Annotated in this window: 45 protein-coding genes; 32 read left to right on the top strand and 13 right to left on the bottom strand. The window is 60.8% G+C overall.

All coding sequences use genetic code 11. The features are described 5' to 3' along the window. Positions 1-182: 182 nt before the first annotated feature. Positions 183-533 (bottom strand): DUF423 domain-containing protein, encoded by a 351-nt coding sequence (locus IOD40_RS19380; protein WP_198478353.1) that lies wholly within the window; start codon positions 531-533, stop codon positions 183-185. 256 nt (positions 534-789) lie between these two features. Between IOD40_RS19380 and dnaK the strand changes: the two genes are divergently transcribed. The 9 genes from dnaK to IOD40_RS19335 all read left to right on the top strand — a co-directional run bounded on the left by dnaK (position 790) and on the right by IOD40_RS19335 (position 10009). Beyond that, complete coding sequence (dnaK, locus tag IOD40_RS19375; protein ID WP_198478352.1) at positions 790-2706, top strand: molecular chaperone DnaK; 1917 nt, start codon at positions 790-792, stop codon at positions 2704-2706. 180 nt (positions 2707-2886) lie between these two features. Next, positions 2887-3987, top strand: coding sequence for an acyltransferase family protein (locus tag IOD40_RS19370; protein ID WP_198478351.1), 1101 nt, complete (start codon positions 2887-2889; stop codon positions 3985-3987). 158 nt (positions 3988-4145) lie between these two features. Next, positions 4146-5267 (top strand): molecular chaperone DnaJ, encoded by a 1122-nt coding sequence (gene dnaJ, locus IOD40_RS19365; protein WP_198478350.1) that lies wholly within the window; start codon positions 4146-4148, stop codon positions 5265-5267. A 104-nt stretch (positions 5268-5371) separates the two neighbouring features. After that, the gene (gene pmtA / locus IOD40_RS19360; RefSeq protein WP_198478349.1) at positions 5372-5974 is read left to right on the top strand and encodes a phospholipid N-methyltransferase PmtA; all 603 of its coding nucleotides are present in this window, start codon (positions 5372-5374) and stop codon (positions 5972-5974) included. A 78-nt stretch (positions 5975-6052) separates the two neighbouring features. Continuing rightward, positions 6053-6646 (top strand): NADPH-dependent FMN reductase, encoded by a 594-nt coding sequence (locus IOD40_RS19355; RefSeq protein ID WP_198478348.1) that lies wholly within the window; start codon positions 6053-6055, stop codon positions 6644-6646. A gap of 2 nt (positions 6647-6648) precedes the next feature. Then, on the top strand, positions 6649-7332 hold the full coding sequence (pyrF, locus tag IOD40_RS19350; RefSeq protein ID WP_407649228.1) for an orotidine-5'-phosphate decarboxylase: 684 nt from the start codon (positions 6649-6651) through the stop codon (positions 7330-7332). A gap of 24 nt (positions 7333-7356) precedes the next feature. After that, complete coding sequence (locus tag IOD40_RS19345; protein WP_198478346.1) at positions 7357-7650, top strand: DUF1330 domain-containing protein; 294 nt, start codon at positions 7357-7359, stop codon at positions 7648-7650. 287 nt (positions 7651-7937) lie between these two features. Then, on the top strand, positions 7938-9233 hold the full coding sequence (locus tag IOD40_RS19340) for a polyhydroxyalkanoate depolymerase (protein ID WP_198478345.1): 1296 nt from the start codon (positions 7938-7940) through the stop codon (positions 9231-9233). Between the two features lie 152 nt (positions 9234-9385). Further along, positions 9386-10009: a transglutaminase-like cysteine peptidase gene (locus IOD40_RS19335; protein ID WP_198478344.1), complete on the top strand. Its 624-nt coding sequence runs from the start codon at positions 9386-9388 to the stop codon at positions 10007-10009. Positions 10010-10046: 37 nt separating this feature from the next. On the opposite strand, the gene IOD40_RS19330 is transcribed toward IOD40_RS19335, so the two are convergent. Next, positions 10047-11579, bottom strand: a complete 1533-nt coding sequence (locus IOD40_RS19330; RefSeq protein WP_198478343.1) for a YifB family Mg chelatase-like AAA ATPase — start codon at positions 11577-11579, stop codon at positions 10047-10049. A gap of 216 nt (positions 11580-11795) precedes the next feature. Further along, positions 11796-12737: a glutathione synthase gene (gene gshB, locus IOD40_RS19325; protein WP_198478342.1), complete on the bottom strand. Its 942-nt coding sequence runs from the start codon at positions 12735-12737 to the stop codon at positions 11796-11798. A 242-nt stretch (positions 12738-12979) separates the two neighbouring features. Between gshB and IOD40_RS19320 the strand changes: the two genes are divergently transcribed. After that, on the top strand, positions 12980-14338 hold the full coding sequence (locus IOD40_RS19320) for a putative bifunctional diguanylate cyclase/phosphodiesterase (RefSeq protein WP_198478341.1): 1359 nt from the start codon (positions 12980-12982) through the stop codon (positions 14336-14338). Here IOD40_RS19320 and IOD40_RS19315 read toward each other — a convergent pair. Then, positions 14335-14679 carry a septal ring lytic transglycosylase RlpA family protein gene (locus tag IOD40_RS19315; RefSeq protein WP_198478340.1) on the bottom strand — a complete coding sequence of 115 codons (345 nt, stop codon included), beginning with the start codon at positions 14677-14679 and terminating at the stop codon, positions 14335-14337. The genes IOD40_RS19320 and IOD40_RS19315 overlap by 4 nt on opposite strands. Positions 14680-14931: 252 nt before the next feature. On the opposite strand from IOD40_RS19315, the gene IOD40_RS19310 reads away from it, so the two are divergent. Both IOD40_RS19310 and IOD40_RS19305 read left to right on the top strand, forming a co-directional pair. Next, the gene (locus tag IOD40_RS19310) at positions 14932-16152 is read left to right on the top strand and encodes an MFS transporter (protein WP_198478339.1); all 1221 of its coding nucleotides are present in this window, start codon (positions 14932-14934) and stop codon (positions 16150-16152) included. Between the two features lie 33 nt (positions 16153-16185). Next, positions 16186-17004, top strand: a complete 819-nt coding sequence (locus IOD40_RS19305) for a BKACE family enzyme (protein ID WP_198478338.1) — start codon at positions 16186-16188, stop codon at positions 17002-17004. 8 nt (positions 17005-17012) lie between these two features. Here IOD40_RS19305 and IOD40_RS19300 read toward each other — a convergent pair whose 3' ends face one another. Further along, complete coding sequence (locus IOD40_RS19300; protein ID WP_198478337.1) at positions 17013-17249, bottom strand: Lrp/AsnC ligand binding domain-containing protein; 237 nt, start codon at positions 17247-17249, stop codon at positions 17013-17015. Between the two features lie 55 nt (positions 17250-17304). Next, a complete protein-coding gene (locus IOD40_RS19295; RefSeq protein WP_198478336.1) occupies positions 17305-18135 on the bottom strand; it encodes an alpha/beta hydrolase in 831 nt (276 codons plus the stop codon). A gap of 153 nt (positions 18136-18288) precedes the next feature. Here IOD40_RS19295 and IOD40_RS19290 point away from each other — a divergent pair, with 153 nt between their 5' ends. The 14 genes from IOD40_RS19290 to IOD40_RS19225 all read left to right on the top strand — a co-directional run bounded on the left by IOD40_RS19290 (position 18289) and on the right by IOD40_RS19225 (position 33689). Beyond that, positions 18289-20577, top strand: coding sequence for a bifunctional salicylyl-CoA 5-hydroxylase/oxidoreductase (locus tag IOD40_RS19290; protein WP_198478335.1), 2289 nt, complete (start codon positions 18289-18291; stop codon positions 20575-20577). A 172-nt stretch (positions 20578-20749) separates the two neighbouring features. Continuing rightward, entirely contained in the window at positions 20750-21505 is a 756-nt protein-coding gene (locus IOD40_RS19285) for an SDR family NAD(P)-dependent oxidoreductase (protein WP_198478334.1), read from the top strand. Beyond that, complete coding sequence (locus tag IOD40_RS19280) at positions 21505-21966, top strand: MarR family winged helix-turn-helix transcriptional regulator (protein ID WP_198478333.1); 462 nt, start codon at positions 21505-21507, stop codon at positions 21964-21966. The genes IOD40_RS19285 and IOD40_RS19280 overlap by 1 nt, the downstream gene beginning before the upstream one ends. Then, positions 21963-22775 carry an enoyl-CoA hydratase family protein gene (locus tag IOD40_RS19275; protein ID WP_198478332.1) on the top strand — a complete coding sequence of 271 codons (813 nt, stop codon included), beginning with the start codon at positions 21963-21965 and terminating at the stop codon, positions 22773-22775. Before IOD40_RS19280 ends, IOD40_RS19275 begins: the two co-directional genes overlap by 4 nt. 776 nt (positions 22776-23551) lie before the next feature. Beyond that, positions 23552-24697, top strand: coding sequence for an acyl-CoA dehydrogenase family protein (locus tag IOD40_RS19270; RefSeq protein WP_198478331.1), 1146 nt, complete (start codon positions 23552-23554; stop codon positions 24695-24697). 405 nt (positions 24698-25102) lie between these two features. Next, the gene (locus tag IOD40_RS19265) at positions 25103-26728 is read left to right on the top strand and encodes an AMP-binding protein (protein WP_198478330.1); all 1626 of its coding nucleotides are present in this window, start codon (positions 25103-25105) and stop codon (positions 26726-26728) included. 123 nt (positions 26729-26851) lie between these two features. Further along, on the top strand, positions 26852-27997 hold the full coding sequence (locus IOD40_RS19260) for an ABC transporter substrate-binding protein (RefSeq protein WP_198478329.1): 1146 nt from the start codon (positions 26852-26854) through the stop codon (positions 27995-27997). Between the two features lie 202 nt (positions 27998-28199). Further along, positions 28200-29123 carry a branched-chain amino acid ABC transporter permease gene (locus tag IOD40_RS19255; RefSeq protein WP_198478328.1) on the top strand — a complete coding sequence of 308 codons (924 nt, stop codon included), beginning with the start codon at positions 28200-28202 and terminating at the stop codon, positions 29121-29123. A gap of 1 nt (position 29124) precedes the next feature. Next, on the top strand, positions 29125-30114 hold the full coding sequence (locus IOD40_RS19250) for a branched-chain amino acid ABC transporter permease (protein ID WP_198478327.1): 990 nt from the start codon (positions 29125-29127) through the stop codon (positions 30112-30114). Further along, positions 30107-30856: an ABC transporter ATP-binding protein gene (locus IOD40_RS19245; RefSeq protein ID WP_198478326.1), complete on the top strand. Its 750-nt coding sequence runs from the start codon at positions 30107-30109 to the stop codon at positions 30854-30856. The genes IOD40_RS19250 and IOD40_RS19245 overlap by 8 nt, the downstream gene beginning before the upstream one ends. Positions 30857-31060: 204 nt before the next feature. After that, positions 31061-31744: an ABC transporter ATP-binding protein gene (locus tag IOD40_RS19240; protein ID WP_198478325.1), complete on the top strand. Its 684-nt coding sequence runs from the start codon at positions 31061-31063 to the stop codon at positions 31742-31744. 46 nt (positions 31745-31790) lie between these two features. Then, entirely contained in the window at positions 31791-32198 is a 408-nt protein-coding gene (locus IOD40_RS19235; RefSeq protein WP_198478324.1) for a RidA family protein, read from the top strand. A 94-nt stretch (positions 32199-32292) separates the two neighbouring features. Beyond that, positions 32293-32847 (top strand): urease accessory protein UreE, encoded by a 555-nt coding sequence (locus tag IOD40_RS19230; RefSeq protein WP_198478323.1) that lies wholly within the window; start codon positions 32293-32295, stop codon positions 32845-32847. 71 nt (positions 32848-32918) lie between these two features. After that, entirely contained in the window at positions 32919-33689 is a 771-nt protein-coding gene (locus IOD40_RS19225) for a class II aldolase and adducin N-terminal domain-containing protein (protein WP_198478322.1), read from the top strand. Positions 33690-33693: 4 nt separating this feature from the next. Here IOD40_RS19225 and IOD40_RS19220 read toward each other — a convergent pair whose 3' ends face one another. Beyond that, positions 33694-34566: a D-alanyl-D-alanine carboxypeptidase family protein gene (locus IOD40_RS19220; protein ID WP_198478321.1), complete on the bottom strand. Its 873-nt coding sequence runs from the start codon at positions 34564-34566 to the stop codon at positions 33694-33696. A gap of 172 nt (positions 34567-34738) precedes the next feature. Between IOD40_RS19220 and IOD40_RS19215 the strand changes: the two genes are divergently transcribed. Continuing rightward, positions 34739-35803, top strand: coding sequence for a YeeE/YedE thiosulfate transporter family protein (locus IOD40_RS19215; protein ID WP_198478320.1), 1065 nt, complete (start codon positions 34739-34741; stop codon positions 35801-35803). On the opposite strand, the gene IOD40_RS19210 is transcribed toward IOD40_RS19215, so the two are convergent. The 4 genes from IOD40_RS19210 to IOD40_RS19195 all read right to left on the bottom strand — a co-directional run bounded on the left by IOD40_RS19210 (position 35800) and on the right by IOD40_RS19195 (position 41145). After that, complete coding sequence (locus tag IOD40_RS19210; protein ID WP_198478319.1) at positions 35800-36459, bottom strand: peroxiredoxin; 660 nt, start codon at positions 36457-36459, stop codon at positions 35800-35802. The genes IOD40_RS19215 and IOD40_RS19210 overlap by 4 nt on opposite strands. A gap of 190 nt (positions 36460-36649) precedes the next feature. Further along, positions 36650-38527 (bottom strand): DEAD/DEAH box helicase, encoded by a 1878-nt coding sequence (locus IOD40_RS19205; protein WP_198478318.1) that lies wholly within the window; start codon positions 38525-38527, stop codon positions 36650-36652. Between the two features lie 146 nt (positions 38528-38673). Then, positions 38674-40257 carry a peptide chain release factor 3 gene (locus tag IOD40_RS19200; protein ID WP_198478317.1) on the bottom strand — a complete coding sequence of 528 codons (1584 nt, stop codon included), beginning with the start codon at positions 40255-40257 and terminating at the stop codon, positions 38674-38676. An 84-nt stretch (positions 40258-40341) separates the two neighbouring features. Then, positions 40342-41145, bottom strand: a complete 804-nt coding sequence (locus tag IOD40_RS19195) for a class II glutamine amidotransferase (protein WP_198478316.1) — start codon at positions 41143-41145, stop codon at positions 40342-40344. A gap of 216 nt (positions 41146-41361) precedes the next feature. On the opposite strand from IOD40_RS19195, the gene dut reads away from it, so the two are divergent. The 5 genes from dut to IOD40_RS19170 all read left to right on the top strand — a co-directional run bounded on the left by dut (position 41362) and on the right by IOD40_RS19170 (position 46391). Beyond that, positions 41362-41841: a dUTP diphosphatase gene (gene dut, locus IOD40_RS19190; protein WP_198478315.1), complete on the top strand. Its 480-nt coding sequence runs from the start codon at positions 41362-41364 to the stop codon at positions 41839-41841. Positions 41842-41843: 2 nt separating this feature from the next. Then, positions 41844-42497, top strand: a complete 654-nt coding sequence (locus IOD40_RS19185) for an HAD family hydrolase (protein WP_198478354.1) — start codon at positions 41844-41846, stop codon at positions 42495-42497. A gap of 351 nt (positions 42498-42848) precedes the next feature. Continuing rightward, entirely contained in the window at positions 42849-43808 is a 960-nt protein-coding gene (locus IOD40_RS19180; protein WP_198478314.1) for a TAXI family TRAP transporter solute-binding subunit, read from the top strand. 94 nt (positions 43809-43902) lie between these two features. Beyond that, a complete protein-coding gene (locus IOD40_RS19175; RefSeq protein ID WP_198478313.1) occupies positions 43903-46023 on the top strand; it encodes a TRAP transporter permease in 2121 nt (706 codons plus the stop codon). Next, complete coding sequence (locus IOD40_RS19170; RefSeq protein ID WP_198478312.1) at positions 46023-46391, top strand: DUF1850 domain-containing protein; 369 nt, start codon at positions 46023-46025, stop codon at positions 46389-46391. The genes IOD40_RS19175 and IOD40_RS19170 overlap by 1 nt, the downstream gene beginning before the upstream one ends. On the opposite strand, the gene IOD40_RS19165 is transcribed toward IOD40_RS19170, so the two are convergent. Beyond that, positions 46388-46525: a hypothetical protein gene (locus tag IOD40_RS19165; protein WP_198478311.1), complete on the bottom strand. Its 138-nt coding sequence runs from the start codon at positions 46523-46525 to the stop codon at positions 46388-46390. The two genes, IOD40_RS19170 and IOD40_RS19165, sit on opposite strands and share 4 nt — an antisense overlap. Positions 46526-46723: 198 nt before the next feature. Continuing rightward, positions 46724-47755, bottom strand: coding sequence for a histone deacetylase family protein (locus tag IOD40_RS19160; protein ID WP_198478310.1), 1032 nt, complete (start codon positions 47753-47755; stop codon positions 46724-46726). Positions 47756-47966 lie beyond the last annotated feature (211 nt).

Genomic DNA, 47966 nt, shown 5'->3' with positions numbered 1-47966 from the left:
CTCCCCCACGGGCTTGGTGTCCCCAGGTGGCTGCGGCCTCGCATCCGCCACCGCACCAACAATGATAGCAGATGCGGCGGGATTTAACTTACAAGGTGGGCCAACGGGCCGGAGGGGCGATGCGGCGCGGGCGTGGGTGATTTGGCCGGGGCTGTATGGGTGGAGGGTGGCTTGTGTGGGCCTCAGCCGGACTTCTTTGTCCAGAATGCCGAGGCGGCGAGGGTGAGCCAGCCGGCGATCATGGCGGTGCCGCCCAGGGGGGCGGACATGGGGAAGAGGCGGGTGCCGTGGAATTGGCGCATCAGAAGATCGGCACTGAACAGGAGAAGGCCGACCAGAAGCACGACGCTTCCGGTATTCATCACCCTGTTGCGGCCAAGAAGGCCAACTGAGAGAAACACCGGTGCGTGGGCGAGTGCAAAGCTGGCGACCGTGCCGACATTTCCGCCACCAAGATGCGCTGATGCGGCAGAAAGTGCGACGCCGGCCGCTCCGATGAGGCCACCCACAAGAATAAAAGCGCTGTTTGCCATAGCCCGATCTGCTCCTTTTGTCGGCTTTGTGACGCCGCCGAAAGGGTCCGCGTGTCAACTGCGCCAACTACCGCAGGCCAATCCTTGATCCAGACTGCCTCAAGCGGCTTGCGCCGCAATATCCCGGTTCTTATATACGCGGCATCATCACGGGGAGGTCATCGACCACGAGCTCGCCGTGACATTCTTGTGAAAGGGGCCGTCCCCCGGAACGCCTCATAGGGTCCTCGACGGCCTGCTAATGGAGAGATTAGATATGGCGAAAGTAATCGGCATCGACCTCGGAACTACCAACTCTTGCGTGTCCGTCATGGACGGCAAGGACGCCAAGGTGATTGAGAACGCCGAAGGCGCGCGCACGACACCATCCATGGTGGCCTTCACCGACGACGGCGAACGTCTTGTCGGCCAGCCGGCCAAGCGCCAGGCGGTCACCAACCCTGAAAATACGCTTTTCGCAATCAAGCGCCTGATTGGCCGCCGCTATGACGATCCGGTCACTGCGAAGGACAAGGAGCTTGTGCCCTACCACATCGTCAATGGCGACAATGGCGATGCCTGGGTTGAAGCTGGCGGCAAGAAGCAGTCCCCGAGCCAGATCTCGGCGATGATCCTGCAGAAGATGAAGGAAACGGCCGAAGCCTATCTTGGCGAAAAGGTCGAGAAGGCCGTCATCACCGTTCCGGCCTACTTCAACGACGCGCAGCGCCAGGCAACCAAGGACGCGGGCCGCATTGCTGGCCTCGAAGTCCTGCGCATCATCAACGAGCCGACGGCTGCCGCGCTTGCCTATGGTCTCGACAAGAAGGACGGCAAGACCATTGCGGTCTACGACCTTGGCGGCGGCACCTTCGACATTTCGGTCCTGGAGATCGGCGACGGCGTCTTCGAAGTGAAGTCGACCAACGGCGACACCTTCCTCGGCGGTGAAGATTTCGACCTTCGTCTGGTCGAATATCTCGCGACCGAGTTCAAGAAGGAACAGGGCATCGACCTCAAGGGCGACAAGCTTGCGCTGCAGCGCCTGAAGGAAGCTGCGGAAAAGGCGAAGATCGAATTGTCGTCGGCCTCGCAGACCGAGATCAACCTGCCGTTCATCACGGCAGACCAGACCGGTCCGAAGCACCTGACCATGAAGCTGACGCGCGCCAAGTTCGAAACGCTGGTGGACGATTTCGTCCAGCGCACGATCGAGCCGTGCAAGGCGGCGCTCAAGGATGCCGGCCTCAATCCGGGTGAAATCGATGAAGTGGTTCTGGTCGGCGGCATGACCCGCATGCCGAAGATCCAGGAAGTCGTGAAGCAGTTCTTCGGCAAGGAGCCGCACAAGGGCGTCAACCCGGATGAAGTCGTTGCCATGGGCGCGGCAATTCAGGCAGGCGTCCTGCAGGGCGACGTCAAGGACGTTCTATTGCTCGACGTGACCCCGCTGTCGCTGGGCATCGAGACGCTGGGTGGCGTGTTCACCCGCCTGATCGAGCGCAACACGACGATCCCGACCAAGAAGAGCCAGGTCTTCTCGACGGCCGAGGACAATCAGTCCGCCGTGACGATCCGCGTCTTCCAGGGCGAGCGCGAAATGGCCGCCGACAACAAGATGCTCGGCCAGTTCGACCTGATGGGCATTCCGCCCGCACCGCGCGGCGTGCCGCAGATCGAGGTCACGTTCGACATCGACGCCAACGGCATCGTCAACGTCTCGGCCAAGGACAAGGGCACCGGCAAGGAGCACCAGATCCGCATCCAGGCATCGGGCGGTCTGTCTGACGCCGACATCGAGAAGATGGTCAAGGACGCCGAGGCAAATGCCGAAGCCGACAAGAAGCGTCGCGATCTGATCGAGGCCCGCAACCAGGCCGAAGCGCTGATCCACTCGTCCGAGAAGTCGGTCAAGGATTACGGCGACAAGGTCTCGGCTGACGATCGTCAGGCCATCGAGGATGCGATCGCCGCACTGAAGACCGCAACCGAGGGCGATGACGCCGAAGACATCAAGGCCAAGGCCAACACCCTTGCCGAAGTGTCGATGAAGCTTGGCCAGGCAATGTACGAAGCAAGCCAGGCAGAGAGCGCCGAGGCAGATGCCCGCGCCGACGCCGAAAAGGCTGGCGAAGACGTGGTCGACGCAGACTTCGAGGAAATCAAGGACGACGACGGCAAGAAGTCGGCCTGATCCGCTCCTGATCAAAAGCAGAAAACCCGGCCCTTGCGCCGGGTTTTTTCATGTCCGGGGAAAATCGGGCCCTGCGTTAAGCTTAATGGAAAGCAAAGGCACGACAGGGGAACGTTCCTGCTATGGTCTTTCCCGATAAATTGTTCCGTGAAGGAGCGCCTGGGGGAGCGAGGCGGAAGCATGCAGCATTTCCGGATCCTGGAGTTCTGGCGTCTGTTCGCAGCGGTGGGGGTGATGACTTTCCACTTCCTGCGCTATGCGCCTGCGGACTATCGCTGGGCCGAAGAATCGCTGCATCGGCTGCTGCCGGTCATGGACATGTTCTTCATGATATCGGGCTTCCTCATCATGCTGCATCATGGGGAAAGCGTTCTTTCGGGCGCCGGATCGTTCCGCCGGTTTATCGTGCGCCGCTTCGCGCGGATCTATCCGCTCTACCTTGCAACCCTGCTCTTTTTCGTCGCGCTCGGCATCGCGGTCAATCTTGGCTATCTGACCAGCGGATGGGTCGACCGGTTCAACTTTGCCTATCTGCCCCACAACATCCTTCTCATCCAAAGCTGGGGGCTGGTTGAACATCTGAGCTTCAACTACGTCGCGTGGACGCTGTCTTCCGAATGGTTCTGCTATTTGATGTTCCCCCTCATCGTGGTGGTTTTCAGATGGCTGGGTCCGGGCGGCCTGGTTGCGCTGGCATCCATCGCAGTCTTGCTTCTGGAAGCGTTCAGCGCCGCGGGCTGGGTTCCCGAAGGCTCGTGGCTGAAATCTAATTCCTGGGCAGCTTTCAGGGCATTTGCCGACTTCACGGTCGGCGCACTCATCGCCAAGGTCGCGATGACCGCGCGCTGGCCCCTGCGCTCTCACCTGCTGGCCTGGACCATCTTCTTCACCGCGCTTGTGGTGATGTATCTGAAGGTCAGCGACTATCTGTCATTGGCGTTGCTCGCGGCAGCCGTGTTTCTCGCCGCCCTTGCAGAGCGCAACAACCCGGCGGCAGCGAATTTCCTGAAGCCGCTTCATCCGCTCGGCCAGGTGGCCTTTGGCATTTACCTCATTCACCCGGTGGTGGAGATCGGCCTGTTTTCGCTGGTCTGGCGCACGTTGCTGGAGCCGCTGGGGGCAATTCCGTTCTTCATCTACTGGCTTTTCCCCATGGCTGTCGTGATGGTGGTTGCGCTTGCATCGAATCGCTGGTTCGAACGCCCTGTCGGCAGGGCAATTGTCGGCTGGCATGAAGGTGCGCTTCTGGCGTCAAAAAGCACGCTAGAGCCTGCTCAATAGCGGCATTTACGCCGCGAGCTGGCAAAAAGCCGCTTGTGTGCGCTCTGTCCTCTGGCATACGCCTGTCAGGCTCACTAAATGGAGGCCATGCATTTCCTGCGGGCTTCCCGCGAGACAGCGCGAGAACGGCGCAATCAGGCAGGTTGACCAAGGCGAACATGAAGGCGGATTACTACGAAACTCTCGGCGTTCAAAAGGGAGCGGACGAGAAGGAACTCAAGAGCGCGTTCCGCAAGCTTGCGATGAAGTATCATCCCGACCGGAATCCGGGGGATGCCGAATGCGAAGCCAAATTCAAGGAAATCAACGAGGCTTATGAATGCCTCAAGGATCCTCAGAAGCGCGCAGCCTATGATCGCTTCGGTCATTCCGCCTTTGAAAATGGCGGCATGGGCGGCGGTGGCGGCTTTGCCGGCGGCGGCTTCGCGGACATATTCGAAGACATTTTCGGCGACATGATGGGGCGGCGCGGTCGCTCCTCTGGCGGTCGCGAACGTGGCGCTGATCTGCGCTACAACATGGAAGTGACGCTCGAGGAAGCCTTCACCGGCAAGACGGCCCAAATCCACGTGCCGGCGTCCGTCGTGTGTGACGATTGCACCGGCTCCGGCGCCAAGCCCGGAACCCAGCCGGTCACCTGCCAGATGTGCGGAGGCGCAGGGCGCGTTCGTGCAACCCAGGGCTTCTTCTCCATCGAGCGCGCCTGCCCGCAGTGTCATGGCAAGGGCCAGACCATCAGCGATCCGTGCCCGAAATGCGCGGGTCAGGGCCGCACGACCGAGGAGCGTTCGCTCTCCGTCAATATCCCGGCCGGCATCGAGGACGGGACGAGGATTCGCCTGGCTGGCGAAGGAGAGGCCGGTCTGCGCGGTGGACCGAATGGCGATCTCTATATCTTCCTGTCGATCAAGCCGCATGATCTGTTCCAGCGCGATGGTGCCGACCTTTTCTGCAAGGTACCGATCTCGATGACGACGGCCGCACTTGGCGGATCGTTTGAGGTGTCGACACTCGACGGGACCCAGACACGCGTGAAGGTTCCGGAAGGAACCCAGAACGGCAAGCAGTTCCGCCTGCGCGGCAAGGGCATGCCGATCCTGCGCCAATCTGCTGTCGGCGATCTTTACATTCAGGTCGCGATTGAGACCCCCCAGAGCCTCAATAAGCGCCAGCGCGAGCTGCTCGAAGAATTCGAGCGGATCTCTTCGAAAGAGAACCATCCGCAGTCGACCGGCTTTTTCGCCCGCATGAAAGAATTCTTCGACTCGTCCAGCGCCTGACCGACGCAATTTCCTCCGGGCAAGTGTCGCTTTTCGGTTGCAAATGAGGGAGCTGCCCTTACGCTACCAAAGCGACATTTTCTTGCCCGGAGGCGACATCATCAATGGCAGGCAATTTACGACGGGCCTTGGCCGAACGTTTCGATGAAGAGCTGAAATTCTTCAAAAATTGGATCGACATGCCACAGGCCGTCGGTGCAATCGTGCCGACGAGCAGCATCACGGCTCGCAAGATGGCAAGCGTGGTCAATCCCGCCTCCGATTTGCCGGTTCTGGAACTTGGGCCTGGCACCGGCGTCATCACCAAGGCCATTCTTCAGGCCGGCATCAAGCCGCAGAATTTGTGGTCGATCGAATATTCAGCCGACTTCGTCGAGCACCTTCGCGAGCACTACCCGGCGGTAAACATCATTCACGGCGATGCCTTCGACCTCAACAAGACGCTCGGCGACAAGGCTGACCAGCGCTTTGACTCGGTGATTTCCGCCGTGCCGCTCTTAAGCTTCCCGGTGCCGCAGCGCATCGCCTATGTCGAAGCCCTGCTCGACCGTCTGCCAGTTGGCCGTCCGGTGGTACAGATCACCTATTCGCCGCGTTCGCCAGTTCCGGCGCACAAGGGCAATTACGTGGTCGAACATCTCGACCTCGTGCTACGCAACATTCCGCCGGCCCAGCTGTGGATCTACCGTCGTCCGCTGGCGTCGTAACCACACCCGACAGATGAAACTTTGACGGACCCGTTGGCTCGGCTATATCCGAGGGACGAGCAACGGGATCCGTACTTCATGACGCCAAAAATCCTCGTTTTCGCCGGTTCGACGCGCACAGGCGCGTTCAGCGGCAAGACAGCCGATGTCGCGCAAAAAGAACTCGCGCTTCTGGGCGCAGAAGTAACCCGCATTTCGCTGGCTGATTATCCGCTGCCGATCATGGATCAGGACCTTGAGGCAGCTGAAGGTATCCCGGAAAACGCCTACAAGCTTGCCCGCCTGCTGATCGCGCATGACGGCGTTCTGATTGCGACGCCGGAATATAACGGCTCGGTGCCGCCGCTTTTGAAGAACGCGCTCGACTGGGTGAGCCGTATCCGCACCGACAATGGCAAGAAGGTGAAGCCGTTCGACGCCAAGGTGATGGCGCTGTGCGGCTCATCGAATGGCCGCTGGGGCGGTATTCGCGCGGTGCAGCACTTGCGCCAGATCCTGACCCATATGGGCGTCGACCTGATCGCGCCGCAGTGCCTGGTACCGGACGCTGGCAAGGCATTTGATGACGGCGGCAACTTCGTTGAAGAGCGCAGCCTCAAATCCATGCAGGGCGTGTGCAAAACCCTGATTGACCACGCTTGGCTGCTCAGCGGCCAGTCGCGAGGAGCATGATCATGCAAGGCAAGCTGATTGTCGGCCTTGATCTGCCGAACGTTGCGGACGCCGAAAAGGTGGTTCGCGAACTCGACGGCGTCGTCGACTTCTACAAGATCGGCTATCGGCTGGTCTTCGGCGGCGGCCTCGAGTTTGCCCGTGACCTTGCTGCCGAGGGCAAGAAGGTCTTTCTCGACATGAAGCTGCTGGACATCGACAATACGGTGGCCGAGGGCGTCGAGAACATCGCCATGATGGGCGTCTCCATGCTGACGCTTCATGCTTATCCGAAAGCAATGCGTGCCGCAGTTGCGGCTGCAAAAGGATCGGATCTGTGCCTGCTTGGCGTGACCGTGCTGACCTCCATGGATGAGGACGATGTGCGCGAGGCAGGTTATGCCGACGATCCGGCAACGCTGGTGCGCAAACGCGCAGCACAGGCGCGTGAGGCCGGCATGGGCGGGATTGTCTGCTCGGCGGCAGAAGCAGCATCAGTTCGCGAAATCCTTGGCAACGACATGGCGATCGTCACGCCCGGCATTCGCCCGGCAGGTGCCGAGCGCGGCGACCAGAAGCGGGTGATGACGCCCGCCGACGCGCTTCGCGCTGGCGCAACGCACCTTGTTGTCGCTCGCCCCATCATTGGTGCACCAGATCGGCGCGCCGCGGCACAGGCGATCCTTGCAGAAATGCAGGCGGCCTGAATTCAACATCTAAGGGAGGAAGAAATGGCAAAGGGATATTGGGTCGCGCATGTCGATGTTCGCGACCCGGAACGCTACAAGGACTACGTCGCGACCGCCAAGCCCGCTTTTGAGCGCTATGGCGCAAAGTTTCTTGCCCGCGGCGGCGAGTATCAGGCCATGGAAGGCACGGGACGTTCGCGCAATGTCGTGATCGAATTCCCCTCGATGCAGGCGGCACTCGATTGCTACAACAGCGAAGAATATCAAGCTGCCAAGGCCATTCGTATCACGGTCGCCGACGCCGAAATGGTGATTATCGACGGCTACGAGGGCTGAGTTTCCCCGCTTCAGCAAAAGGACCGCAACATCCATGCGGTCCTTTTTTATTGCCACCGTCTTTGTCGAATGATCCGCTTTTTCGGCCCCATTCCCTAGCGAAATCGTGTAGTGACCGGAGCCTGAATTTGCCCTCCCGGCTAAAAACTGCCGGTCCGTAACGTGTTTATTATAGGCATTTCTATTGCAACGCAGCAAAAGCCTGTTAGCTTCGGCGGTAGTTTCTTGCCTGACCGGTCGCCCCCCCTCCCCAACCGGCCGCGGTCCAGACCTTGAGGTCTTCGCGAATGTACTATCAGCTTTATGAAATGAACCATGCAGCCTTGCAGCCGCTTCGTGCCTATGCCGATGCGGTTCGGCTCATGTCGCAAAACCCGCTCAACCCCTTCGCGCTTACGCCGGTCGGGCGCTCGCTCGCAGCAGCTGCCGAAATGTTTGAGCGCACCACGCGGCGCTATGCCAAGCCTTCTTTCGGGATCGAAAGCGTGCGGATCGGCGATGCGGACGTCGCAATAGCCGAGAAAGTCGTCTGGTCGCGCCCGTTCTGCAACCTCATTCGCTTTGAACGTGATCTGCCTGACGCGCAGCGCAACGCGCCCAAGCTTTTGATCGTTGCGCCGATGTCCGGCCATTATGCGACGCTGCTGCGTGGTACGGTCAGATCCATGGCTGAGCATGCCGACGTCTATATTACCGACTGGGTCGATGCGCGCACCGTGCCGCTCTCGTCAGGCCGTTTCGATCTCGATGATTATGTCGACTACATCATTGAGATGCTGCACGAGCTCGGACCGAACACGCATGTGATGGCCGTGTGCCAGCCTTCTGTTCCGGTTCTGGCAGCGGTTGGCGTGATGGAACAACGCGGCGATAACTGCGCACCGGCCAGCATGACCCTGATGGGCGGGCCGATCGACACACGGCGCAACCCCACGGCCGTCAACAAGCTCGCGCAGGAAAAGAGCATCGACTGGTTCCGCGACAATGTGATCATGCAGGTGCCATGGCCGAATGCCGGTTTTGGCCGCGATGTTTATCCCGGCTTCCTGCAGCTCTCCGGCTTCATGTCGATGAACCTCGACCGGCACCTGAACGCGCATCAGGACTTTTTCATGAACCTTGTGAAGAACGATGGCGAGCCGGCGGAGAAACACCGCGAGTTCTATGACGAATATCTGGCCGTCATGGATCTGACCGCCGAGTTTTATCTGCAAACAGTCGACACTGTATTTATCCGCCATGATCTGCCCAGGGGCGAGATGCTGCATCGGGGCGAAAAAGTCGATCTGACAGCCGTGCGGAACGTTGCCCTTTTCACCGTCGAAGGCGAAAACGACGACATCTCCGGACTTGGTCAGACCCAGGCCGCCCACGATCTTTGCGTGAACATTCCGCAGGAAAAGCGTGCCCATTACGTTCAGCCGCAGGTTGGGCACTATGGCGTGTTCAACGGGTCTCGCTTCCGCTCGCAGATCGTGCCGCGGATCGTCGACTTCATGGCGGCCAATTCGGAAGGCGTTGCGACAAAGCCCAGGCGCGCCAAGCGTTCTCCGTCCAGGAAGAGCAATGCTGCCGACCAGTGAGCGGCACATCGACTGTGTGCCATCGGCAACAGTGAATTGCTCGCGGTAACCATAAGCGCAAACAGCTCTTTAGCTTGATTGACTTCACGCGCCCTTCGTCGTTAACGTTTCATTAACGACTAAAACAACCAGTGATTTTGGGGTTAGGGCGTATGTGGGCCACGCTTAGCAGGTGGCAGCCAGGGATCTTTACGGCTTCCCTCCTGCTCATCGCAGCTGCGACTGGATCGACGACGGAAGCTTCCGGCGCAGGTGCAATGATCACCGGCGGCCTGACCTCCCAGCCAATCGGTCACTACGAACTGTGCAAGCGGATGCCGAGCGAGTGCTCGGTGCGCCCGCGTGATCATGGCCCTGTCGCTCTCGACGAAAAGCTGTGGGCCGAAATCCACCGAATCAACAGTTCGGTCAATGCGGCAATCAAGCCGATGAGCGATTACGACATTTACGGTCAGGACGAGTACTGGACATATCCGGACCAGAATGTCGGCGATTGCGAGGATTACGTGCTGGAAAAGCGCCGTCACCTCAACGCGCTCGGCATCTCCTTGTCCAATCTGCTGATCACGGTTCTGCGCAAGCCGGATGGCGAAGGCCATGCCGTTCTGACCGTGCGGACCGATCGCGGCGATCTGATCCTCGACAATCTCAACGATGATCTGCGCCCGTGGCAGGAAACCGGCTATCAATATCTGAAGCGGCAGGCGAGCAATCATACCGGGCGCTGGGTCACGATCTACGACGATCAGAACATGCTGGTGGGCTCGGTCAGGTAGCTTTTGCCCGAAATGCCCGCCTCTTCCAAGCGCGCGTTCACGCAGCCTGTTTCACGCGCTCACCTGCCATACGGTAGGATATTGCCTCTGCAAGATGGATGCGCCTGACCGCCTCCGACGCATCAAGATCGGCAATTGTGCGCGCAACCTTCAGAACACGGTGATAGGCGCGCGCGGACAGGGCGAGTTTTTCGCTGGCATCTCGAAGCAACGACGCACCAGCCTGATCAAGCTGCGCGACCTCCTCGATCAGGCCGGTCGGGCAGTGCGCATTGACCGTGACGCTCTCTGCGCCCAACGTCTGATAACGTGCAGCCTGAAGGTCGCGGGCGCGCGCCACACGTTGCGCCACTTCACTGCTGGCTTCGGCCCTGCCAGGTGAAATGAGGTCGCTTGCCGTGACCGCCGGCACCTCGATCTTCAAGTCTATCCGGTCAAGAAGCGGGCCGGACAGACGCGCCTGATAGTCCGCCCGGCATCGCTCACCACGGGCGCAGCGATAGCCGGGCTCCCCGGACATGCCACAGCGGCACGGGTTCATCGCCGCAACCAGCTGAAACTTTGCCGGATAGGTCACGCATCCATTGGCCCGCGCGACGACGCACTCACCTGTCTCGAGTGGCTGTCGCAGCGCATCAAGCGCCTGCGGTGAAAATTCCCGCAATTCATCAAGAAAGAGGACGCCGTGATGTGCGGATGACGCCTCCCCCGGCCGCACCCGCATGCCTCCCCCGACCAGAGCGGCCATGGTGGCGGAATGATGCGGGGCGCGGAACGGACGCCGATCCGAAAGACGTCCCCCGGGAATACCCCCGGCCATCGAGGCGATCATGGAAACTTCAAGCAGTTCGCGTGGCGACAAGGAAGGCAAGATCGATGGCAGGCGCTGCGCAAGCATCGATTTTCCGGATCCGGGCGGCCCGACCATCAGCATGTTGTGTGCGCCTGCGGCGGCGATTTCCAGCGCCCGCCTTGCACATTCCTGGCCCTTGATGTCGGCAAGGTCAGGCAGGTTCATCGCCGGTGGCTGGATCGCCGGCTCGGGGCGGGACAGCACCTGCAGACCGCGAAAATGGTTCGCCAGCGCAATGAGGCTGCGAGGCGCAAGAATGTCGATGTCGGCTCCCGCCCAGGCCGCTTCCGCTCCTACCGGGTATGGGCAAATCAGCCCCTTGCCAAGTGCGTTGGCTCCGACTGCGGCAGGCAGCGCCCCGGCCACAGACGCAGTGGTGCCATCAAGGGCGAGCTCACCAACCACGACATAATCAGTCAGCGCATCCGGCGGAATGGCTCCGAGGGCCGCCATCAGTCCAAGCGCGATTGGAAGGTCGTAATGGCTTCCCTCTTTAGGAAGATCGGCGGGAGCGAGGTTTACGGTGACGCGCTTGGCCGGCATCGACAGACCCGACGCGTGCAGCGCTGCCTGAACCCGTTCGCGGCTCTCCGTTACAGCCTTGTCCGCAAGGCCGACAATCTGAATCCCCACCTTGCCAGGGGCCACCATGATTTGGACATCGACCGGAATGGCCTCGATGCCCTCAAAAGCAACAGTCGTGACGCGTGCGATCATGCTGCTTGCCCCTAACAAGGAAATCCGGATCGAAACTCCTGTTTAAGGAAACACAAATACAACCAAGCCGCAAGAACATTTAAAGAACAAATGGAGCTCAAGTTGCAACAGGTTGCAATTGAAGAACATTTGTTCTCTCCGGTTGCTTGCCGAAACGAAAAGGCGCTCTCACGGGAGCGCCTTATTCGAGAAAAGATACGAAGCGCTGGAGGAGTGTCAGCTGCGCTTGGCTTCGACCGCGTCCCAGAACAAGGCCGCAATGTCGGCGCCGCCGAAACGCTTGACCTCGCGGATGCCGGTTGGAGACGTGACGTTGATTTCCGTCATGTAGTCACCGATGACGTCGATGCCGACGAGAATGAAGCCGCGCTCGCGCAGCGCAGGTCCGATACGCGCGCAGATCTCACGCTCCCGCTCGGTCAACTCGGTGGCTTCAGCGCGACCGCCTGCATGCATGTTCGAACGGGCATCATGCTCAGCGGGCACGCGATTGATCGCGCCAACGGGCTCACCATCGATCAGGATGATCCGCTTGTCGCCCTTGCGCACATCATCAAGATAGCGCTGGACGATGAAGGGCTCGCGGAACATCTGGCCGAACATTTCCAGGAGCGAAGACAGGTTGCGGTCGCCGCCCGGCAGATGGAAGATGCCTGCACCACCATTGCCGTAGAGCGGCTTGACGATGATGTCGCCATGCTGCTTGCGGAACTCGGCCACTTCGAGCGGATCCTTGGTGATCAGGGTCTCTGGCATCAGGTCGGGAAATTCGGTGACGAAGATCTTTTCCGGACTGTTGCGCACCCAGGCAGGGTCGTTCACCACCAGCGTCTTCGGGTGGATGCGCTCCAGAAGATGCGTCGTCGTGATGTAGTTCATGTCGAACGGCGGATCCTGCCGCAGCAAGATGACGTCCATTTCCGAAAGATCGGTGCGCACTGGCTCGCCAAGCGTGAAATGGTCGCCTTCGACATCCCGCACCTCAAGCTCCTCGATCCGGGCAAAGACCCGGCCGTCCTGCATCGTCAGGCGATCAGGCGTGTAGTGATAGAGCTGGTGTCCGCGCCGCTGCGCCTCGAGGGACAAGGCGAAGGAGGTGTCTCCAGCAATGCTGATCGTGGAAATGTGGTCCATCTGGACCGCGACCTTGAGCGACATGTGATCTTCCCGTGTTCCTGACGTTCTTCGCATTTAGATGGTCGCGTCGCTCTTGCCTAGAGCAGCTTCGGACCGCGCGTGCTGGAAAGGGTTGGCGCGCAAGGCATCAGCCCTAACGTCCCGCTTTACTTAAACAGCGGGTACTAAAAGGAAATTCGGCGCGTTATCGATACCGTTCCTAAACACTTTTCGTGACAGGGTCGGTTGGGGGATAGGAGTGAACTTGCGTGCAAGGGGAGACGATGCCGAACCAGCTTGCCATGGAACAGACCTCTGCTGTCGGGAGGGATCTTGCCTATACCGACCCGTTGACCGGTCTTGGCAATCTGCGTCGCTTCTTCGACAAGGTCGATCGCTTGATCATTGAGCGGTCGGAAGATCCTGCTCCGTTTGCAATCGGCATTCTTGATCTCGACGGTTTCAAGCCGATCAACGATCTGTTCGGCCGCAAGGCGGGTGACGATATCTTGCAGCAGGTTGCGATGCGCCTGAAAGCTGCGATGGATCCGCACTCGACGGTTTCCAGGGTGGGCGCCGACGAGTTCGCCTTCCTGTTTCCCATGATCTTCAGCGAAGAAGCCGTACTTGATCGCACCAATATGCTGATCGAGATTCTGTCGGCTCCCTATGATGTCGGCAACCGCACGGCCCGCCTTTCCGCATCGGTCGGATGCTCCCTGTTGTTTTCCGGCGAGGAGAACACCGAAACCCTCGTCTCCAAGGCAGAAACTGCGCTCTACCACGCGAAACGGTCGGGCCGCGGCAGGGTCGTGGTCTACACGCGGGAGATGGAAGAGGCCGCCAAACGTCTGACCCGGATCGAACAGGCACTCAGGCGCGCGGTTTCCGCAGGTGAGGTCGAGCCGCATTTCCAGCCAATTGTTGACCTTTCAACCCGCCGCGTCATCGGCTTTGAGGCGCTAGCGCGCTGGAATGATCGAGATCTCGGCTTCGTGCCGCCGGATGTTTTCATCCCGATTGCGGAAGAGCGTGGCGTCATCGCTTCGCTAAGCCAGCTCCTGCTGGATAAAGCGACACGGGTGGCAAGCCAGTGGCCGGATGAGCTGTTTTTGTCATTCAACCTCTCGCCATCGCAACTCGTTGACCAAAACACCGGCTACCAGATCCTTTCCATCCTCGCGCGCAACGAGTTCGACCCACGCCGCCTGGAAATCGAGATCACCGAGACCGGGCTGATGACCGATGCAAGCTCGGCAGAAAAGATCATCGGCGAATTGCGCAGCGTAGGCATACGGATTTCGCTCGACGATTTTGGCACCGGCCAATCGTCACTCGGACGTCTGCGCGACTTTCCGTTCGACAAACTCAAGATCGATCGGGCCTTTGTCTCCTCGATCCTCAATGACAAGCCATCCGAGCACATCATCCGCGCAATCCTCGCAATGTGCGAGGGGCTTGGAATGTATGTGGTCGCTGAAGGCATTGAGGACGACGCTCAAGCCGAGATGCTGAGCGAGTTCGGCTGTAGCGGCGGACAGGGTTACCTGTTCGGCCGACCACAAAATGCCGAGGCTACGTCGGCATTTCTCCATGCATGCTATGGCCCGAAAAAAGGTGCCCGCGCAGCTATCGGCGCTTAACCGATCTGCTGCATGCAGATCTTGGTATGGCCTGCGCGGATGAAGCCAAGCTCTGCCGCCGCGGCCCTGGAAAGATCTATGACCCGGCCCTTGATGAACGGTCCGCGATCATTGATCCGCACGACGACGGATTTGCCGTTGCGCTGGTTGGTGACCTTGATCTTCGAGCCGAAGGGAAGAGAGCGATGTGCCGCTGTCATGGCGGCGGGGTTCATACGCTCGCCGGATGCCGTTTTCGACCCAAGAGCATACCAGGATGCACCTCCACATTGAGCCGCGGCGTGAACTACAGAAAGGGTGAGAAAAATTGCTGCGAGGCTTAGGGCCTTGGGTGCCTTCATGCCGAAGGGTGCTCCTGCTGTTGAACTTGCAGGCCGCCTAGGAAGGGAATCGGGCCACGATGGGACCTGGCCAGACACTTATCGAGTCACGTTGAAACATTTGCGCGCTCAGGGGCTGGTTCCGCCCGATTTGGGAGGCGCATGCGTCTGGTGCGATCAAACAAGCCCGGTGGCGCTGTCACCGCTGGACTTTTGCGTGCACACTATAGATGAATAACATGTGAAGCAGCGCAGCTGCGGCAAGGGCTTCGGATGCACACCATCACCTCCCCCAGTGAAATTGACGGCCGATACGCCTGGACGCGGCTCATTTTGTCGGTGCTGATCGGCACCGTGGGCAGCGTCGGCATGTGGTCGGTCGTGGTGGTGCTTCCGGAAGTGCAGGCTGAATTCGGCGTCGATCGCGGCTCGGCCTCCCTGCCCTACACCATGACAATGATCGGCTTTGCGCTTGGCAATGTGGTGCTGGGCCGGATGGTGGATCGCTCCGGCATCGTGGTACCGCTTCTGGTGGCTGCCGCAGCGCTTTTCGTTGGCTACGTCGTCGCCTCGATGGTGACGTCGATCTGGCTGTTCGGGCTGATGCAGGGCCTCGTGGGTTTCGGGGCCGCAGCAACCTTCGGGCCTCTGATCGCCGATTTGTCGCATTGGTTCAACAAAAGGCGTGGCGTTGCAGTCGCGGCAGCGGCAAGCGGAAACTATTTTGGCGGTGCAATCTGGCCGATCCTCATGCAGATGATGATGAGCGGCGAAGGCTGGCGCTACACCTATGCGGTAATCTCGATCGCCTGCCTCGTCGGCATGGTTCCGCTGGCCTTGATGCTGCGTCGCAGAGCGCCTTATGTCAGTGCTCCTGCCGGTACATCCGCAGCTGTTCCGTCAAAAAGCATCGATCTGTCGCCAAGAGCGCTGCAGCTTTTGCTTGCGGTTGCAGGCGTTGGTTGCTGCATGGCCATGGCGATGCCGCAAGTGCACATTGTCGCCTATTGCGTTGATCTCGGCTTTGGCGTTGCGCGGGGAACCGAGATGCTGTCGCTGATGCTGATTGGCGGCGTGGTCAGCCGCCTCGCTTCCGGCGTCCTCGCCGACTATATTGGCGGCGTGAAGACCTTGCTGATCGGATCGGTGCTGCAGTGCCTTGCGCTGCTGGCCTATATCCCGTTCGACGGGCTGGCTTCGCTTTACATCGTGTCGCTGATCTTCGGCCTGTCGCAGGGCGGCATTGTTCCGGCTTATGCGATCATCGTGCGCGAATATCTGCCGGCACATGAGGCAGGCCAGCGCGTTGGCCTCGTCATTCTCGCGACAATCGTCGGCATGGCCGTCGGCGGCTGGATGTCGGGCTGGATCTACGATCTTACCGGCTCCTACGCCAAGGCGTTCCTCAATGGCATCGCCTGGAACGTTCTCAACATCCTGATCATGATCCTGATCCTGTGGCGTACGCGCATGCCGCGCGCGCTGACAGCCTGATCTCTTTGCAGAAGAAGAATACCGGAAATTTCGATGACGAACCCATTTGCCATTGCAGTTGCCCCCAACGGAGCGCGGTGTACGAAGGCTGACCACCCTCGCCTGCCAATGACGGCAGATGAGATTGCGCGCGATGCGGCGGAAGCGCTGGACGCGGGCGCGGCGATGATCCACCTCCACGTGCGCGACGAAAACGGTGCGCATACGCTGGACGCAGATCTCTATCGTGAGGCGGTGGCGGCTGTGAAAACGGCGGTTGGCGACAAGCTGGTGATCCAGATCACCACCGAGGCGGTCGGCCGCTATACACCGCAAGAGCAGATCGCGTTGGTCGATGTCTTGATGCCAGAATCGGTGTCGATCGCCCTGCGCGAAATTCTTCCCGAAGGCGAAGATGAGCGAGAGGCTGCGGCTCTGTTTGTGCGCATGGAGAAGGCTGGCACGCTCTATCAGATCATCATCTACGAGGCAGGCGAGCTTGAGCGCCTTGATGCGCTGGCCAAGCGCGGCTTGTTGCCGGATGGACCGCTGGCGGTTCTGGCTGTTGCCGGGCGCTACACCGAACAGGGCGCGACGCCCGAAGAGCTCGACACTTACATTGCCGCGAACATTTCACGCCATCAGTGGATGATGTGCGCCTTCGGCCCGCAGGAGACGCAGTTCATGGAACGCGCTTCACATGCGGGCGGCAATGCGCGCGTTGGCTTTGAAAACAATCTGTGGCTGCCGGACGGCACGGATGCGCCATCGAATGCGGCGATTGTTGCCGCGACGGCAACGGCGTGCGCCGCCTCCGGGCGACGCCTCGCAACGGCGGATGATCTGCGCAATGGCTGGCGTTCGCCAGCCTGAGCGATCGATCAGAAGGCGCGGAAGGTCAGCGTCGTCAGCGAGCGGACAATGCCCGGCACGTTGGCGACGTTGTCATTGATGAACTTGCCGATATCGACGCCGTCCTCGATGTAGATCTTCATCAGGAGATCAAAGTCACCGCTGGTCGAATAAAGCTCCGACGCGACCTCGCGCTTGAACAATTCGTCGGCGACCTCGTAGGTCCTGCCCGGCGAAACCTGAAGCTGCACGAAAACCGCTCTCATCAAACCTGCTCCGGTAAAAACTGCTGAACCCTTCTGCCAGACTTGTCCGGCCCCGTCACCCCATCAGCAGCGTGCGCGTCAAAGGATGCTCGGGATCGGCAAGGCCGTCGACGACATTGAAATGATGCCGGTCGGGCTCTTCTACCGTCATTGTCTTTGCACCGAGGCCGGTCCAGACATTGGCAAGAAGTGCATTTTGCCGGATGAACTCGGCGCGTTCGCCAGCGCCGACCCAGCAGCATATTTTCGCGCCCTCAATCGGCGCCAGCAAAACCGGGCTTTCCCGATGCGCTTCTTCGGGATCAAGACGCAGTCCGTTGTTCAGCTTGGTCCGCAGCAGCGGGCGCAGATCATGAACCCCGGAAATCGACACCGTGGTGACGATGCGGCTGCGTGTTTCTTCCTTGAGCGCAGAGTTCGCACACACCATGCGGGTCGCAAGATGCCCGCCGGCCGAATGTCCGGTGAGGTAGATCGGCCCGTTGATCCGCGACGCCGCAACTTCAACTGCCGAGCCGATCTCCTTGACGATGCCTGAGACCTTGATGTCCGGGCACAGCGTGTAGGACGGCATGGCCACGGCGTAACCGTGTGCCATTGGCCCTGCGGCAAGGTGCGAGAGGAAATCGCGGTCGAGCCTGAGCCAGAAGCCACCATGGATGAAGACCACCAGCCCTTTTGCATCGACTTGCGGCATGAAGAGATCGAACAGATTGCGTGAGCGGGTGCCATAGCGCTGGCCCAGCATCGCGCGGCCTTCCTCATCCATTCGCGTGCGAAACGGCTCTGCCAGGTCAGACCAGCGCTGCGGCCACTCATCCCCGCGAGGAATGTTGGGACCGTTTGCGTAGGCGTCATCCCAATCGTCAATGCCGTGAAAGATCATCGCGCAACAGCTCCCCTTTGCTTGCCAAAACCAATCGCGCAGACACGCGGCGAATGTCCAGACGGAAATGTTTCAACCTTGAAGTTTTATGCTTGAAGGACAGCAAAATCGGTGTCACTCTCCCTGAAAACATAATAATGGGGACTGTGGAGGATGAAGGTTGCCGTGCTTGGCGGCGGGCCTGCTGGCCTGTATTTCGCCATTTCGATGAAGCTGCGAGATGGGGCGCACGAAGTCGTAGTCTTCGAGCGCAACCGCCCGGATGACACCTTCGGATGGGGCGTCGTTCTATCTGACGAGACGCTGGATAACCTTGCGGTCAACGACGCCAAGAGCGCCGCGTCCATTCGCGAACACTTTGCCTATTGGGATGACATCGCGGTGGTGCACAGGGGCGTGCGAACCGTCTCGACCGGCCATGGCTTTTGCGGCATCGGCCGCATGCGCCTCCTGATCCTGCTGCAAGAACGCGCCAGGGAGCTTGGCGTTGACCTGCGTTTCCAGACCGAAATCGACGACCACGAAAAGCTGATGGCCGAGTACGATCTCGTCATCGCGGCGGACGGGTTGAACTCGAAAACGCGCACGGCCTTTGCCGAGCATTTCCTGCCCGACGTCGACACCCGAAAGTGCAAGTTCGTCTGGCTTGGCACGCGCCAAAAATTCGACGACGCCTTCACCTTCATCTTTGAGAAGACCGAGCATGGCTGGGTCTGGGCCCATGCCTACCAGTTCGACCCGGAGACAGCGACGTTCATCGTCGAGTGCACGCAAGAGACCTGGGACAAGTTCGGCTTCGGCGACATGTCGAAGGAAGAATCCATCGCGACCTGCGAGGCGATCTTCAAGGACCATCTGAGCGGCCATGCGTTGATCTCCAACGCCAACCACGTGCGCGGCTCGGCCTGGATCAATTTCCCACGCGTCCTGTGCGAGCGCTGGTCCTACAAGAACCTTGCGCTGATGGGCGATGCGGCAGCAACCGCGCATTTCTCGATTGGCTCGGGCACGAAGCTCGCGCTCGAATCCGCCATCGCGCTTGCCGATTATCTCCATTCGGAACCGACGCTTGAGGCGGCCTTCGCCAAGTACGAAGAAGCGCGGCGGCTGGAAGTTCTGCGCCTGCAATCGGCGGCACGCAATTCGATGGAATGGTTCGAAGAGGTTGAGCGTTATCTCGATCTCGACCCGGTGCAGTTCAACTATTCGCTTCTGACCCGCTCGCAGCGCATCAGCCACGAAAACCTGCGTTTGCGCGATGGCAACTGGCTCGGCGGCGCGGAAAAGTGGTATCAGGAACAGGCGGGAGCTAAGGCTCAGCGCGCGCCAATGTTTGCGCCGTTCAAGCTGCGCGGCCTCGAACTGCCCAACCGCGTCGTCGTCTCGCCGATGGCGCAATATCGTGCCGTCGATGGCACGCCGACCGACTGGCACTTTGTCCATTATGCCGAGCGCGCCAAGGGTGGTGCAGGGCTCGTCACGATCGAGATGACCTGCGTGTCGCCGGAAGGGCGGATCACGCCCGGCTGCCCCGGTTTTTACAAGCCGGAACATGAAGCGGCGTGGAAGCGCATTGTCGATTTCGTCCATGCAGAGACACCGGCAAAGATGTCGGCGCAGATCGGCCATGCGGGAGCCAAGGGCTCGACGCAGATTGGCTGGGAAGATGCCGACGCGCCGCTGAAGGAAGGCAACTGGCCGCTTCTGTCGGCGTCAGAAACGCCGTGGCAAGACGGCAACCAGACGCCGAAGGCGATGACCCGCGCTGACATGGACATGGTGCGCGACCAGTTTGTGGCGTCAGCTGTCATGGCGGAACGCTGCGGCTTCGACATGATCGAACTGCACATGGCGCACGGCTATCTGCTATCGTCGTTCATTTCGCCGCTGACGAATTTGCGCAGGGACGAGTATGGCGGCTCGCTCGAAAACCGCATGCGTTTTCCGCTTGAAGTGTTTCATGCCGTTCGCGCCGTCTGGCCGCAAAACAAACCGGTCTCGGTGCGTATTTCGGCCAATGACTGGGTCGGCGATGAGGGTGTAACGCCTGCCGAGGCCGTCGAGATTGCGCGCATGCTGCAGGCCGCTGGCGTCGACATTTGCGACGTCTCGGCGGGCCAGACTTCGACGCGGGCAAGGCCGGTCTATGGCCGCATGTTCCAGACGCCGTTTTCGGATCGCATTCGCAACGAGACCGGCATGGCGACGATGGCCGTCGGCAACATCTATGAGCCCGACCACGTCAATTCGATCCTGATGGCAGGGCGCGCCGACCTCGTCTGCCTCGCCCGCCCGCATCTCGCAGATCCCTATTGGACGCTGCACGCGGCGGCGAAGCTTGGTGACAAGCGTGTCGTCTGGCCGAACCCCTACCACCCTGGCCGCGACCAGCTTTATCGCTTGGCAGAGCGTGGGCCGGAACAGATGACGGGGAAGGTGTGATGGGTCTGAAGCGTTGGTGCCGCCCCTCATCTCCCTGCCGGGGACTTCTCCCCGTAAACGGAGAGAAGAGACAGGTGGCATCGTCGATGGCAGCCTTCCTCGCCCCGCTTACGGGGAGAGGATGCCGGCAGGCAGGTGAGGGGCAGCAGCGCCCAGCCTTGGAGATTTCTGTATGACCCAATTCAAACATGCATTGGTGACCGGTGGGGGGACCGGGATTGGGCAGGCGATTGCGGGAAGCCTGGCGGCCGCGGGTCTGGAGGTGACCATTTGCGGTCGCAACATCGAGCCGCTGGAGAAGGTGGCCGCTGGCAATCCGCGCATTCATGCCATGACCGCAGACGTCACCGACGAAGCTTCCGTCGAAGCGCTTTATGAGAGCGCGCAGGCTGCGCGGGGGAATTTTGACGTTGTCATTGCCAATGCCGGCATCGCGCTGAGCGCGCCGGTGGGCAAGACCTCGCTCGACATGTGGAGCCAGACGCTGGCCGTGAATCTGACGGGCGCCTTCTTGAGCGTCCGTCCCGCGATGGACACGATGAAAACGGCAGGAGGGGGCCGGATCGTGTTCATCGCCTCCATCGCAGGGCTGAAGGGCGCGCCGTATATTTCAGCCTATGCCGCCTCCAAGCATGGTGTCGTCGGGCTGATGCGCTCGATGGCGGCGGAACTGGCGCAGACCCCGATTACCGTGAACGCAGTCTGCCCCGGCTATGTCGAGACGCCGATGCTGGAGCGCACTGTCGCCAACATCGTTGGCAAGACCGGCCGCGACGAACAGGCCGCGCGCGACGCCATCGCCAGGGGCAATCCTCAAGGCCGGATCATCGAGCCGCAGGAGGTTGCGGACGCCGTGATGTGGCTGTGTTCGGAGGGAGCGCGTTCCGTCACCGGCCAGACCATTGCAATCACAGGAGGCGAGATGTGATGGACGCCGCCATCGCCGATCCGGCCCATCGCGAACGTTTGCGCCTGTGGATCCGGCTGCTGCGCGTTGCGCGGATCGTTGAGGGTGAGCTTCGCGAGCGGCTGAAGCGCGAGTTCCACTCGACGCTACCACGCTTTGACGTGATGTCGGCCCTCTACCGCGAACGCGACGGCATGCTGATGAGCGACCTGTCGCGGTTTCTGCTGGTTTCGAACGGCAATGTTACCGGGATCGTTGACCGGCTGGTTGCAGAGGGTCTCGTCTCAAGATCCAACCGCGAGGGAGATCGACGCACCTCGATCGCGCGCCTGACCAGGGCGGGAGAAGAGCGCTTTGCCTTGATGGCCGAAGCCCATCGCAGCTGGGTTGAAGAACTTCTGCACGACATCAGCGAAGAGGATGCCCGCGTGCTGTCCTCGATGCTGAAGGCGTTTCGCAGCAATTGGGAGAGTGAACATTGACGAAGATGGCTGAACTTGCGCCGAAGAACTTCCTCTGGAAGGTCGAGGACCGCGTGGCAAGTGTGATGCTGGACCGGCCCGAGCGCAAGAACCCGCTGACCTTCGACAGCTATGCCGAGCTGCGCGACACCTTTCGCGCACTGGTCTATGCGGAAGATGTCGATGTCGTCGTCTTCCTGCCCAATGGCGGCAATTTCTGCTCCGGCGGCGATGTGCACGACATTATCGGCCCGCTGGTCAAGATGGACATGAAGGAGCTCTTGGCCTTCACGCGCATGACCGGTGACTTCGTCAAGGCGATGATCGGCTGCGGCAAACCGATCATTTCGGCGGTTGATGGCGTCGCGGTCGGGGCTGGGGCCATAATTGCGATGGCGTCCGATCTGCGCCTTGCGACACCCGAAGCCAAGACCGGATTTTTGTTCACGCGCGTCGGCCTTGCCGGTTGCGACATGGGCGCTTGCGCCATGCTGCCGCGTATCATCGGACAGGGCCGCGCGGCGGAGCTGCTCTACACCGGTCGCACCATGAGCGCCGCCGAGGGCGAGCGCTGGGGGTTTTATAATCGGCTTGTCGAGGCAGGTGAGCTTGAAGCGGAGGCGATGAAGCTCGCCCGGCAGATTGCGGCGGGCCCGACCTTCGCGCACAGCATCACCAAGACCCAACTCAACCAGGAATGGTCGATGGGGCTGGAGCAGGCGATCGAGGCTGAAGCGCAGGCGCAGGCGATCTGCATGCAGACCCGCGACTTCGAACGCGCCTACCACGCGTTTGTGGCCAAGGAACGTCCGGTCTTCGAGGGGAACTGAGATGCGCGCGCGGATGGGGATCGGAAGAGAGATGCATCAGGCAGCCCCCTCCGGCAGGGACGAGGCCGCCCGCTCCGTAGGAATTGCAGGTGCGAGCCAAGCCGCCCCCTCCGTCGCTTCGCGCCACCTCCCCCGTGAACGGGGGAGGATCCGTGGAGATGGCGTGCCTGATGAATTAGGCAGCGAACTTCTTGAAAGCCGCGGCCTTGGTTCCTCCCCTGCACAGCGGGGGAGGTGCCGCGGAGCGGCGGAGGGGGCGGGTGGCACGGCGTTGAAGCGGCGCCCACTCGACAACGCCCCCCTCTGTGCTGCCGCCCATCTCCTCCGGGAGCGGGGAACGATCAACGGAAAGGCCGAACCGGTAATATCAAGCGTGAGGGGTGCCGAGCTTTACCGTGCTGGATTCTTCTCAGCGAATTTTGACGGCAAGTGCTCGGGCGCCCCCTCCGTCGCTTCGCGACACCTCCCCCGTGAACGGGGGAGGATCGGTGGAAATGTAGTGCGCAAACCTGGATCCTCCCCTGCGCAGCGGGGGAGGTGCCGCGGAGCGGCGGAGGGGGCGGACTTAGCTCTGCGCAAACTCATTCAAGCCCCCCTCTGGGCTGCCGCCCATCTCCCCCTCAAGGGGGGAGAGGAGGTGGCATCTTGGGTTTCGCCGATTTGTTACGTCGCAAGCTGCGCGGATCGTCAGCCACTGCTGATCTCCCCCCTTGAGGGGGAGAGGGCCGGGAGGCCAGAGGGGGGCGCTTCCGCGACCTCGCGCAGGAGAATTCACCATGGCTGATCGTTCGTTTCTCTCCTGGCCGTTCTTCGACGATCACCATCGCGCGCATGCGCAAAAGCTTGAGGCTTGGTGCGAGGCTCATCTGCCGGTAGATCATGGCGACGTTGACGCTGCCTGCCGAAAACTCGTGGCTTCCCTTGGCGAGGCGGGTTTGTTGCTGCCGACGGCGATTGATCCGGCTGATCCGAAGCCGCTCGACGTGCGCACTCTGTGCCTGTCGCGCGAGACTTTGGCGCGGCATGATGGGCTGGCGGATTTTGCCTTTGCGATGCAGGGGCTGGGCACTGGCGCGATCAGTCTGTTTGGCTCGCCCGAGCAGAAGCAGTGGCTGGAGAAGACCCGCACTGGCAAGGCGATTTCGGCCTTTGTGCTGACCGAGCCGCGTTCGGGTTCGGACCTTGCCAATATGGAAATGACGGCAACGCGTGATGGCGGCGATTATGTGCTGTCGGGCGAAAAGACCTGGATTTCAAACGGCGGCATTGCCGACCTTTATTGCGTCTTTGCCCGCACCGGCGAAGCGCCTGGGGCGAAGGGGCTGTCAGCGTTTCTGGTACCGGCGGATACGCCGGGGATGATCATTGCCGAGCGACTGGAGACGATTGCGCCGCATCCTTTGGCGCGCCTCGTGTTCGATGATCTGCGCCTGCCCGCCTCCGCCATGATCGGCAAGCCGGGTGACGGGTTCAAGATTGCGATGTCGGTGCTGGATGTCTTCCGCTCGACGGTAGGCGCGGCTGCGCTTGGCTTTGCGCGGCGGGCGCTCGATGAAACGCTGTCGCGCGTCGCCAATCGACAGCTCTTCGGTGCGCCTCTGTTTGATCTGCAGATGGTGCAGGGCAACGTCGCCGAGATGGCACTCGACGTCGATGCTTCGGCGCTACTCGTCTATCGCGCCGCCTGGACCAAGGATTCCGGCGCGCCGCGTGTGACACGCGAGGCCGCAATGGCCAAACTTCACGCCACCGATCGCGCCCAAAGCGTCATCGACAAGGCGGTTCAATTGCATGGCGGCGACGGTGTGAGAAAGGGGCACATCGTCGAGAGCCTTTATCGCGAAATCCGGGCACTCCGCATCTATGAGGGCGCATCAGACGTCCAGAAGGTGGTGATCGCCCGGCAGACAATGGGAGCCTGACGACATGAGCCAGTTCGGCAGCCAATGCGGCTGCATTTTTGAAGAAGGTTGGCGGTTAGCGGGGACGGTTGGGCGCAAAGGCACCCCCACCCCTTACCCCTCCCCACAAGAGGGAAGGGAAAATGGAGAGGCCCTGCTAAGCATTGATAGGCGGGGGGCGTTGGGGCGGAGATGGGCGGAGGGCACGGTGCGTGGCAGTCCCCCCACCTCTTACCCCTCCCCACAGGCGGGAGGGGAATTTGGAAGAGTAACTGCTCTAGGAAGACGCCACGAAGCGTCGCGGCATCTCAGAATCCCCGTCCCCCTTGTGGGGAGGGGCACGGGGTGGGGGTTGCCTGGCGCGGGCGTCTCCGGCGGAGAGCCGGGGTTGCATTACGCGAACGTCTCAGTCGGAGGGCTCGCGTGATGCTGGGGCCTTCTGCGCATGTGGATACGTTTAGCCGGGACAATCTTCCGCCGTTCGATCAGTGGCCGGACTTGCCACAGGTGGGGTTTGAGTATCCGGATTACATCAATTGCGGCGTCGAGCTGACCGATCGGTTGGTGGAAAAGGGTTTTGGCGATCGCACGGCGTTGATCGGCAATGGGCGGCGGCGGACGTACAAGGAACTCGCCGACTGGACCAATCGGCTGGCGCGGGCGCTGGTTGAAAATTACGGCGTCACGCCGGGAAACCGCGTCCTGATCCGCTCGCCCAACAATCCGGCCATGGTCGCGTGTTGGCTCGCCGCGACGAAGGCGGGGGCGGTTGTCGTCAACACGATGCCGATGTTGCGGGCGGGTGAATTGACCAAGATCGTCGACAAGGCGGAAATCTCGCTGGCGCTGTGCGACACGCGTATCAAGGACGAGTTGATCGCATGCGCCAAGGACAGCCGCTTCCTCAAGCAAGTGATCGGCTTTGACGGCACGGCCAATCACGATGCCGAGCTCGATCGTGTCGCGCTCGACAAGCCGGTGACGTTTGAGGCGGTGAAGACCGGACGCGATGATGTCTGCCTGCTGGGCTTCACCTCGGGTACGACCGGCATTCCCAAAGCGACGATGCACTTTCATCGCGATGTGCTGATCATTGCCGATGGCTATGCCAAGGAAGTGCTGAACGTCACGCCGGATGACGTGTTTGTCGGCTCACCGCCGCTGGCTTTTACCTTCGGCCTTGGTGGTCTGGCCGTGTTCCCGCTGCGCTTTGGGGCGGCGGCGACTTTGCTCGAAAGCGCGACGCCGCCGAACATGATCGAGATCATCGAAAAATATCGCGCGACGATCTCGTTTACCGCGCCCACCGCCTATCGCGCGATGATGAAGGCGATGGATGAAGGTGCGGATTTGTCGTCGCTGCGCATCGCGGTGTCGGCGGGCGAGACGCTGCCCGCGCCAGTCTATGAGGAATGGACGCGCAAGACTGGCAAGCCGATCCTTGATGGGATCGGGGCGACGGAGATGCTCCATATCTTCATCACCAATCGGCTGGATGATCGCGCGCCGGGTTCTACCGGCAAGGCGGTGAGCGGCTACGAAGCAAAAATCGTTGATGAGGACATGAACGAATTGCCGCGGGGCGAGGTTGGACGGCTGGCCGTGCGGGGGCCGACGGGCTGCCGTTATCTCGACGACGATCGCCAGAAGGACTATGTGCGCGACGGCTGGAACCTGACGGGCGATTCCTTCACCCACGATACGGACGGGCATTTTCACTTTGCCGCGCGATCCGACGACATGATCCTGTCGGCTGGCTACAACATTGCCGGACCTGAGGTCGAAGCTGCGCTGCTGTCGCATGAGCTCGTCGCAGAATGCGCCGTCATCGGTGCTCCAGATGAGGAGCGCGGACAGATTGTCGAGGCTTACATCGTGCTTGCGAACGGGGCTGATGGCGATGAGGAAACCATTCGCCTCCTGCAAGCGCATGTGAAGGCGATGATCGCACCGTACAAATATCCGCGCTCGGTGCGCTTCGTCGAGACGCTGCCAAAAACACAAACCGGAAAGATCCAGCGCTTCCGCCTTCGGGACGCAGCGTCAAGTTGAGGCTGGACAAGGGGAACATGGCTGCATACAGCCCAACAAAAATACCGCCGCATACTGGCAATGCAGCCAATTTTTGATCATCGTGTGGGACCCAGAGGGTGCCAGAACAACGGGAGTTGAGGAATGAAGAAATTTCTAGCCGCAAGCGTTGCCGCGCTTGCCATCAGCGTCGCCGGGGTGGCCGCCGCTGATCCGATCAAGGTTGGCGTCATCACCACGCTTTCGGGCGGCGGCGCAGGTCTTGGCGTTGATGCACGCGACGGCTTCCTGCTGGCGCTGAAGAACGCCGGCGATGCAGCCAAGGACATCGAAGTTGTGGTCGAAGACGATGGCCAGAAGCCGGAACTCGCCGTCCAGATCGCCGACAAGATGATCCAGTCGGATCAGGTCGACATTCTCACCGGCATCATCTGGTCGAACCTTGCCATGGCCGTCGTGCCGAGCGCGGTTGCGCAGGACAAGTTCTACCTTTCGGTCAATGCAGGCCCCTCGCCGCTTGCCGGCTCGCAGTGCCATGCCAACTATTTCAACGTCGCCTACCAGAACGACAATTTCCATGAAGCGATGGGCCAGTACGCCAACGAGACGTACAAGAAGACCGTCATCATGGCGCCGAACTACCCGGCGGGCACCGACTCGTTGACCGGCTTCAAGCGCTACTACAAGCAGGAACTTGCTGGCGAGATCTACACGCAGGTCGGCCAGACCGACTACGCAGCCGAGATCGCGCAGATCCGCGCATCGGGTGCGGACTCGCTGTTCATCTTCCTGCCGGGCGGCATGGGCATCTCGTTCATGAAGCAGTACGCGCAGTCGGGCGTTGAAATTCCGGTCATCGGACCTGGCTTCTCGTTCTCACAGGACGTTCTGCCGGCGATCGGCGATGCAGCGCTTGGCGTGAAGAACTCGGCTTCGTGGTCGCAGGACGTCGACAATGAAGCGTCGAAGAAGTTCGTCGAAACCTTCCAGGCTGAGTATGGCCGTCTGCCGTCGATCTATGCCGCACAGGCATACGACACCGGTAGCCTGATCGTTTCGGCTGCTGGCAAGGCAAGCGTCAAGGACGCCGACGCGTTCCGCACCGCGCTGAAGGCTGCCGAGTTCGAGTCGGTTCGTGGCAAGTTCTCGTTCAACACCAACAACCACCCGATCCAGGACATCTATGTCCGCGAAGTGATCAAGGATGGTGACGTGCTGACCAACAAGATCATCGCCACCGCCTTCACCGACCACGGCGATGCCTATGCAGAGCAGTGCGCGCTGAAGTAGGCGAAAGCTTACGAGCGCTTCTTCTCCCCGCTGGCGGGGAGAAGGTCCCGGCAGGGGGATGAGGGGCTGATGCCCACTTCGCCAAGAAGTGGATGCGTTGACGCTGCCCCTCACCCGACCCTTCGGGCCATCCTCTCCCGTAAACGGGGCGAGGGACCATCGGCTACGGCAATCTTTTCACGGCGAACGCTCGAGCTTCACCTTGCAAACCGCGCTCTTCATTGAACAGCTTCTGAACGGGCTTCAGCTCGGGGTTATGCTGTTTCTCATGGCCGCAGGGTTGACGCTGATTTTTGGTGTCATGGGCCTGATCAATCTGGCCCACGGCTCGCTCTATATGGTCGGGGCATTCGCGTGCGCGACCGTCGCAGCCTATACCGGCTCGTTCTGGCTCGGCTTGATTGCAAGCCTTGCAGCCGCCGCAGCCGCCGGCGCAATCATCGAAATTCTGGTAATCAGGCGGCTCTACGAGCGCGATCACCTTGATCAGGTGCTGGCGACCTTTGCGCTGATCCTCGTCTTTTCTGAAGGCACGCGCTGGCTGTTTGGCTCGTTCCCGCTCTATCTCGACATTCCACCGCTCTTGCAGGGCACCGTCCCGCTGCCGGGCGGCTCGCGCTACCAGCTCTATCGCCTTGCCATCATCGGTGTGGGCGTTGCGGTCGCGGTTGGGCTTTTCCTTCTGATCACCCGCACGCGGCTTGGCATGCGCATTCGCGCCGGTGAATCCGACCGCGAGATGATCGGGGCGCTCGGCGTCGATATCCGCACGCTCTACACCATCGTTTTTGCGCTGGGTGCTGCGCTCGCAGGTCTTGCCGGGGCGATGGTTGGTGCGCTGCAATCGGTGCAGGTTGGCATGGGTGAACCGGCGCTGATACTCGCCTTCGTCGTGATCGTCATTGGCGGTATTGGCTCTATCAGGGGCGCGCTGGTTGGCGCTGTCATCGTCGGCGTCGTCGACACGATGGGCCGTTTCTTGTTGCCGCAAATCTTTGGGCTGTTCATGAATGCCTCGCAGGCCGGCATTGTCGGCGGCGCGCTGGCTTCCATGCTGATCTATATCGTGATGGCCGTGGTGCTGGCGGTTCGCCCGCAGGGCCTCTTCCCGGCTGCGAAAGGGTAAGATGATGAACCTTTCGCGCGAAAACTGGGTTTCCCTTCTCCTCCTCGCCCTTCTGCTTGCGCTGCCTTATGCGGCGATAAAGTTCGGCAATCCGTTCTATGTGACGCTTGCCACCCGCATGGCGATCCTTGGCCTTGCCGCCGTTGGCCTCAACATTGCGCTTGGCCTTGGCGGGCTGGTCTCATTTGGCCATGCCGCGTTCTTTGGCATTGGCGGCTATGTCGCCGGTATTCTGGCAAGTCACGCCATGTCGATGCAGCCGCTGAATTTTGGCCTGTTCACGCTGCCGGGATCGAACCAGATGCCGACGATCTGGCTGTTTGCGATGCTGGTTGGTGGCCTGTTGGCGGCGGCGATCGGCACGATCTCGCTGCGCACATCCGGCGTCTATTTCATCATGATCACGCTCGCCTTCGCGCAGATGACCTTCTACTTCGCGATCTCGTGGCCCGCTTATGGCGGCGAGGACGGGCTGTCGATCCTGATGCGCAACCAGTTCCCCGGCTTCAACACGATGGTGCCGCTGAATTTCTTCCTGATCTGCTACGGCGTTCTCGTTGCCGCGCTGATCCTGTTTGCGCTGATCAAGAATTCGCGCTTCGGTGCTGCGCTTCAAGCGGCGCGCCAGAACGAGGTGCGTGTGGCGTCGGTCGGTATCGCGCCGTTCCGCATTCGGCTCGTGGCCTTCGTTCTTTCGGGCATGATCGTTGCGCTTGCCGGTGCGCTCTATGCCGATCTCAACCGCTTCGTCAGCCCGTCAATGCTGTCCTGGCACATGTCCGGCGAATTCATCGTGCTGATCATCCTTGGCGGTGTCGGGCGTCTTGCCGGACCCGTTGCCGGTGCGATGCTGTTCGTGATGTTCGAGTTCCTGCTCGGCGGGCTCACCGAGCGCTGGCAGTTCTTCCTTGGGCTCGTGCTCCTTGGCGTCGTTCTCTTCGCACGCGGTGGCCTTGTCGGACTTCTGGCTGGGAGGCAGCGCCATGGTTGAGGCCATTCTCGACATCAAGGATTTGCGCAAATCCTTCGGCGCGCTGAAGGCAACCGATGGCGTGACGCTCGACCTTCGTCCCGGTGAAATCCACGCGCTGATCGGGCCGAACGGGGCTGGAAAGTCGACGCTGATCCACCAGATCGCCGGCACGCTGAAGCCGGATACCGGTGACATCCATTTCCTCGGCGAGCGCGTGAACCATCTTGGCGTTGCCGAACGTGCGCGAAAGGGGCTTGGCCGCTCGTTTCAGGTCTCATCGCTCGCGCCGGAATTTTCGGCCCTGCGCAATGTGATGCTGGCGGTGCAGTCAAAGCAGGGTTCCAGCTTCCGCTTCTTCAAGCCGGTGATGCACGACAAGAGCCTGACAGAACCTGCCATGGCAGCGCTCGAACGCGTAGGCCTGAAAGACCGCGCCAATGTTCCCGCCGCAGAATTATCGCATGGCGAGCGCCGTCAGCTCGAAATCGCCATCGCGCTGGCGCTCGATTCCAAGGCGTTTCTGCTCGATGAACCAATGGCCGGTATGGGCCCGGAAGGCTCGCGCCAGCTGACCGCCTTTTTGGATGGCTTGCGACAGGAAGCGCCGATCCTGCTCGTCGAGCACGACATGGACGCCGTGTTTGCACTGGCCGACCGGATCTCGGTGCTGGTTTACGGCCGCATCATTGCCTCGGGCAGCGTCGACGACATCCGCAACGACCCGGAAGTGCGCCGTGCGTATCTGGGAGACCCGGCATGATGGCTGGGCAGCGTGAAATCTTGAGCGGGGGTTACCCCCACCCCTCACCCCTCCCCACAAGGGGGAGGGGAAACTTTGAGGTTGCGTTTCGCTTATCGAGGCGTGGTGGCTGGCTGAGCTTCACAGAATACCCCTCCCCCTTGTGGGGAGGGGTACGGGGTGGGGGTGTTGCCGTGCGCGAAGTGAACCGGACTGAGGCCCGCCATGCTGCTTGAATTAAAAGGTCTCGAAACCTTCTATGGGGCGAGCCAGGCTTTGTTTGGGGTGGAGCTGGACGTTGCCGAGGGTGAGGTTGTGGCGCTGATGGGCCGCAACGGGATGGGCAAGACGACGACGATCCGCTCGATCATGGCGCTGACACCGGCTAAGAGCGGCAGCGTGCGCTTTGGCGGCAAAGAGATCCGCACCATGGCCCCGTACAAGATCGCTCGGCTGGGACTGGGCCTGGTTCCGGAAGGGCGTCGATGCTTTTCGAACCTGACCGTTGCAGAAAATCTGATCGCCGCCGCGCGGCCGGGGCGCTGGAACATCGCCGAGATCAATCGCCTGTTTCCGCGCCTTGCCGAGCGCCGCGACCAGATGGCGAAGACACTGTCGGGCGGCGAGCAGCAAATGCTGGCGATCGGGCGCGCGCTGATGACCAATCCGAGCCTTCTGATCCTCGATGAAGCGACGGAAGGGCTGGCACCTGTGATCCGCAACGACATCTGGGCGGTCATCCGAACATTGAAGGCAGAAGGCCAGTCGATCCTGATCGTCGACAAGACGCTGTCGGAGCTTTTGCCCTGCGCCGACCGCTGCTTCGTTCTCGAAAAGGGCGCAACCGTCTGGCGCGGCAAGCCAGAACAACTCACCCCTGAAATTCAGGATCGTTATCTCGGCGTATGACGCCTTTTGGAGGAGCAGGCGAGCCCTGCTTGTCGGAGGAGAAACCATGACTGAATGCCCGCACCAGATACTGCATCCGGCCAACTGGAAAAAGGCATCGGGCTATGCCAACGGGATCCTTGCTGAAGGCAAGACCGTCTGGATCGGCGGACAGATCGGCTGGGATGGACAGCAAGTGTTCGAGGAAAAGGAACTTCCGGGCCAAATCCGGCAAGCCTTGCAGAACATCATCGACATCCTGAGCGAAGCCGAAGGCCGTCCCGAACATATCGTCCGTCTGACCTGGTACGTCACCGACAAGAGCGACTATCTCGCCAATCTCAAGGGGGTGGGTGAAGCCTACCGCGCTGTCATGGGCAAACACTTCCCCGCCATGACCATGGTGCAGGTTGCAGATCTGATCGAGGACGAGGCGAAGGTCGAGATCGAGGCGACAGCGGTTATCCCGGCGTGATCCTTTAACCAAGAAAGCCGTCGACTCATCGCGACCCAGCGCCTATCTCAAGGCTCAGCCGCTACCAAGGCCAGGCAAAAGAGGCGCTCAACGCATGAAACTCGACATCAAAACCGACTTCACCCAGCTGCCCCGGGCAGAGAGCTTCTTGCGCGCGGACAAGGTTCCGGCTGACGCTGCTGCCGCCCTGGGCGTCATTGCCCTTGCCCATGACGAGCGGCAATTGCGGCGCAAGGTGCTGCAGACGACTGACGGCCAAAAGATCCTGGTGGATCTGCTCGAGGCAGTTGAACTGCGCTCCGGTGACCGGCTGGTGCTTGAGGATCGCAGGACGGTCGAAATTGCTGATGCGGACGAGGAACTGCTTGAAATAAGCGGGCGTGATCTTCCGCATCTTCTTGCGCTTTCCTGGGCGCTTGGCAGCCAGCAGGTCGCCATGGATGCCAGCGCAGAACGCATCCTGATCCTGCGCAATGGAGAGATCGGAGAGAAGCTGCGTCACCTTGGAGCGCAGCTGATCGAGGTCTCGGGATCGTTTCACCCGCTGCCGGCGACACAAGCCAGACAGGGCCATATGGCGGCACATCATCACGATCATGCCCACCATCACGATCATGGACCGAATTGCGGATGCGGCCATCATCACTGAGGCAGTGCAAGCCTCACTTTCCTCGCTGCTGACCCTGCGATAAGCTCGCTCCTTGGCTCTGGGAGGACGAGATGAGCATTACCCGACTTAACGCGCCAGTCAGCGGCAATCTTCCTTTCTACGAGCAACGCATCGATCTCGCCGCCGCCTTTCGCTGGGCCGCGCGAATGAACATGCATGAGGCGGTCGCGAACCATTTCTCGCTTGCCGTCGACGATGCAGGAACAAGGTTGCTGATCAACCCGAACCAGATGCATTTTTCACGCATCAAGGCGAGCGATCTGCTGCTGATCGATGCAAATGATCCTGACACGATGAAGCGCGCCGATGCACCGGACCCGACCGCATGGGGGCTTCATGGCGCGATCCATCGCAACTGCCCGCATGCGCGCTGCGTCATGCACGTTCATTCGGTGCACGCGACTGTCCTCGCCTCGCTTGCCGATTCCAGACTGCTGCCGGTCGATCAGAATTCAGCGATGTTCTTCAACCGTGTCGTCATCGACGAACATTATGGTGGTCTGGCGTTCGAAGATGAGGGCGAACGCTGCTCAAGGCTGCTCAGCGAGCCGAAGGTCAAAGTCATGGTGATGGGCAATCATGGCGTGCTCGTCATAGGCGAGACGGTCGGCGACACGTTCGACCGCCTCTATTATTTCGAACGCGCGTGCGAGACCTACATCAAGGCGCTGTGGACCGGAAAACCCCTGCGCATATTGTCAGACGAGGTTGCCGAGACCGTCGCAAGGCAAAACGACAATTATCCCGTCGACAACGCCCAGCGCCATTTGCAGGAACTGAAGGCGATCCTCGACGAGGAAGGTTCGAATTATCGCAACTGATCGGCTATGCGCCCGCGAGCGAGGCGCGCGGCAGATAATATTCGATCAGCTCTTCCATGTGGGCGTCGCGTGCCTTTGCACTTTCGCCACCCATCACAATCGCAACAATGCGGCGGCCTCCGCGCCCGACGGAGGTGGCGAGATTGAAGCCTGATGCGCGGATGTAGCCCGTCTTCAGGCCATCGACACCGGCGACACGTCCAAGCAGATTGTTGTGCCCGCGAATGACCTTCCCGGCGTAGGAAAACTCACGATTGCCGAAATAGTGATAGTGGTGGGGAAAGCGCTTGCGCAACGACATGGCGAGGATCGCCATATCGTAGGCGGTGGTCCGCTGCCCCTCATCCGGCAGACCGGAGGCGTTGCGAAAGACTGTCGATTGCATGCCAAGCGAGCGTGCCTTGGCGGTCATCATGGCGGCAAAACGATCTTCGCTGCCGCCCAGATGCTCGCCGATCGCAGCCGCCACATCATTGGCCGAGCGGACGGAGAGCGCGAGGATAGCCGTGCGCACGTCGATGCTTTGTCCGGCTTTCAGCCCGATTTTCGACGGCGGCCTTTTTGCTGCATAGGCCGATACCGGGATCTCGTCCTGCGGTCCGATACGTCCCTCATCCATCGCCTCAAACAGCATGTAGAGGGTCATCATCTTCGTCAGCGATGCCGGATAGCGAAGATCGCGGGCATTCTCCTGGAAGAGAACTCTTCCATTATTCGTATCGACGACGATTGCCGCGTATTTTTCCGATGAAAGCGGCGTAACCGCCGATTGCATCACGGATTGCGTCGTACAGGCTGAAAGTGCAACCAGCACGAAGAACAGGGAGAGGATACGCACAGCTGCGATCCTTGCGGCATTGACTGCGACTTCCACCATCCCACCCGTGCTGAATCAAAAAATTCGACGCTCATCATGCCGCAGCTTGTAGTTGTCGACAACCACCGCAATTGTGCGCCGAAGCTGTGTTGGCGCCGTGCATGAAGCCTTCTTGTCGACGGCACGGTTGCAATCGGGTAATTCTCCGCAATCACAAGCAAGGATGGTGGGGATGGATTTTGTTCCGCTGATTGACGCTATCGGGGAGCCAGCCGTGGCTGTGCTTGGCGGAGCTGTGCTCGGATTGGTGTTTGGCATTGCCGCACAGCGCAGTGGCTTCTGCACCAGAGCAGCTGTCATTCACGCAACACGCGACGGCAATCTCCGCTCACTTGCGGTCTGGGCAGCTGGCTTTGCCACTGCAATTTTCCTCGTCCAGCTGGCAATTTTCAGCGGAAATCTATCGACGGTCGAGACCCGCTTCTTCTCGACAGCGCAGAGCCTGTCCGGGGCATTGATTGGCGGCTTGCTGTTTGGCGTCGGCATGGCGCTGGCGCGTGGATGCGTCTCGCGCCTCACAGTTCTCGCTGCCTCCGGAAATATGCGCGCGATCTTCTCACTGATCGTGATGACCTTTGTCGGGTGGGCGACCTATGCCGGTGTGCTCATTCCGGCGCGAGACGCTGTCGCCACGCTCTATTCAACAGCATCGATCGGCAGCAACGAGGTGCTGGCGCAGCTTGGCGCGGGACGTTCTGGCGGTGTCATGATCGGGGCCGTGTTGCTTGCCGCGGCCCTCGGCCTCGCAACTCTCGCCCGGGCCTCCATCGGGCGCGTCATTGGTGGCGCTGCAGTGGGGATCGCGGTCGCGGGGGGCTGGCTCTTTACCTACGAGCTTTCATCACAGGTCTTTGACCCGATCGCGATTGAAAGCCTGTCCTATATCCGCCCCTACGCCTCGACGCTGATGCTGGCGCTCGGTCGTACCGAGACTGTCGGAATGGACCAGGGGCTCTTGATCGGGACGCTCGCCGGTGCAGCGGTCGCGGCGATAGCTTCGCGGGAGTTCAGGATCGCCACATTCGCAGAACCCGGCGTTCCGTCGATCTGGCGCTACGCGATAGGAGCGGCTCTGATGGGATTTGGCGGCATTCTTGCCGTGGGTTGCACCGTTGGCGCAGGCCTGACGGGAGGCTCCGTCCTGGCCGTATCATCGCTCATCGCACTGTGTGCGATGGCGTTTGGCGCGGCGGTGACCGATCGTGTCGTCGACGCCGCGCCAAAAACTGCCAATTAGGCGGAAGGCTGCTTGGTCTTACGCAGATAAGGCAGGACCGTCTCGAACGAGCCGAAGCGCTTGATCGCATCTTCATTGGACACAGCAGCGGTGATGATGACGTCGTCGCCCTGCTTCCAGTTGGCCGGGGTGGCAACCTGGTGCTTCGAGGTCAGCTGGATCGAATCGATCGCGCGCAGGATCTCATCGAAGTTGCGGCCAGTGGTCATCGGGTAGGTGAGGATCAGCTTGATCTTCTTGTCCGGGCCAATGACATAGACCGAACGCACAGTGGCGTTGTCGGCCGGGGTGCGCCCCTCGGACGAGTCGCCCGCGCCTGCCGGAAGCATGTCGTACAGCTTGGCAACCTTGAGATCGCTATCACCGATCAGCGGATAATCGACCGAGAAGCCGGTTGCGACGCGGATATCGTCCTTCCAGCGTGCGTGGTCGGAAACCGGGTCAACCGAAATACCGATCAGCTTGACGTTGCGCTTGCGGAATTCTTCCTCAAGGCCCGCCATCGTACCAAGCTCGGTGGTGCAGACCGGCGTAAAGTTCTTCGGATGAGAGACGAACACGCCCCAGCTATCGCCGAGCCATTCGTGGAAGTTGATCGTGCCTTTAGTGGTCTCTGCGGTAAAATCCGGGGCGGTATCATTAATGCGAAGGCCCATGACGGTTCTCCTTGAAATATCGCGCGAAGTTCGCGTTGTAGAAATATGTGGCGGCAATCATATGACAATGCGAAGGAATATCGAGACATCCCTTCGCATTGTGTCTGTAGTCGCGCAAATATAATCCCGAATGCCCTGCGTATGCAAAATTAATTTGCCCGGCATTCGTCCAGGAGCGTCAGCCGTCCTGTCAGCTGCGCTTCGGCTTTTTAGCGGCCCAGCCTGGTTTTGCAGCCGGAGCCGCCTTGCCTGGCTTCTTCGCCCACGGCTTGCGTGCCGGTCCATCGGCTGAAGGTCCATCAAAGGGCTTGCGCTCCTGCCAGCCTTCCTTGCGCGGACCACGGCTGTCGCCAAAAGCACGCTTTTGCTTCCATTCCGGCTTTGGACCACGTTCGCCATGAGGCGCGCGATCTGCATAGCCTGAACGACCAGCCGAGCGGCTGAAATCCGGAGCGCCGTTCATGCGAGAAATGGTAATGCCGTTCTGGAGTTCCCCCGCCTTGCCAACTGACTTTTCAAACCCATCGGCGCGCGCAGCAGCGATCTGAACATAAGTTTCTTCCGGCTGCATCTTGATCGCGCCGATTTCCGCCTTGGTGATCTTGCCGACGCGGCACAGCAGCGGGATCAGCCAGCGCGGCTCCGCGCTTTGGCGGCGGCCGGCTGAAATGGTGAACCAGACGCTTTCGCCAAACTCCTCGCGGGGAGCGGCCGGCTCGCGGCGTTCGCCACGATCCGTCGGCGCGCTGAAGACGGAGAGTTCGATCAATTCCTCTGGCGCAGAGCGGCCGGATCGCCATTGGCGAACAAAGGCAGCGGCGATCCGATCGGCGCCATAGGTCTCGATCAGCGCGGCAACGGCCTCGGCCTCTTCTTCGCCGACAGCCCCCTGCAGCAGGGGATCGGACATCATGCGCTCATCGTCACGCTTCGAAACTTCATCGGCTGACGGCGGACTGGTCCACTCGGCGACGATCTTCGCATTTTGCAGCAGACGATCAGCCTTGCGGCGCAGATTCGTCGGGACAATCAGGGCGCTGACGCCCTTGCGGCCGGCTCGGCCCGTACGGCCCGAGCGGTGCAGCAAGGTATCCGGATTGGTCGGAAGGTCGGCGTGCACGACGAGGTCAAGGTGCGGCAGGTCAATACCACGCGCGGCAACGTCGGTTGCGATGCACACTTTGGCGCGACCATCGCGCATCGCCTGAAGAGCATGCATGCGCTCGTTCTGGCTCAGTTCGCCCGACAGTGCGACGACCTGGAAACCGCGATTGTTGAAGCGGGCCATCAGATGATTGACCGCAGCTCTTGTCGAGCAGAACACCAGCGCATTGCGCGCATCGTAATAGCGCAGCACGTTGATGATCGCGTTTTCGCGGTCGCTCGGCGCCACCGTCAGCGCACGGTACTCGATGTCGACATGCTGCTTGCGCTCGGACGCAGTCGAGACGCGAACGGCGTCACGCTGATAATTCTTCGCCATCTTCTCGATCGCTGGCGGAACCGTTGCCGAGAACAGCAAGGTGCGACGATCTTCAGGGGCCGATTCCAGGATGAATTCGAGATCTTCACGAAAGCCGAGATCGAGCATTTCGTCTGCTTCATCGAGCACCACGGCGCGCATCTGCGACATATCGAGACCGCCGCGCGTGATGTGGTCGCGCAGACGTCCGGGCGTGCCGACGACGATGTGTGCGCCACGCTCGAGAGCGCGACGTTCGGTGCGCATATCCATGCCACCAACGCAGGAGGCGATCACCGCCCCGGTTTCAGCGTAGAGCCATTCCAGCTCGCGGCGCACCTGCTGTGCCAGTTCACGGGTCGGAGCAACGGCAAGTGCATAGGGAAGCTCGGCCCGGCCGAACCGTTCGCTCTCGCCGAGCACGGTCGGGGCAATTGCCAGCCCAAAAGCTACAGTCTTGCCCGAACCCGTCTGTGCCGAGACGAGGACGTCGCTTCCGGCCAGCTCAGGCGCGATCACCGCTTTCTGTACGGGGGTCAGATCGGCATAGCCGCGCGTCGCCAAAGCGGCAGCAAGGGCCGGAACGATGCCTTCAATTTGAGTCATTGTGCGAATGTCTTTCGGAATTTGCGCGAGGCAGCAATCGATACAATCGATGCCATGCCGTTTAATCGAGCACGCGCCATGCGAGCTTTTAATTCGCATGGCGCAAAAAGTATATAGGCCTCAGCGGGAAACGCCGAAGCCGCGTTTCAGTTGCGTACCTGATAGTCCTTGATTGCAGCGAAGCTGATCGCCTTCCAGCGCTCTGCCTCATAGTTAAGGCCGAATTCGTGCTGGGCAAGGAACACCGGATCCCCATCAAGGTCACGGGCGATATCGCCACGATGGGTCTCAATGAAGCGATCGAGATCAGCATCTGAACCTGCCGAGATCCAGCGGCAGACCGAAAAGCGCGCAACTTCGAAGTCGACCGGAAGGCCGTATTCGATGCTGAGACGTTCCTTGAGGACGTCGAGCTGCAGCGCGCCGACCACGCCGACGATGGCCGGAGAACCATCTTCGGGGGTGAAGAGCTGAACGACGCCTTCCTCGGCCATCTGCTGCAGGGCTTCTCTCAGCTTCTTTGCCTTCATCGGATCGCCGAGGCGAACGCGACGGAGGATTTCAGCTGCAAAGTTCGGCACGCCGCGGAAGACGATGTCCTCGCCTTCGGTCAAGGTGTCACCGATGCGCAAGGTGCCATGGTTCGGAATGCCCACGACGTCACCCGGATAGGCTTCATCGGCGGTCGAGCGCGAGCGTGCGAAGAAGAATTGCGGTGCCGTCAGCGGAACCGCCTTTCCGGTGCGGACAAGCTTTGCCTTCATGCCGCGCTGCAAGGTTCCGGAGCAGACACGGACGAAAGCAATGCGGTCCCGGTGATTGGGGTCCATATTCGCCTGAATTTTGAAGACGAACGAGGTCATCTTCTCTTCAGTCGCCTCGACCGTACGGCTGTCGGCTTCTTGCGCGCGCGGCGCGGGAGCCCATTCGCCCAGCGCTTCAATCAGATCGCGAACACCGTAATTGCGCAGCGCCGAACCGAAGAAGACCGGAGTCAGATGGCCTTCACGATAGGACTGAAGATCGAAGGGCCGGCATGCCTCGCGGGCGAGGTCTGTCTCTTCGATGAACTGTTCGCGCTCGTTCTGGGGCAGCAGACCTGCCGCCCAGTTGGAATCCGGACCGTTGACCTTGGTCCGCTCTTCTTCCGAATCGCCACGGCGAACGGCGTTCTCGGCAAGATGGTACGTGCCAGCGAAGCTCTTCCCCTGCCCGATCGGCCAGGTGATCGGCGCTGTGTCCAGCGCCAGCTTCTGTTCGATCTCGTCAAGGATCTCGTAGGTGTTGCGCGCCTCACGGTCCATCTTGTTGACGAAGGTGATGATCGGAATGTCGCGCATGCGGCAGACTTCGAAAAGCTTGAGCGTACGCGGCTCAATACCTCTCGCAGCGTCCACCACCATCACAGCGGAGTCCACCGCCGACAAGGTACGGTAGGTGTCGTCCGCAAAGTCTTCGTGACCCGGTGTATCGAGCAGGTTGAAGACGTTGCCGCCATATTCGAAGGTCATCACCGAAGTGACGACCGAAATGCCGCGTTCGCGTTCGATCTTCATCCAGTCAGAGCGCGTCTGGATCTTGTCCTTCTTCGCCTTGACCTCGCCGGCAAGCTGGATGGCACCACCGAACAGCAGTAGCTTCTCGGTGAGGGTGGTCTTACCCGCGTCGGGGTGGGCGATGATCGCGAAGGTGCGGCGGCGCGACACCGCGTCGGTTATGGTTTCGGCCATTCGATGAAATCCCTGAGGTGGGCGGCTTATACAAAGTGCTGCCGCCCATGTCGAATAAAGATTGCCTCAGCGAGGCCGAACGGCTCAGGCACTCATTTCAAGTGCCCGCGCTTGCTGCGGCTCAAACGGGCGTACCAGCACATTCCGGTCAGTGACTTCAACGAAGCTGGCGGCCGGGATCGCTTCGAATGAAGGATCGCTGCGGTCGAACGGTTCGGAGACGAGGCACCGACCAGTCCCGCCGCGCAGGGTGCCTGCGTAGAGCGTTGGCACATGGCCTGATGTCGCATAGCGGATCGCATAAAGCCGTTCGCCATCGGAGAACGCCGCCGTGAGCTTCAGATCCGGCTCGATCATCGCATGTTCGCTGGCCTCGATGACCCGCGAAACAGCACGCGAGGCTGCGCCTTGCGGATCGCTGGCCAGCCCTTCCGCCATCATCAGCAGGAAGATGAGCTCGGAATCGGTCGAACCATGTCTTTGCTCGTACAGATGATCCGGCAAGCTGGCTTCCAGCCGCCGCCTCACCCGCTCAAACCCGCCGATCTGGCCATTATGCATGAAGGACCAGCGCCCGGAGACGAAGGGATGACAATTGTCGCGGCTGGTAGCGCCGCTAGTCGATGCCCGAACATGGGCGAGGAAGAGCGGCGAGCTGATCTGGCCGCACAGGCTCTTCAGATTGCAGTCCGACCAGGCGGGCAGCACGTCGCGGTAACGGCCCGGCTCGTCGCGCGCCCCATACCAGGCAATGCCAAACCCGTCGCCATTGGTCGCAGTCTTGCCCTCAAGGGCATGATGACTTTGCGCGATCAAGGAGTGGCACGGAGACGTAACGATGTCTTCGAGAAATACAGGCTCGCCCAAATACGCCGCCCAACGGCACATCGTCTTCCTCCCAGCCCTTACAGCAAGATCATCTTGCGCTGCGCGACTTGCGAAAACGAAATCTAACCGCAGACGCGACAAGAAACTCTGAACGAAACTTCCTTGATGAAAAAATAGCCCACGCTGTCGCTCCGCAGCAACAGGGGAACGGGTCTGGCGCTGCGGCGGACGCTCGACGAATTGACGCCAAGCCAAAGGAGCGCCATAGCAACGGCCATGAACACGAACTCTTCCCCCGACACAACTCCCCTTATCGGCATTGTGCGCCTTCCCGACGCTGAAGGCCTCGACCTGCCGCAATACGAGACACCGGGCGCCGCCGGGATTGACCTGCGCGCTGCGGTCCCGGTTGATCGTCCGCTTCTGCTGCTTCCGGGCAAGCGTGCGCTGGTTCCCACCGGCCTCGTCTTCGAGATCCCGGAAGGCTTCGAAGGACAAGTGCGCCCTCGCTCGGGCCTCGCCTTCAAGCATGGCATTACCTGCCTCAACACGCCGGGAACGATCGATTCCGACTATCGCGGCGAGGTACGCGTCCTTCTGATCAACCATGGCGATGAAGAGTTCCTGATCGAACGCGGCATGCGCATTGCGCAGCTGGTCATCGCGCCGGTCACGCAAGCTCTCCTGGAAGAGCGCAGCCTTGCCGGTTCAACCGAACGCGGCAGTGGCGGCTTTGGCTCGACGGGGACGGCATGAGCATGCGCCCTTCCCTCGTCATCTTCGACTGCGACGGCGTTCTGGTAGACACCGAGACGACGGCCAACAACGTGCTGTGCCGCTGGCTGACGGAAGCCGGATATCCAGTCACCTACGAAGACTGCCGCAAACGTTTTGCCGGGCGCAGCATGCCCAGCGTTCAGGCGGAGATTGAAGCCGAAGGACATTTGCTCGGCTTCCACCTGATGGATCGCTGGTATTCCGAGATCAACCAGATCTTCAGCCAGGGCGTTGAGGCCATCCCTCACATCGAGGAGGTGCTCGCCGCGCTGCGCGATGCGGGTATTCCCTGGTGTGTCGCCTCATCGGCCAAGATCGAGAAGATGCATCTGACCCTCGGCACCACCGGGCTCATCGATCATTTCCGCGACGTGCTGTACAGCGCGACGATGGTTCCGCGCGGCAAGCCGTTCCCGGACCTGTTTCTGCATGCCGCGCGCGAAATGGGCCATGCGCCGGAAAATTGTGTCGTGATCGAAGACAGCGTCTGGGGCACGCAGGCCGGAATTGCTGCCGGAATGCGCGTCTTCTCCTATCATGGCGACCCACATTCAGACCGCGAGGGTCTGGCGGCAGCAGGCGGTGTCCTGTTCGATGACATGCGTGACCTGCCCCGCCTCCTCGCCATCGCCTAGGCGATCAACTCTGCGAAACTTGAGAGAACCAAACCTTCGGACAGGCGTTTTCGCTGTCCGGAGGCACTGCTTCGCGCCCATTCCACCTTGTGGTTCGGCCGCTGAGTAGCGGATCAGTCTCGCGGCCGGGCGAGGCGGCGCAGGCGCCATGATGGCTGCCGCGCCGCTCTTGCCGCGCAACCTTCCCAAACCAGCATCCGCTCCTGTTTTCTGCCACGCTCGCGCCTCGTTGCTGCTGGTCCAGCAAATAACGATTGGATTCTTCCACTCAACCTCTAAAACTAACGCACCGGTCGCCAGACGTTTCGAGGAGGAAATGCTGCGGCCAGCAGATCATTTGGGAGGAACTGCATGAAACATCTGACCCGGAACTTGCTTGCTGCAGGTGCCATGGCCCTTTCCGTCGGACTGACGGCAGGCAGCGCCAAGGCGCAGGAATTCATCAACGTGCTCACCGGCGGAACCTCGGGCGTCTATTACCCGCTCGGCGTCGCGCTGTCCGAAATTTACGGCCAGGGCATTGAGGGAGCCCGCGCTCAGGTTCAGGCAACGAAGGCATCGGTTGAAAACCTCAACCTGCTCCAGGCCGGGCGAGGCGAAATCGCCTTTACCCTCGGCGACTCCCTGCGCGATGGTTGGGAAGGCAACACGGAAGCAGGCTTTCCGGGCAAGCTCGACAAGCTGCGTGGCATAGCGGCGATCTATCCGAACTATGTCCAGATCGTTGCCTCCAAGGAATCCGGTATCACTTCGCTCGAAGAGCTGAAGGGCAAGAGCCTGTCGGTCGGCGCACCGGCATCCGGAACCGAACTCAACGCCCGCGCGATCTTCACTGCCGCGGGCCTCACCTATCAGGATCTTGGCAAACTCGAATATCTGCCATTCGCGGAATCGGTCGAACTGATCAAGAATCGCCAGCTGGATTCCACACTGCAGTCGGCTGGCCTTGGCGTTGCCTCGCTGCGTGACCTTGCAACGTCGGTTCCGATCAACGTCGTCGCCGTGTCACCAGAAATCGTCGAAAAGATCGGCGCGCCATTCGTGGCCGTGACCATCCCGGCCGGCACCTATGAAGGCCAGACCGAAGACGTCCCGACCGCCGCCGTCGGCAACTTCCTCGTCAGCCATGAAGGCGTTTCGGAGGAGACCGCCTACCAGATGACCAAGCTGATGTTCGAGAACCTCGACAAGATGGTCGCCTCGCACGCCGCGGCCAAGGCAATCGACGTCCAGAAGGCGATCGAAGGAATGCCGCTGCCGCTGCATCCTGGCGCAGAGCGCTATTACCGCGAAGTCGGCGTGCTCAAATAAGCCTCGCGACTGAAATGACACCCCTTCGGCCGTTGCACGAGGCAGCGCCGAGGGGGTTTTCGACTCGACACCCGGCGGGGAGGCAAGGGGAATTATGAGCGCTTCACATACGGGAGCAGGCGAGCATCAACTCGATATCCCGCATTCGGCGGAGGAGCCGATCGAGGGCCTGCCAGCAGGCTTTGGCAAGGGCATTCTCGGCAAAGCGGCATTCTGGATCGCCTTTGCCTTCTCGCTGTTCCAGCTCTGGTCAGCCGCTTACGGCACGCTCCCCAGTCAGGTCGTGCGGGCCATGCATGTCGGCTTCCTGCTGCTGCTGGGGTTCGCGCTTCTTGGCAACCTCGTCGCCAAAACCAGAAGCGGAACGGCCTGGTTCTGGGCGCTCGGCATTCTGGGCTTCCTCACCGGCGTCTACCAGTGGGTGAACTATGTCCCGCTCATCCATCGCTCCGGTTTTCTGACCACCACCGACCTGGTGGTTGGCTCGATCATGCTGGTGCTCGTCTTTGAGGGCGCACGGCGCCTGATGGGCCTGCCGCTGACGATCATTGCCGGTATCTTCCTGGCGTATTGTTTTTTCGGTCAGTATCTGCCCGCGCCGTTTATCCATCGCGGCTATCCGACCGACATGATCATTGAGCATTTTGCCTTCGGCACCGAAGGCATTTACGGCACGCCGATCTATGTCTCGGCCGCCTATATCTTCATCTTCGTCGTGTTTGCGGCCTTCCTTGAACGCGCGGGAATGCTGGCGCTGTTCAATGATTTCGCGCTTGGCCTTGTCGGCCACTGGCGCGGCGGCCCGGCACAGGTCTGCGTCCTGTCTTCGGCGCTGATGGGTACGATCTCGGGTTCGGGCGTTGCCAATGTCGTGGCGTCCGGCCAGTTCACCATTCCGCTGATGAAAAGATTCGGCTTCCGCTCTGCCTTTGCCGGCGGTGTAGAGGCGACCTCATCGATGGGGGGGCAGATCATGCCGCCGGTGATGGGCGCGGTTGCCTTCATCATGGCGGAAACGCTGAACGTACCTTATGTCGACGTCGTGAAGGCCGCGCTCATCCCAGCGGTGCTCTATTTCGGCGTCTGCTTCTGGATGGTGCATCTGGAAGCTGGCAAGGCGGGACTTGGCGGTCTCGACAAGGCAAAGCTTCCCGATCCGTGGAAAGCCGTGCGCCAGCATTGGCCGCTGGTGCTGCCGCTTGGCATGCTCGTTTATCTGCTCTTTGCCGGTTACACGCCGATCTTCGCGGGCACGATGGGTCTTGCCTTGATCGTGGTCCTCATTCTCGGCACCCCGATCGCAGCCCTGATCGGCCCGTTCGCCTTCCGCATGGTGTTCTGGATCACACTTGGACTTGCTGCGGCGATGTTCATGAAGTTCGGCGTCAACATCCTGATGCTGGTGATCGGCACGCTGATCGCAGGGTGCCTGTTCTTCAAGGGCGGCCATGAGACGCTGGCGATCTGCCGCGATTCTCTGGCGGAAGGCGCGAAAAACGCGCTCCCTGTCGGCATCGCCTGCGCCATCGTCGGCATCGTCATCGGCACGCTGACGCTGACCGGCATCGCCTCGACCTTCATCGGCGCGATCATCCGCGTCGGCGAGAGCAATCTGTTCCTGTCGCTGGTGCTGACGATGATCACCTGCCTCATTCTCGGCATGGGTATCCCGACGATCCCGAATTACATCATCACCTCGTCGCTCGCTGGCCCTGCCCTTCTGGAACTTGGTGTACCGCTTCTCGTCAGCCACATGTTTGTCTTCTATTTCGGCATTCTGGCGGATTTGACGCCGCCCGTGGCTCTCGCCTGCTTTGCGGCAGCACCCATGGCCAAGACATCTGGCTTAAAAATATCATTACAGGCCACCAAGCTCGCGACGGCCGGGTTTGTCGTTCCTTTCATGGCGGTCTACACCCCGGCGCTGATGCTGCAGGATGGCGGACCGATGGCCGAGAATTATGGCTACTGGGTCGAGGTCGCCTATGTCCTCTTCAAGGCCTGCGCCGGCATCGCGCTTTGGGGTATGGCGGTGGTCGGTCACCTCTTCGGCAAGGCGCTCTGGTGGGAGCGGATCGCAGCCTTCGCGGCAGGCGTTCTGATGATCCTGTACCTGCCGATGACCGATGAGGCAGGTTTCGTCCTCGGCCTGATCGTCGTGATCGCCCACTGGCTGCGCGTGCGCCGGATCAAGCGAGAGGAAGCCGCCGCCTGATGGCACTCTGTATCCTCGCAGGAGCAAAGACGGTCGCATTGGCCGTCTCTGCCTTTTCCTTGTCGTGGACGCATTCGGTCGAGAAAATTACCTGGCAGGAGAACTGGCAGGTGACACCGGCAGGCCTTGAACTGATCGAGGCACGGGTGAAGGGATCCGGCGCCGGGATGGAGCCTCCCGAAGATGCCGTGCTGCAGGATGGCTGGTGGGTCTACCGACCGAAGGTCCCGGCCCTGAAAAAGCTTTCGCTTGCTTCATCAGGCGCAACCTCTTCCGGCTGGACGATCTGCGCGGAAGGAAAGTGCCTGAGCGTCGGCGACACGGCAGGCGAAGCCGTGCTTCTTGAGCCGTGCAGGCAAGACGGCTAGCGGTAGCTTGTTTCGCGCGCCCTTGCACTGGCAGGTCCCGGCCCGCGCATATAATGGCGCTCAGGCCGATAGCTCGGTGCAAAAAACTCGCGCACGGCGACGATGTATTTGACGATGTGAACCCAGATACGCATGACGCAAGGTCCTAAAACTAGCCAGTGCCTTCCCGTTCCTTCAAGCTTTAGCAAAGCCACATGAATAAGCCGTGAACGCAACGTTAATAACTGCGCCGAGAACGGCTGTTCGGCGGCTGAATTGCGGTTGATTCGTGGCGCAGGCGCGCGGTGGGCACCACGCGCTCAACATGTTGCTTTTGTACAACAAGCGCGGCTCTAGCGATCTTCGAAACCGGTGAGCACTCCGACCGCATTAATGCCGATTTCCTCAACCGCATATCCGCCTTCCATGACGAACAAAGTCGGCAAGCGAAGGCGCGCGATCTCACGCCCAATTTTCGGATAATCATCGCTGACAAGCTTGAACTGACTGATCGGATCGCGCTCGAATGTGTCGACGCCGAGAGAGACGATCAGCACATCAGGGGTGTAGTCGCTGACGAGCTTGAAGCCGCGCTCCAGCGCTTTCGACCATCCGGACCAATCCGTGCCGCGCGCCATCGGCAGATTGTGGTTGAACCCCTCGCCCGCGCCTTCACCACCCTCATCCGCATGACCGAGGAAGTGCGGGTATTCGAACAAGGGATCTGCGTGAAGGTTAACGACCTGCACGTCGCTGCGGCGGTAGAAGATTTCCTGGGTGCCGTTGCCGTGGTGATAATCGACATCGAGGATCGAAACGCGCTTTGCGCCTTGATCGAGGAACCACTGGGCGGCCACTGCTGCATTGTTGATGAAGCAATAGCCGCCGGCAAAATTTGAGCCTGCATGGTGGCCGGGCGGGCGGCACAGCGCAAACGCTGCCGGTTCGCCCGACTCGACCAGTGAGGCAGCGCTCAGGGCGCTGTCATGCGAGGAGCGAACCGCATCCCAGGTGCCCGCAACGAAGGTGGCTCCGGCATCAAAGGCGTAAAACCCGATCTTTCCCTCGATGCTGGTCGGCACCACATCGGCCCGCAGCGCACGCGTCGGCCAGACATAGGGCATCGCCGTTCCCGACCGACCCGCGGCAAGCCATTCCGGATAGACGCTCTCGAGGAACTCGAGATAGGCAGGATCGTGCACCTTGCGCGCGGTCTCGAGGCCATGGGCCTGCGGCTCGACAATGGGTCCCAGCCCGACGGCCTCGATGCGGGCACGAATGAACTCTGCCCGCGACGGCTTTTCGTAAGCCGGCACGATCTCGTTGGTATCAAGCTCCACATTGCCCGAATGCCCGGCATGGCGCGGCGAAAAGACGGTCTTCATCAACAGCTCCTCAATGTGCATTGAGACGTAACGGAAGATGGGATCGGGTCAAGCTGGCAGGAGCGTGCGGAGGGGGAAGCCCTGCCCAGACGCCCCCTCCGCCCCTTCGGGGCACCTTGTAAGTTAAATCCCGCCGCATCTGCTATCATTGTTGGTGCGGTGGCGGATGCGAGGCCGCAGCCACCTGGGGACACCAAGCCCGTGGGGGAGC

The organism is Aquamicrobium zhengzhouense (assembly GCF_016124105.1).
GTDB classification, from domain to species: Bacteria; Pseudomonadota; Alphaproteobacteria; order Rhizobiales; family Rhizobiaceae; genus Aerobium; species Aerobium zhengzhouense.
This window is presented reverse-complemented; position numbering and strand designations above follow the sequence as displayed.

Bases quoted from the DNA above. Each gene is read 5' to 3' on its own strand.
- IOD40_RS19380 (WP_198478353.1), bottom strand. From the start codon at position 533: ATGGCAAACAGCGCTTTTATTCTTGTGGGTGGCCTCATCGGAGCGGCC.
- dnaK (WP_198478352.1), top strand. From the start codon at position 790: ATGGCGAAAGTAATCGGCATCGACCTCGGAACTACCAACTCTTGCGTG.
- IOD40_RS19370 (WP_198478351.1), top strand. From the start codon at position 2,887: ATGCAGCATTTCCGGATCCTGGAGTTCTGGCGTCTGTTCGCAGCGGTG.
- dnaJ (WP_198478350.1), top strand. From the start codon at position 4,146: ATGAAGGCGGATTACTACGAAACTCTCGGCGTTCAAAAGGGAGCGGAC.
- pmtA (WP_198478349.1), top strand. From the start codon at position 5,372: ATGGCAGGCAATTTACGACGGGCCTTGGCCGAACGTTTCGATGAAGAG.
- IOD40_RS19355 (WP_198478348.1), top strand. From the start codon at position 6,053: ATGACGCCAAAAATCCTCGTTTTCGCCGGTTCGACGCGCACAGGCGCG.
- pyrF (WP_407649228.1), top strand. From the start codon at position 6,649: ATGCAAGGCAAGCTGATTGTCGGCCTTGATCTGCCGAACGTTGCGGAC.
- IOD40_RS19345 (WP_198478346.1), top strand. From the start codon at position 7,357: ATGGCAAAGGGATATTGGGTCGCGCATGTCGATGTTCGCGACCCGGAA.
- IOD40_RS19340 (WP_198478345.1), top strand. From the start codon at position 7,938: ATGTACTATCAGCTTTATGAAATGAACCATGCAGCCTTGCAGCCGCTT.
- IOD40_RS19335 (WP_198478344.1), top strand. From the start codon at position 9,386: ATGTGGGCCACGCTTAGCAGGTGGCAGCCAGGGATCTTTACGGCTTCC.
- IOD40_RS19330 (WP_198478343.1), bottom strand. From the start codon at position 11,579: ATGATCGCACGCGTCACGACTGTTGCTTTTGAGGGCATCGAGGCCATT.
- gshB (WP_198478342.1), bottom strand. From the start codon at position 12,737: ATGTCGCTCAAGGTCGCGGTCCAGATGGACCACATTTCCACGATCAGC.
- IOD40_RS19320 (WP_198478341.1), top strand. From the start codon at position 12,980: ATGCCGAACCAGCTTGCCATGGAACAGACCTCTGCTGTCGGGAGGGAT.
- IOD40_RS19315 (WP_198478340.1), bottom strand. From the start codon at position 14,679: ATGAAGGCACCCAAGGCCCTAAGCCTCGCAGCAATTTTTCTCACCCTT.
- IOD40_RS19310 (WP_198478339.1), top strand. From the start codon at position 14,932: ATGCACACCATCACCTCCCCCAGTGAAATTGACGGCCGATACGCCTGG.
- IOD40_RS19305 (WP_198478338.1), top strand. From the start codon at position 16,186: ATGACGAACCCATTTGCCATTGCAGTTGCCCCCAACGGAGCGCGGTGT.
- IOD40_RS19300 (WP_198478337.1), bottom strand. From the start codon at position 17,249: ATGAGAGCGGTTTTCGTGCAGCTTCAGGTTTCGCCGGGCAGGACCTAC.
- IOD40_RS19295 (WP_198478336.1), bottom strand. From the start codon at position 18,135: ATGATCTTTCACGGCATTGACGATTGGGATGACGCCTACGCAAACGGT.
- IOD40_RS19290 (WP_198478335.1), top strand. From the start codon at position 18,289: ATGAAGGTTGCCGTGCTTGGCGGCGGGCCTGCTGGCCTGTATTTCGCC.
- IOD40_RS19285 (WP_198478334.1), top strand. From the start codon at position 20,750: ATGACCCAATTCAAACATGCATTGGTGACCGGTGGGGGGACCGGGATT.
- IOD40_RS19280 (WP_198478333.1), top strand. From the start codon at position 21,505: ATGGACGCCGCCATCGCCGATCCGGCCCATCGCGAACGTTTGCGCCTG.
- IOD40_RS19270 (WP_198478331.1), top strand. From the start codon at position 23,552: ATGGCTGATCGTTCGTTTCTCTCCTGGCCGTTCTTCGACGATCACCAT.
- IOD40_RS19265 (WP_198478330.1), top strand. From the start codon at position 25,103: ATGCTGGGGCCTTCTGCGCATGTGGATACGTTTAGCCGGGACAATCTT.
- IOD40_RS19260 (WP_198478329.1), top strand. From the start codon at position 26,852: ATGAAGAAATTTCTAGCCGCAAGCGTTGCCGCGCTTGCCATCAGCGTC.
- IOD40_RS19250 (WP_198478327.1), top strand. From the start codon at position 29,125: ATGATGAACCTTTCGCGCGAAAACTGGGTTTCCCTTCTCCTCCTCGCC.
- IOD40_RS19245 (WP_198478326.1), top strand. From the start codon at position 30,107: ATGGTTGAGGCCATTCTCGACATCAAGGATTTGCGCAAATCCTTCGGC.
- IOD40_RS19240 (WP_198478325.1), top strand. From the start codon at position 31,061: ATGCTGCTTGAATTAAAAGGTCTCGAAACCTTCTATGGGGCGAGCCAG.
- IOD40_RS19235 (WP_198478324.1), top strand. From the start codon at position 31,791: ATGACTGAATGCCCGCACCAGATACTGCATCCGGCCAACTGGAAAAAG.
- IOD40_RS19230 (WP_198478323.1), top strand. From the start codon at position 32,293: ATGAAACTCGACATCAAAACCGACTTCACCCAGCTGCCCCGGGCAGAG.
- IOD40_RS19225 (WP_198478322.1), top strand. From the start codon at position 32,919: ATGAGCATTACCCGACTTAACGCGCCAGTCAGCGGCAATCTTCCTTTC.
- IOD40_RS19220 (WP_198478321.1), bottom strand. From the start codon at position 34,566: ATGGTGGAAGTCGCAGTCAATGCCGCAAGGATCGCAGCTGTGCGTATC.
- IOD40_RS19215 (WP_198478320.1), top strand. From the start codon at position 34,739: ATGGATTTTGTTCCGCTGATTGACGCTATCGGGGAGCCAGCCGTGGCT.
- IOD40_RS19210 (WP_198478319.1), bottom strand. From the start codon at position 36,459: ATGGGCCTTCGCATTAATGATACCGCCCCGGATTTTACCGCAGAGACC.
- IOD40_RS19205 (WP_198478318.1), bottom strand. From the start codon at position 38,527: ATGACTCAAATTGAAGGCATCGTTCCGGCCCTTGCTGCCGCTTTGGCG.
- IOD40_RS19200 (WP_198478317.1), bottom strand. From the start codon at position 40,257: ATGGCCGAAACCATAACCGACGCGGTGTCGCGCCGCCGCACCTTCGCG.
- IOD40_RS19195 (WP_198478316.1), bottom strand. From the start codon at position 41,145: ATGTGCCGTTGGGCGGCGTATTTGGGCGAGCCTGTATTTCTCGAAGAC.
- dut (WP_198478315.1), top strand. From the start codon at position 41,362: ATGAACACGAACTCTTCCCCCGACACAACTCCCCTTATCGGCATTGTG.
- IOD40_RS19185 (WP_198478354.1), top strand. From the start codon at position 41,844: ATGCGCCCTTCCCTCGTCATCTTCGACTGCGACGGCGTTCTGGTAGAC.
- IOD40_RS19180 (WP_198478314.1), top strand. From the start codon at position 42,849: ATGAAACATCTGACCCGGAACTTGCTTGCTGCAGGTGCCATGGCCCTT.
- IOD40_RS19175 (WP_198478313.1), top strand. From the start codon at position 43,903: ATGAGCGCTTCACATACGGGAGCAGGCGAGCATCAACTCGATATCCCG.
- IOD40_RS19170 (WP_198478312.1), top strand. From the start codon at position 46,023: ATGGCACTCTGTATCCTCGCAGGAGCAAAGACGGTCGCATTGGCCGTC.
- IOD40_RS19165 (WP_198478311.1), bottom strand. From the start codon at position 46,525: ATGCGTATCTGGGTTCACATCGTCAAATACATCGTCGCCGTGCGCGAG.
- IOD40_RS19160 (WP_198478310.1), bottom strand. From the start codon at position 47,755: ATGAAGACCGTCTTTTCGCCGCGCCATGCCGGGCATTCGGGCAATGTG.